The sequence below is a fragment of the Streptomyces canus genome (assembly GCF_030815415.1).
Classification (GTDB): domain Bacteria; phylum Actinomycetota; class Actinomycetes; order Streptomycetales; family Streptomycetaceae; genus Streptomyces; species Streptomyces canus_F.
Window position 1 is genome coordinate 6,368,131 of sequence record NZ_JAUSWW010000001.1, and the last position, 57,671, is coordinate 6,425,801.

A 57,671-nucleotide genomic window follows, 5' to 3' on the forward strand; every position below is an offset into this window, starting at 1 on the left:
GCATGGTGTGCATTTCCTCCATGCGGCGCGGCTGGAATGGATGAAACCTACACTTCGCGGCCGCTTTCCGGCCACCTAGTGTCAATGCTCGACACCCGCCGGCGAGAACGCGCGAAGGAGGGCCCTGTGGCCGTCGACTACACAGTGATCGTCATCTACCTGGCCGGCATGCTGGCCATGGGCTGGTGGGGCATGCGCCGCGCCAAGTCCAAGAGTGAGTTCCTCGTCGCCGGGCGGCGGCTCGGGCCCGCCATGTACTCCGGGACCATGGCCGCCATCGTCCTCGGCGGCGCGTCCACCATCGGCGGAGTGGGGCTGGGCTACCAGTACGGACTGTCCGGCGCCTGGATGGTCTTCACCATCGGCCTCGGGCTCCTCGCCCTCTCCGTCTTCTTCTCCGCGCGCATCGCCCGCCTCAAGGTCTACACGGTCTCCGAGATGCTCGACCTGCGCTACGGCGGCCGGGCCGGCGTCATCTCCGGCGTGGTCATGTGGGCGTACACCCTCATGCTCGCGGTCACCTCGACCATCGCGTACGCCACGATCTTCGACGTCCTCTTCGACGTGAACCGGACCGTCGCGATCGTCCTCGGCGGCTCGATCGTCGTGGCCTACTCGACGCTCGGCGGCATGTGGTCGATCACCCTCACCGACATGGTGCAGTTCGTGGTGAAGACCATCGGCGTGCTGCTCCTGCTGCTGCCCATCGCCGTCGTCAAGGCCGGTGGCTTCAGCGAGATGAGGGCCGAGCTGCCCACCGGGTACTTCGACCCGCTGGGCATCGGCGGCGAGACGATCTTCACCTACGTGCTGATCTACACCTTCGGCATGCTCATCGGGCAGGACATCTGGCAGCGCGTCTTCACCGCCCGCAGCGACCGGACGGCCAAGTGGGGCGGCACGGTCGCGGGCACCTACTGTCTCGTCTACGCCCTCGCCGGCGCCGTCATCGGCACCGCGGCCAAGGTGCTCTACCCGAACCTGGCGAGTGCGGACGACGCCTTCGCGACCATCGTCAAGGACGAACTCCCGGTCGGTGTACGGGGACTGGTGCTCGCCGCCGCGCTCGCGGCCGTCATGTCGACGTCCTCCGGCGCGCTGATCGCCTGCGCGACCGTGGCCAACAACGACATCTGGTCCCGGCTGCGGGGGAAGGTCGCCTCCGGCGAGCGTGATGAAGTGCGCGGCAACCGCGCCTTCATCCTGATCATGGGCCTCGCCGTCATCGGTACGGCCATCGCGATCGACAACGTCGTCGAGGCGCTGACGGTGGCGTACAACCTGCTCGTCGGCGGTCTCCTCGTCCCGATCCTCGGCGGGCTGCTGTGGAAGCGCGGCACGGTGTACGGCGCCCTCGCCTCGGTCGTCGTCGGCGGGCTCGCGGTCATCGGTCTGATGGCGGGCTACGGCATCCTCGCCAACGAGCCCGTCTACTACGGCCTGTTGCTGTCGCTGGCCGCCTACGTCGTCGTGTCCCTGGCGACGCCGGCGACCGACGCCGCCGTACTGGAAGCCTGGCGCGAGCGTCTCGCCGGTCGCGGCGCCCCCGAACTCGTGTCCGAACCGGTCCCGGCTCCCCAGTAGAGTCGTAGACAAGTGCAGGCAAATGCAGTCATACGCGATGAAGCGTAGGAAAGAAGGCAGTACCCCATGAGCAGCAACGAGACGCCCCGCGGCCCCGTCGACTCCTCCCGCATCCCGCGGTACGCCGGACCCGCGACCTTCGCCCGGCTGCCCCGCCTCGACGAGGTCGGCCGCGCCGATGTCGCCGTCGTGGGCGTGCCGTTCGACTCGGGCGTCTCCTACCGGCCGGGCGCCCGCTTCGGCGGCAACGCGATCCGCGAGGCGTCCCGGCTCCTGCGCCCCTACAACCCGGCGCAGGACGCGTCCCCCTTCGCGCTGGCGCAGGTGGCGGACGGCGGCGACATCGCGGTGAACCCCTTCAACATCCACGAGGCCGTCGAGACGATCGAGGCCGCCGCGGACGATCTCCTCGGCACCGGCGCCCGGCTCATGACCCTGGGCGGCGACCACACCATCGCGCTGCCCCTGCTGCGCTCGGTCGCCAGGAAGCACGGTCCGGTGGCGCTGCTGCACTTCGACGCGCACCTCGACACCTGGGACACCTACTTCGGCGCCGAGTACACGCACGGGACGCCGTTCCGCCGGGCCGTGGAGGAGGGGATCCTCGACACCGAGGCCCTCTCCCACGTCGGTACCCGCGGTCCGCTGTACGGCAAGCAGGACCTCACCGACGACGAGAAGCTCGGCTTCGGCATCGTGACGTCCGCGGACGTCATGCGTCGCGGGGTGGACGAGATCGCCGACCAGCTGCGTCAGCGCATCGGCGACCGTCCCCTCTACATCTCCATCGACATCGACTGCCTGGACCCGGCCCACGCGCCCGGCACCGGCACGCCCGAGGCCGGCGGCATGACCTCCCGCGAGCTCCTGGAGATCCTGCGCGGACTCGCGTCCTGCAACCTGGTCTCGGCGGACGTCGTCGAGGTGGCCCCCGCGTACGATCACGCGGAGATCACGTCGGTGGCCGCGTCCCACACGGCGTACGAACTGACCACGATCATGTCCCGGCAGATCGCGGCGGCCCGGAAGGACTCGGAAGCGAAGTGACTCACGACCACGACCTGGTGCTCCGCCCGACGGAGGCGCAGACTTCCGCTGCTCTCAACCCTCCTCCCGGCCGCAACGGCGGAGACCTGGTCGTGGAGACGCTCGCCGCGCTCGGCACGACGACCGTGTTCGGACTGCCCGGTCAGCACGCACTGGGCATGTTCGACGCCCTGCGCCGCTCCGACCTGCGGTACATCGGTCTGCGGGTGGAGAACAACGCCGGGTTCGCGGCGGACGCGTACGGCCGGATCACCGGTGAGGCGGCACCGCTGCTGCTGTCGACGGGACCGGGGGCGCTGACGTCCCTGGCCGCGCTCCAGGAGGCGGCGGCCGCTTCCGCGCCCGTGCTCGCGATCAGCAGCCAGATCCCCTCCGCGGGGCTGGGCGGCGGCCGCCACGGCTACCTCCACGAACTCCCCGACCAGTCCGCCTCGTTCCGCGGAGTGGTGAAGTCGGTCCACACCGTGCGCACCCAGTCCCAGATCCCCTCCGCGATCGAGGCGGCCTGGAAGTCGGCGCTGACCGCCCCGCACGGCCCGGTGTGGGTGGAGATCCCGCAGGACGTGCTGCTCGCCGAGACGTCGATCCCGGTGGTGACGGGCGGCGACGCCTTCCCCGAGGAACTGCCGCCGCGCCCCGAACTGACGGCTGTGGCGGCCGACCTGCTGTCCCGCGCCGAGCGCCCGGCGATCATCGCGGGCGGGGGAGTCGTGCGGGCGGACGCGTCCGGCAAGCTGAAGCGGCTGGCCGAGATGGTGCAGGCGCCCGTGGTCACCACTCCCGGCGGCAAGGGCGCGTTCCCGTGGAAGCATCCGCTGTCGCTCCAGTCCTGGATCGAGGACCGGCACACGACCGACTTCCTCGAGGACGCGGACGTCCTCCTGGTCGTCGGTTCCGGGCTCGGTGAACTCTCCTCGAACTACCACACGTTCAAGCCGCGCGGCCGGGTCGTCCAGATCGAGGCGGACCTCGGCAAGCTGGAGTCCAATCACCCGGCGCTGGGCATCCACGCGGACGCACGGCTCGCCTTGCAGGCGTTGCTGGAGACGGTGTCCGTGCGGGAGGACGCCAAGGCTCCGGAGCGGGTGCGCGAGGTGCTCGCGAAGGTCGCCGAGCGGCTCGGGTCCCAGGAACTCACTCTGGAACAGGACGTGTTGGCCGCCGTCCGCAGGGCGCTGCCCGCCGACTCCCCGTCCTTCTGGGACATGACCATCCTCGCGTACTGGGCCTGGTCGGCCTTCGACGCCAAGGGCCCCAACCACATGCACTCCGCCCAGGGCGCCGGCGGCCTCGGCTACGGCTTCCCGGCGGCGCTGGGCGGGGCGGTCGCGGACCCGACACGGCCGGTCCTGGCGGTGTCCGGCGACGGAGGGGCGCTGTACTCGATCGCCGAACTGGCGACGGCACGGCAGTACGACCTGAACGTGACGTGGCTGATCGTCGACGACGGCGGCTACGGCATCCTGCGCGAGTACATGACCGACGCGTTCGGCGAGGCGACGGCGACCGAGCTGACGCGGCCGGACTATGTGGCGCTGGCCGAGTCGTTCGGGGTGCCGGGGGTGCGGACCTCGCCGCAGACGCTGGAGGCGGACCTGGCGAAGGCGCTGGGGGAGCCTGGCCCTTCGGTGGTCGTGCTTCCGGCGGTGCTGCGGATGTTCGCGCCGACGCACCTGGAGAGCTGAGAGCCGGCGCGCCGGGGGAGTTGACGTACCACCACCACCGCCCCCGCGACCGCCTGGCAGACCAGGTGGGTCACGGGGGCGGCGCCCCGTACCGCGGGTGTGGGGCCCCGGCGGTACGGGCGTACGGTCGGCGACTGCGCTGCTACCAGATCGCCTCGACCCACTCCGGGTGGTCGATGAACGGGTTGCGGTTGTGCTGGTACGTGTCGTAGATGACCTGGTTGCGCCGTTCCTCGAAGGCGCTCGGCGGGTCCGCCTCGTTCCACGCCTTGAGGACGGCCAGCTTGCCCATGTAGGGGTTGGAGCCGTTGCCGACCTTCTCGTTGGGCTCCAGGTCGGCGAAGCCGTCGTCACCCTCGTAGCGCACGGCCATGTAGAGGATCATGCGGGCCACGTCGCCCCGGTCAGCGGCGCGCGGCGCGAAGGAGTCGGAGTCGACGGTGCTGCCGCCGCCGTTGGTGACGGTGCTGCCGCCGTTGTCGAAGTCCAGGTTGCCGCGGGTGCTGTTGATCGTCACGTCGCAGGCGCGCAGGTGGTGCAGGTCCGTGCCGGGACCGGTGACCTCGCCGAAGTCGCCGTGGGACTTGGCCCAGGTGTGCTCGCGGTTCCAGTCGCCGACGTCACCGCCGTTGAGGGACTTGCTGCGCGAGGCACCGCTGTACAGCAGGAGGACGTTGCTGGTGTTGTTCGGGTCCTGGTCGGCGACCTTGAGCGCGTCCCAGACCGCGGAGTACGAGATCTTCGACTGGCTGCTGATGATCGTGTGCAGCGAGGACTTCAGGCTCGTCCCGGTCTTGCCGATCGCGTTCTTGTAGTACGTCGCGTCGTACGCCGTCGTGGTGGCTGCCGCCGGGGACGAGGCCACCACGGGGGCGGTGAAGCCGACGAGCACGGCTGAGACGGTGAGCGCCAGGGACTTCCAGCGGCGCGTGCGTATGGGGTTCACGGGCATCGGGGGCTGTCCGTTCTACGCGCGTTGAAGGGAGCGGGCAAACGGGAGCGTGACATGGACATGAGACCCTGTAAATGGCTTGTAGATGTCGATCAGGTGACCGGAAGCGGCATATCGCCCCGCATCTACGCGAGTTGACATACCAAAACGACCCCCGGCCTTTCGGTCGGGGGTCGTTGGGTGGTCGGGGCGTCAGCCGACGTCAGACGCGTCCAGGCGGTAGACGGTCGAGCTGTTCGACGAGTTCGACGAGCCGGACGAATCCGAGGAGCCGGACGAACCGGACGTGCTCGACGTCGAATTCGAGCTGTATTCGCTCTCCTTCACGGCCGTGCCGTTCTTCTCCACCCACTCGGTGACCTCGGTACTGAGGCTGGACCCCCCGCCGGGGCCGCCCCCCATGCCGCCGCCGAGCTGGATGTAGTGCAGCCTGCCCGCCTTGACCAGCTCCTTCAGCTTGGCCAGGGTCATCGCCTGGTCGGAACCGGACCAGCCCCACATCGAGATGACCGGCTCACCGCTGCTCATGATGAGCTGCGCGGCACTCTGCGAACTGGACACCGCCAGCAGCCAGGTCGCGCCGTCCTGGTGCTTCTTCAGGTACGAGATGAGCTCGCCGCTCGCGCCGCCGCCCATGCCCCCACCCATGCCGCCACCGCCGCCGGTCATGCCACCGGGGCCGTTCTGGGTGTCGCCGGAAGTGCCGTTCTCGCCGGTGCCTTCGGGGGGCGTGCCCCCGCCCGTCTGGCCGCCGCCCGGGAGCTCGCCGTTGCCGCCGCCGGGCATCATCTGACCGCCGCTGGGCGCCTCGGCGTTCTGGCCGCCCTGTCGGGTGCCCCCAGGACCACCACCGGTGCCGCCGGGCATCCCGCCCCGGCCGCCACCGCCCCCGCCGAAGCCGCCGCCACCCGTGGACGGCCCGGCCGTCGGGTTCGTACCGCCCATGCCGCCGCCCGAACCGGACGGCACCGACCAGGCGTACGCGGCCGGACCGGCCACCGAGGCGACGACCGCCGCGGCGAGGGAAGCCGCCAGCAGACGTGCCCTGTTGCCGTTGCCGCCGGACCGGAAGACCAGCAGGCCCGTGATCGCCAGCGCCATGACGACGAGGATCGCCGGCCACAGCCAGGTGTTCCAGCCGGAGGCGCGGCGCAGCAGCACCGCCGCCCAGACCGCCGTGACCGCGAGGCCGAGCGGCAGCACCCACGCCCACCGCCTGTCGGCGCGGAAGGCGCGCAGCAGCATCACACCGCCGCCTCCGCACAGGGCCGCGATGCCCGGGGCGAGCGCGGTCGTGTAGTACGGGTGCATGGTGCCCTCGGCCATGGCGAAGGTCAGGTAGTGCAGGCCGGTCCAGCCGCCCCACATCACCAGTGCGGCACGGGTCATGTCGGTGCGCGGGGCGCGGCCGCACAGGACCAGGCCGCCGGCCAGGGCGATCGCCGCGAAGGGGATCAGCCAGGAGATCTGGCCGCCGAGTACGTCGTTGAAGAGCCGGCCGAGTCCCGCCGTACCGGAGAAGCCGCCCCCTCCACCGCCGCCTCCGCCGCCGTTGCCCTCGCCGCCGAAGATCCGGCCCAGGCCGTTGTAGCCCATGATCAGGTTCCAGGCGCTGCCGTCCGTCGAACCGCCGATGTAGGGGCGGTCGTCGGCCGGGACCAGGGAGACAGCGGCCGCCCACCAGAAGCTGGAGACGGCGAGGACCACGCCCGCGAGCAGCAGGTTGGTGATCCGCTTCACCAGCTTCGGCCTGGCGGCGTAGAGATAGACCGCGAAGACGACCGGCAGCGGGATGTAGCCCTGGAGCATTTTGGTGTTGAAGGCGAGGCCGAAGCAGGCCGCCGAGCCGAGCAGCGGCAGCAGCCTGCCGTCACGCGTGGCGCGCAGCGCGAGGGCCGCGCCCGCCGCCATCAGGAACACCAGCAGCGTGTCGGGGTTGTTGTCCCGGTTGATGGCGACCGTGATCGGGGTGAGGGCGAGCACCAGCGCGGCGGCCGTCGCCGCGACATGGCCCCACACGCGCCGCACGGACGCGTGCACGATCCAGATCGTCCCGAGGGCGGTCAGGATCATCGGCAGCATCATCTGCCAGGTGCCGAAGCCGAAGAGGCGGCACGACAGCCCCATGACCATGAGCGCGAACGGCGGCTTGTCGACGGTGAGGAAGTTGCCCGCGTCCAGCGATCCGAAGAACCACGCCTTCCAGCTCTGCGTACCGCTCAGCACGGCCGCGCTGTAGAAGCTGTTGAGGCTGGATCCGGCCAGGTTCCAGGAGTACAGGACCGCCGCCAGGGCCAGGATCGCGAGCAGCGCGGGGAGCGACCAGCGTGGTGCCTTGTCCGGGGTCGCCGCGGTTGGGGCCGGCGGTGGCCGGTCGGCGGATGCGGCGGTGTCGGTGTGGGGGTGTGGGTCGGTGGCAGATGTCACCCGGGCATGGTGCGAACCCCGGGTGGGAGCGCGCTGTGCCGTACCTGGCGCTTTCCTGTGAATTCGCAAAGGAGGAAGTAACGACTGGCACACCCGTTCCCCAAGTCGTACAACCTTTTCCTCGAACTCGTGAGTCAACAGGGCATGACTCAGGGGATATCCAGACGTGCGAGATGGGTGGCGGGGGGCGCGCTCCTCGCCTGCGTCGCCGCCGCCACACCGGCCGCGGCGGCCACGCCGACCGTCAGCTGTACGTCCGCCAAGGCCGGCCTCGCCGCCAAGCTGAAGAAGGACATCACTTCGGCGCTCGCCAACCGCAAGGGCACGATCGCGGTGGGCCTCTACGACCGCACCACGAACACCACCTGCACACTCCGCTCCTCGACGGCCTACGACTCCGCGAGCGTCGTGAAGGTGACCGTCCTCGCCACCCTGCTGTGGGACGCGCAGAAGACCGGCCGGTCCCTCACCAGCCGGGAGAAATCCCTCGCCACGGCCATGATCACCAAGTCGGACAACACGGCCACGTCGACCCTGTGGAAGCAGCTCGGCGTGACCAAGGTGAAGGGTTTCCTCGCCAAGGCGGGCATGACCCAGACCAAGCCCGGTGCCGACGGCTACTGGGGTCTGACCCAGATCACCGTCACCGACGAGCAGAAGCTGATGAAGCTGCTCACGGCCGCGAACGCGGTCCTCACCGACGACTCGCGCCGGTACGTCCGCAAGCTGATGGGCGAAGTGATCTCCTCCCAGCGCTGGGGCACCCCGTACGGCGCTCCCTCCGACGTCCTCGTGCACGTCAAGAACGGCTGGCTGCAGCGCTCCACGCACGGCTGGCGGGTACACAGCGTCGGCACCTTCAAGGGCGGCGGCCACGACTACGTGATGACGGTGCTCACGCACGGCAACAGCACCATGAACTACGGCATCACGACCATCCAGGGTGTCGCGAAGGTCATCCACAAGGACCTCGCCGCGTCCTGACGCCTGCTGGACTCCCGCCCGTCACCGGGCGGCCCTACGGTGACGCCCATGCGCATCAGAACCCTCCTCGCGACCGTCACCGCCGGACTGGCGGCGGCCACCTGTCTGTCCGCCGCCGGTCCCGCCAACGCCCAGCCGGGCAACGCCTGTTCGCCGTCCGTCTCCCTCGACCGCTTCTCCGACGCGCTCGACAAGACGACGTACGAGGGTACCTACGTCGGCAACCTCTCCGCGCTCGCGGTGGACCGGGACGGTTCGCTCGCCGCGCTCTCCGACCGGTCGGCGCTGTTCGGCCTGGACGCGAGGACCCTCGCGCCGGAGTCCGTCGTCCCGCTCGCCGACGAGAGCGGGGCGGCGCTCGACTCCGAGGGCCTGGTGATCGACCGCGACGGCACCCGCCTGATCACCTCGGAGACCGAGCCGTCCATACGCCGCTACTCCCGCGACGGCGCGATACTCGACCGCCTCCCGGTGCCGGCCGCGCTCCAGGTGGCCCCCGCCGGGCGGGCCGTCTCCAACGGCACCTTCGAGGGGCTGACCCTGCTGCCGGGTGGCCGCACGCTGCTCGCGTCGATGGAGTACGCGCTCTCCGGTGACACCTCGGGCGCGGTGCGCTTCCAGACGTGGGAGCGGCACGCGAAGAGCTGGAAGCCCGCGGAACAGTACGCCTACCGGCCCGACACCGGCCTCGGCGTCCCCGAGGTCCAGGCCCTCCCCGACGGCCGGCTCCTCGTCCTGGAGCGCGGCTTCACCTCCGGCGTCGGCAACACGGTCCGCCTCTACCTGGCCGACCCCCGGCACGCCACCGACACGAGCGCTGTCGAGAACCTCACGGGTCAGCCCGGCGTACGCCTGATCGGAAAGACTCTGCTCGCCGACATCGTGAGCTGCCCGACCCTGGGCGCCACCGCCAAGCAGCCCCAGCCCAACCCGCTCCTCGACAACATCGAGGGCATGGTGGTGACGGGCCGGAGCCAGGGGGCCTGGAAGGTCCTGCTGGTGAGCGACGACAACCAGAACGCGGTGCAGACGACGCGCTTCTATTACCTGCGGGTCCGCACGACGTCCTAGACGTCCTAGTACGGCCGCTCGTGCTCGTCGACGGTTCCGTCCCCGTTGTCGTCGAACATGTAGTCGTACTCGTCGCCGTACTCGTCCCGGTAGCGCATGCACGAGCCCTCCGTGCGCAGCACCGGCTCACCGTCGTAGTACCCCAGGTGGAGCGAGACCCGGATGCCGTCGTCGACGGTCGTCGCGATGCCGTTCTCGATCTCCTCGACCGTGCGGCCCTCCTCGCGCCAGGCGGATCTGAGGGACGCCACCGCCTTCCGGTAGTCGGCGTCGCTCGCGAAGTCCAGGTCCCAGGTGTAGATCGGCTCGTCGCGGGCGACGCCCGTCTCGTCGAAGCCGAAGTCGTCCACACAGGACGAGCTGCCCTCCTGGGAGGCCCACGGCTCGCCGGACGGGGCCGGGGACAGGGTGTGGAAGACGTCCTCGCCGGCCCGGGTCGTGGCCCGGACGTGGTCGCGGAACTCGTCGGTGCTGTGGACGGGCCCGCCCTGCATCGTCTCGCACCCCCTGGCGACCAGCCCGAACAGTGCCACGAGGGCGACGGAGAGGGCGGGGACCACGATCTTCGACTTCATGCCGTCGATCAAAGCGGCTCCGGTGGGGCGTACGGCAGCGCTCTGCTACTCAGCCGGCCTGAGCACAGGCACCCAGGCCGGTCGCCCCCGGTTTGTTGCGGAGGGATGAAATCCGGTTCCTTTCGCGTTGGTGCCTTCCGGAAGATCAGGACCGCTGACCGATGGAGGGCACCCGCGTGAGCGCGCAACAGGGAGGGCCTGGGCGGGAACAAGCCGGCTGGGCACGACGACTGGCCGGATACGCCTGGCGGTATCCGAAGGACGTCGTCCTCGCCCTCGGCTCCTCGCTCGTCGGCATGGCCGTCATGGCGCTGGTCCCGCTGATCACCAAGGTGATCATCGACGACGTCATCGGCGACCACAGCCGTGACATGGCCCCCTGGGCGGGCCTCCTCATCGGCTCCGCCGTCGTCGTCTACGTCCTCACCTTCGTCCGCCGCTACTACGGCGGCCGCCTCGCCCTCGACGTCCAGCACGACCTGCGGACCGAGATGTACGGCACGATCACCCGCCTCGACGGCCGCCGCCAGGACGAGCTGTCCACCGGGCAGGTCGTCGGCCGGGCCACCAGCGACCTCCAGCTGATCCAGGGCCTGCTCTTCATGCTCCCGATGACCATCGGGAACTTCGCCCTCTTCCTGGTCTCCCTGGTCGTCATGGCCTGGCTGTCGCTGCCGCTCACCCTGGTCGCCCTCGCGGTGGCCCCCGCGCTCGCCTGGATCGCGAGGCGTTCCCGCAGCAAGCTGCACCCCGCCACCTGGTACGCCCAGGCCCAGGCCGCCGCCGTCGCGGGCGTGGTCGACGGGGCCGTGGGCGGTGTGCGCGTGGTCAAGGGCTTCGGGCAGGAGGAGCAGGAGACCGGGAAGCTCCGGGAGGTCAGTCGCCGGCTCTTCGCGGGACGGCTGCGTACCATCCGCTTCAACTCCCGCTACACCCCGGCCCTCCAGGCCGTGCCCGCCCTCGGCCAGGTCGCGATGCTCGCGCTCGGCGGCTGGCTGGCCGTGCGCGGACACATCACGCTGGGCACCTTCGTCGCCTTCTCCACCTACCTCCGCCCAGCTGGTCGGCCCGGTCCGCATGCTCGCCATGGTCCTCACGGTCGCCCAGCAGGCCCGCGCGGGCACCGAGCGGGTCCTGGAGCTGATCGACACCGAGCCGTCGATGCGGGACGGGAAGAAGGAGCTGCCCGCCGACGCGCCCGCGACCGTCGAGTTCGACGACGTGTCCTTCGGATACGAGGACGGCCACAAGGTCCTCGACGGCCTCAGCTTCGAGATCCGCCCCGGCGAGACCCTCGCCGTCGTCGGCTCCTCCGGCTCCGGAAAGTCGACGGTCTCCCTCCTCCTGCCGCGCTTCTACGACGTCACCCACGGCGCCGTCCTCGTCGGCGGTCACGACGTCCGCGAGCTGAGCCTGGAATCCCTGCGGGCCGCGATCGGACTGGTCCCCGAGGACTCGTTCCTCTTCTCGGACACGGTCCGCAACAACATCGCGTACGGCCGTCCCGAGGCGACCCAGGAACAGATCGAGCAGGCCGCGCGCGCCGCCCAGGCGGACCGTTTCATCGCCGAGCTGCCCGAGGGCTACGACACCACGGTCGGCGAACACGGCCTCACCCTCTCCGGCGGCCAGCGCCAGCGCGTCGCGCTCGCCCGGGCGATCCTCACCGACCCGAGGCTCCTCGTCCTGGACGACGCCACCTCGGCCGTGGACGCCCGCGTCGAGCACGAGATCCACGAGGCGCTGAAGCAGGTCATGGAGGGCCGCACAACCCTCCTCATCGCGCACCGCCGCTCCACCCTGAACCTCGCCGACCGCATCGCCGTCCTCGACGACGGCCGCCTCGCCGACATCGGCACCCACGAGGAACTCCAGAAGCGGTCCGCGCTCTACCGGCGCCTCCTCACCGACCCCGACGAGCTCGGCGGGGTCTCACCCGGTCACGCCCAGCCCGCCGAGCCCTGCGAGGACACCTCCCTGCGGGAGGAGCTGGACGCCGAGTTCGACGCCGAACGCGGCATCACGCCCCGGCTGTGGGCGGGCGAGCGCGGCCCCCGGGACACCGCCCTCGAGGGCATGCCCGCCACTCCGGAACTCCTCGCCCAGGTCGAGGCGCTGCCCCCGGCCCAGGACACCCCCGGCATCGACGAGGCCCGCGCGGTCACGCCGGAGGAGTCCTACGGTCTGCGCAGACTGCTGGGCGGCTTCGGGCTGCCGCTCCTCATCAGCCTCGGACTGGTCGCCGTGGATGCCGGGATGGGGCTCACGCTCCCGATCCTGATCCGGCACGGCATCGACTCGGGCGTCGGTGAGCTCGCCCTCGGCGCGGTGTGGGTGGCGGCGCTGCTCGGTCTGCTCACCGTGGGCGTGCAGTGGATCGCGCAGGTCGGTGAGACGCGGATGACGGGACGTACCGGTGAGCGGGTCCTGTACTCGCTGCGTCTGAAGATCTTCGCGCAGCTCCAGCGGCTCGGACTCGACTACTACGAGCGGGAGCTGACCGGCCGGATCATGACCCGCATGACCACCGACGTCGACGCGCTCTCGACCTTCCTGCAGACCGGCCTGGTCACGGCGTTCGTCTCGGTCGTCACGTTCTTCGGCATCATGGGCACCCTGCTGGTCCTCGACGTGGAGCTCGCGCTGGTCGTGTTCGCGACGCTGCCGCCGCTCATTCTCGGGACGTACTTCTTCCGGCGGGCGAGCGTGAAGGCGTACGAACTGGCCCGGGAGCGGGTGTCGGTGGTCAACGCCGACCTCCAGGAGTCGGTGTCCGGGCTGCGGATCGTGCAGGCCTTCCGGCGCGAGCGGGACGGCGGGGCGCGGTTCGCGGAGCGCAGCGACAGCTACCGGCAGGCGCGCATCCGGGGCCAGTGGCTGATCTCGGTCTACTTCCCCTTCGTGCAGCTGCTGGCGTCGGTGGCCGCGGCGGCCGTGCTCGTCGCGGGCGCGGGACGGATCGACGACGCGACGCTGACGACCGGTGCGCTGGTGGCGTATCTGCTCTACATCGACCTCTTCTTCGCGCCGGTGCAGCAGCTCTCGCAGGTCTTCGACGGCTACCAGCAGGCGACCGTCTCGCTGGGCCGTATCCAGGAGCTGCTCCAGGAGCCGACGTCCACGAAGGCGGCCGACGAACCCCTCGAAGTCCTGTCCCTGCGGGGCGAGATCGCCTTCGAGGACGTGCGGTTCGCCTACGGGTCCTCCGACGCGCCCGAAGAGGCCCTCACCGGCATCGATCTGACCATCCCCGCCGGACAGACCGTCGCCTTCGTCGGCGAGACCGGCGCGGGCAAGTCGACGCTCGTCAAGCTGGTGGCGCGGTTCTACGACCCGACGGGCGGCCGGGTGACGGTCGACGGCTCGGATCTGCGGACGCTGGATCTCACGTCGTACCGCCACCGCCTCGGCGTCGTCCCGCAGGAGGCGTACCTCTTCCAGGGGACCGTGCGGGACGCCATCGCCTACGGCCGCCCGGACGCCACCGACGCCGAGGTGGAGGCGGCGGCCCGTGCGGTCGGCGCCCACGAGATGATCGCCACCCTCGACGGCGGCTACCTCCACGAGGTCGCCGAACGCGGCCGCAACCTCTCCGCCGGCCAGCGCCAGCTGATCGCCCTGGCCCGCGCCGAACTGGTCGACCCCGACATCCTCCTCCTCGACGAGGCCACGGCCGCCCTGGACCTGGCCACGGAGGCCCAGGTCAACCAGGCCACGGACCGTATCGCCGGACGTCGTACGACCCTCGTGGTGGCCCACCGCCTGACCACCGCGGCCCGTGCGGACCGGGTCGTGCTGATGGACCACGGCCGGGTCGCCGAGGACGGCACGCACGAGGAACTGCTCGCCAGGGGCGGGCGGTACGCGGAGCTGTGGCGGACGTTCGTGGGGGAGGACGCGCCCGTGGTGGCGTGAGGGGCTGGTGGCGCGTCGTCTGGTCTGTGGGGCGGCGGCCGCACCGGGTGCCGGACGGAGTCCGGCCAGTCGTCTCGAAGCCCGGGAGGCCCGCTAGGGCCGAGCGGTGCGAGGGCGACATCGGGAGGTTCAGCCCACGGCCGGGTCGCCGAGGACGGCACGCACGAGGAACTGCTCGCCAGGGGCGGGCGGTACGCGGAGCTGTGGCGGACGTTCGTGGGGGAGGACGCGCCCGTGGTGGCGTGAGGGGCTGGTGGCGCGTCGTCTGGTCTGTGGGGCGGCGGCCGCACCGGGTGCCGGACGGAGTCCGGCCAGTCGTCTCGAAGCCCGGGAGGCCCGCTAGGGCCGAGCGGTGCGAGGGCGACATCGGGAGGTTCAGCCCACGGCCGGGTCGCCGAGGACGGCACGCACGAGGAACTGCTCGCCAGGGGCGGGCGGTACGCGGAGCTGTGGCGGACGTTCGTGGGGGAGGACGCGCCCGTGGTGGCCTGAGCCCACGGCGGTGGGGTGAAGCCTGAACTCGTGACGGTCGTGCAACCATCCGACATACGTCCTGCGTCCGTACACCAGTACGCTCATCGCCGGGTACGGGAGGGACGAGAGTGGCCATGGGTGCGATACGGCGGCGGATCGCCGTCGGTCTGGCCGTACTGACCGCTTCGGGGCTGCTCGCTGTCGCGGTCCCGGCGGAGGCCGTCGCGGCCACACACTGCGAGGGCCGCAAGATCCGGACGTACACCTTCTCCACGGGCCATGTGAAGGTCTACAGGAAAGGCACCTCGCTCTGCGCCATCACCGTCCCCAAGCGGGTCGGCTCGCCGCGCACGATGATGGTCAGCCTTCAGACGCGCGGCTTCGAGGCCGTCGTCGACGAGGGGGTCTACACCAAGCGCGCCGGGCCGGTGAAGTCGTACGTCGGGGGCCGCAAGGTCTGGATCAAGGGGCGGGTCGGCAGCGGGTCGTACTCGACCGGTGGCTGGATCCGGCTGTAGACGTCCGACAAATCCCCTTCCGGACCCGCCGACATCCGAGGGTTTTCCCTATCTCCCCTGGTGCGCAAGCGAGTTGCTCCGATAGCTTCCGCTCGCACATCTGTCTCACAGGGGAGGGTGCATGCGCAAGGCGCTCAGATGGCTGCTGGCGCTCACAGTGCTCATAGGCACAGTGAGCACGGCAGGGGCGGCCACCGCCGCCGAGCCGGCCACCGGCACCACCGACATCAAGGAGAGACTGCTCTCCATACCGGGCGTGAGCCTGATCGAGGAGAAGCCGTACACCGGGTACCGCTTCTTCGTCCTCAACTTCACGCAGCCGGTCGACCACCGGCACCCGTCCAAGGGCACGTTCCAGCAGCGCATCACCGTGCTGCACAAGGACGTCTCCCGCCCGACGGTCTTCTACACCGGCGGCTACAACGTCTCCACGACACCCAGCCGCCGCGAGCCGACCCAGATCGTGGACGGCAACCAGGTCTCCCTCGAGTACCGCTTCTTCACCCCGTCTCGGCCGAACCCGGCCGACTGGACCAAGCTGGACATCTGGCAGGCAGCCAGCGACCAGCACCGCGTCTTCAAGGCGCTCAAGAAGATCTACGACAAGAAGTGGATCTCCACGGGCGGCTCGAAGGGCGGCATGACCGCCACGTACTACGAGCGCTTCTACCCCAAGGACATGGACGGCGTCGTCGCCTACGTCGCCCCCAACGACGTGGTGAACAACGAGGACTCGGCCTACGACCGCTTCTTCGCGAGCGTCGACACCAAGCAGTGCCGCGACCGTCTGAACGCGGTGCAGCGCGAGGCGCTCGTGCGCCGCGAACCGCTGGAGAAGAAGTACGCGGAGTACGCCGCCGCCGAGGGCTTCACCTTCAACACCATCGGCAGCCTCGACAAGGCGTACGAGGCGGTCGTCCTCGACTACGTTTGGGGCTTCTGGCAGTACTCCCAGGCGGCCGACTGCGACCAGGACGAGCTGATCCCGCCGGACGCGAAGACCGCGACCGACGACCAGATCTGGAACTCGATCGACACGATCTCCGGGTTCTCGTTCTACACGGACCAGGGACTGGAGCCGTACACGCCGTACTTCTACCAGGCGGCCACGCAGCTCGGTGCGCCGAACATCCACTTCCCGCACATCGAGAGGAAGTACATCCGCTACGGCTACCAGCCGCCGCGCAACTTCGTCCCGCGCGACATCCCGACGAAGTTCCAGCCGTACGCGATGCGTGACGTGGACAACTGGGTGCGCCACAACGCCCGTCACATGCTCTACGTCTACGGCCAGAACGACCCGTGGGGCTCGGAGCGCTTCCGGGTCGACAAGGGCGCGAAGGACGCATACGTCCTCACCGCCCCCGGCATGAACCACGGTGCCAACGTGGCGGGCCTGGTCGCCGACCAGAAGGCCTTCGCCACCGCCCGCATCCTCGACTGGGCCGGCGTCTCCGCCTCGGCCGTCGCGCAGGCGAAGCCACTGGCGAAGTTCGACAAGAAGCTGGACGTCCGCGACGTGGAGCGCGAGCCCGCGCTGCGGCCGTAAGGCAGGTGCTGCGCCCGGCCCCCGGTCACACCGGCCGGGCGCAGCCCACCGGCTTCTCGCCCCGGAGCTGTACGTACAACGCCGTCGACACCGGGCACTTCGCGCGGCTCGTGACCGCCTTCGTCACCTCGTACTCCGGCTTCTTCCCGCCCTCGCCGTCGCACGTCGTCTCACGGACCTGGCCGTCGCCGGAGCTGTAGACGCAGTCGCCGACGATGGTGCGCGGACCGCCTCCGCCGCCCGGGTCGCCGGGATGCGGCGGGGTGAGGTTGCGCATACAGGCGTAGCCCCGCGGGACCGCGCCGTCGCCGTCCTCGTCGGAGGACGGGCTCTGTTCGCTGATGTGCAGCACGAAGTCCGTGGTCCCCGGGCACAGCGGGCCGTCGCCCACCGTGCCGTCGAAGCGCGCCACGACCCGTGCCGCCGCCCGCTCGCTGGTGCACGGGACCTCGGTGAAGCTGGTCTTCCCGAAGGAACTGCACTCGTCGACCGAGAGGAAGACCGCCCCGTACCCCGAGGGCCGGGTGGGCGCGACCTCGTTGCTGAGCCGGCTCTCACCGTCGCTGGTGCCGTCCGACGAGTTCTGGCATCCCGCCAGCAGGGCGGCGAGCAGTGCCAGCAGTGCGCACACCACCCCCACGGAACATCTCTCACGCATCGCAGCCCCCCGGATACCCCGTCCAGCGTGACCCGCCGCAGCGGGCCCACGCCAGACGTGCGGGGTGCTTTGCGCCCTTTGGGGGGCGTACGCCGGGTGCGTGGCGTACGCGTACTACGTCTGATACGACAAGCCGTACCCGATCGGATACAGCACCGCGGCCGGATCATCGGCCTTCTGCACCGGCACCGGCAGCCTCCCGCGCGGCGCCGCCCTCCCCGCGATCACCCGCGCTGCGGCCCGCAGTTCGACGTCGGTCCAGGAGTACGAGGCCACGACGGCCGGTACGGAGGGCAGGTGAGCCACGTCGTAGGGGTTGCGGACCGCGATCGCGATCACCGGCCTGCCCGCCGCGACGAGCTGTTCGACGAGCGTCTTCTGGCTGCTGGTCGCCGAGACGTTGTACGTCCCCACCACCACCGCGTCCACGTCCCGCGCCGCCGCGACCGCCTTGGCGATGGTGGCGGCGGAGGGTGCCGTGCCGGTCGACAGGGCCGTGGCCGTGAACCCGAGTTCGGTGAACGCGGCCGCGAGCACCCCGGTCGGCGGGCCCGTCGTACCGGACGGGGAGGCCGGGTCGGCGCCGACGACGAGGAGCTTGCGGGGCGACAGAGGCAGCGCGTGGTTCTCGTTGACCAGCAGAGTCGTCGTCCGCTCGGCGATACGGTCGGCCTCCGCGAGGTGGGAGGGGATCCCGACTGTGCGGGTCACCCCGGCCTGGCTGACGTACGGCGCCTCGAACAACCGCAGTTTCGCCTTCAGCCGCAGCACCCGCAGGATCGACTCGTCGAGCCGCGCCTCGGTCAGCTCCCCGTCCCGTACGGCCTTCAGGACGGCGTTCCAGGCGACGTCCAGGTTCGGCGGGTTGAGGAGCTGGTCCACCCCCGCCTTCAGCGCGAGCACGGGCACGCGGTCGTCGCCGTACTTCGTGCGGACGCCCTCCATGCCGAGGGAGTCGGTGACGATCACGCCGTCGTAGCCGAGCTCCCCGCGCAGGATGCCGTTCAGGATGGGGCGGGAGAGGGTGGCCGGATCGCCGGAGTCGTCGAGGGCCGGGACCATGATGTGCGCGGTCATGATCGAGTCGATGCCGGCGGCGATCGCGGCGCGGAACGGGGGAGCGTCGAGCTTGTCCCACTGGGCGCGGGTGTGGGTGATGACCGGGAAGCCGTAGTGGCTGTCGACCGCGGTGTCCCCGTGCCCGGGGAAGTGCTTGGCGGTGGCGGCGACCTGCCGCGCGTGCTGGTACCCGCCGACCTCGGCGGCCACCATCCCGGCCACCGCGCCCGGGTCCGCGCCGAAGGAGCGCACGCCGATGACGGGGTTGGCCGGATTGACGTTGACGTCGGCGACGGGGGAGTAGTTCTGTCGGATGCCGAGGGATCTGAGCTCCTGCCCCGCGATACGGCCGAGGGTACGGGCGTCCTTGCGTGAGCGGCCGGCACCGATGGCCATCGCGCCCGGGAAGAGGGTGGCGGGCTCGCCCACCCGGCAGACGATGCCGTGCTCCTGGTCGGTGGAGACGAGGACGGGCAGGCCCCGGGGGAGGCTGAGGGACGCCTTCTGGATGCCGTTGGACAGGTCGGCGATCTGGTGCGGATCGCGGGTGTTGTGCGCCCAGGTGAAGTAGATGATGCCGCCGACGCGGTACTTGGCGATCAGTTCGGCGGCCGTGCGGACGCCGATCTCCTTGAGGTTGGCGTCGATGTCGGCCTGGTCGGGGGCGGTGGCGGAGTGGCCGTAGACCCGCATCACGAAGAGCTGGCCGACCTTCTCTTCCAGGGTCATACGGGAGACGAGGGAGCGGAGCTTCTTGTCGTCCGCGTATGCGGTCCCGCCGACAGTGAGGGTGGCGGCGACTCCCGCGGTGGCGGCGAGGACGGTGCGTCTGGAGGGCACGTGCGCTCCTTCCGGAGGTGATCCGCTGAAGGAAACTTCCGAGGAGTCACCAATATCCGGGAAGTTTCTGCCAGTCAAGGGAGTGCACACTAACCCGGGGTGGGCCCGGGGCCCGGCAACGAGGGGCCGCCATCGGCGCTGTTGGAGGGGGGCGCGCCGATGACGGCGTGCTGCCGGCCGCAGTACGGCGGAGAGGGTAAGTCAGCTTTCGCAGCCAGCAGCGAGGCCGACACCGCACCGCGGTGACTCTCCGACAGCTTGCGCGTTGGACGAGCGGGAGCGGGGCGGGGTTCCCGGATCGGCCCCGAATCCCGGAAGTTGGTGGGCCCGGGGTCAACGGGACGGATGAGCCGCCACTTTGGGCCAGTGGTCCTGCAGAGTGCGTACGGTCTCGGTGATCGACGGCCGCCCCGCGGCACCGGTCCGCCACAGCGCGTACAGCCGCCGCACCGGCGTCGGATCGAGCTCCACCTCCACCACGCCGCCCGGCAGCGGCCCCCGCCCGAGCCGGGGGATCAGGCAGATGCCGAGACCGGCGGCGACGAGGGCGACCAGGGTCGGGTTCTCGTCGGCCTGGTGGATGATCTCCGGCTCGTACCCGGCGGCACGCAGGGTCCGTACGAGCCACTCGTGACAGACCCGCCCCGGCGGCTGGCACACCCACCGCTCCCCGCCGAGATCCTCCCGCCGGACGGCCTTCCGGCCGGCGAAGGGGTGCCCCTCGGGGACCAGCAGGGTGCACCGGTCCTCCCCGATGGCCGCCTGCTCGACCCCCGGCGGCACGGGCAGCGGGGAGATGTCCCAGTCGTGCACGACGGCCATGTCCAGCGCCCCCCTGGCGACCAGTCCGACGGACAGATGCGGGTCGATCTCGGAGAGCCGCAGGTCGAGGGCGGGGTGCCGGGCGGCGAGGTCGGCGAGCACGCCGGGCATCAGACCACGGGCCGCGGAGGCGAAGGCCGCCACGGTCAGCCGGCCCGCCGGGATGCTCCGGCGCTGTTCGATACCCGTCTCGGCCCGCTCCACGATCGCGAGCAACTCCTGTGCCGTGTCGACCAGTTGCAGCGCCTCGGCGGTGAGCCGCACCCCCCGCCCCTCCCGTTCCAGCAGTACGGTCCTTGTCTCCCGCTCCAGTTTGGCGATCTGCTGGGACACGGCGGAGGGCGTGTACCCGAGCGCGGCTGCGGCCCCTGCGGGGTGTGTGCCGCCCGGGGCGGTGCGGCGGTGTGCGTGTGTTCTGCCTGAGGGCTCGCGGTGGTCCATTCCGTGGACGGACCGGCGTTGGAGGGGGGGTGGCGGTCGATCATGTGGGGATGTCCGTAGTCGACGTTCCCGGGTCCAAGTCCATTACCGCCCGCGCGCTCTTTCTGGCGGCGGCGGCCGACGGAGTCACCACGCTCGTGCGGCCTCTGAGGTCGGATGACACGGAGGGCTTCGTGGAGGGGCTGGCGCGGCTCGGGTACCGGGTGGGGCGGACTCCGGACGCGTGGCAGGTCGACGGGCGCCCGCAGGGTCCCGCGGCGGCGGAGGCGGACGTGTACTGCCGGGACGGTGCGACGACCGCCCGCTTCCTGCCGACATTGGCGGCGGCGGGGCACGGGACGTACCGCTTCGACGCCTCGGAGCAGATGCGGCGCAGGCCGTTGCTGCCCCTGACCCGTGCCCTGCGCGACCTGGGCGTGGACCTGCGGCACGAGCGGGCCGAGGGCCACCACCCGCTGACGGTGCGGGCGGCCGGGGTCGAGGGCGGTGAGGTGGTGCTGGACGCGGGGCAGTCCTCGCAGTATCTGACGGCACTGCTGCTCCTCGGTCCGCTGACCCGCAAAGGGCTGCGGATCCGGGTGACGGACCTGGTCTCGGTGCCGTACGTGGAGATCACGATCGCGATGATGCGGGCCTTCGGGGTGCGGGTGGACCGGGAGGGGGACGTCTTCGTGGTCCCGCCGGGCGGCTACCGCGCGACGACGTACGCGATCGAACCGGACGCCTCCACGGCCAGTTACTTCTTCGCCGCGGCGGCGGTGACCCCGGGTGCCGAGGTGACGGTCCCGGGTCTGGGGACCGGCGCGCTCCAGGGCGACCTGGGCTTCGTCGACGTACTGCGGCGGATGGGCGCGCAGGTGTCGGTCGGCGCGTCGGGCACGACGGTCCGGGGGACGGGCCTACTGCGCGGCCTGACCGTCAATATGCGGGACATCTCGGACACCATGCCGACGCTGGCGGCGATCGCGCCCTTCGCGGAGGGACCGGTCCGTATCGAGGACGTGGCGAACACCCGGGTCAAGGAGTGCGATCGCCTGGAGGCGTGTGCGGAGAACCTGCGACGGCTCGGGGTGGCGGTGGCGACGGGTCCGGACTGGATCGAGATCCAGCCGGGTGTGCGCGGTGCGGGCGCGGAGATCGCTTCGTACGGCGACCACCGCATCGTCATGTCCTTCGCGGTCACCGGGTTGCGCGTGCCGGGTATTTCGTTCGACGACCCTGGGTGCGTACGCAAGACTTTCCCCGGTTTCCATGAGGCGTTCGCGGAGTTGAGGGGTCGGCCGGGGAATGGCGTTCAAGCTTGAAGGTCCGGTGCTGGAGGGCGAGTTGGTGCGCCTGGAGCCGCTCTCGCACACGCATGTGACCGAGTTGGCGGTGGCGGCGGAGGAGGACCGGGGAACGTACGAGTTCACCTGGGTGCCCAGGGCCGACGAGGTGGCGGACTACGTCGATGCGCAACTCGCCCGGGCCGCGACCGGCCGTCTGGCGCCGTACGCCCAGATCTCCCGGGCGACGGGGCGAGTGGTGGGCGCGACGTCCTACTGGGAGCCCCGCAGCTGGCTCTCGGACGACACCCTGGACGCGATCGAGATCGGCTTCACCTGGCTGGCCCGCTCCGCGCAGGGCACCGGCGTCAACGCCGAGGCCAAGCTCCTGCTCCTCCGCCACGCCTTCGAGGTGTGGAACGTCTCGAGGGTGGACCTGAAGACGGACGCCCGAAACGCCCGCTCCCGAGCGGCCATCGAAAGCGTCGGCGCCCACTTCGAGGGCGTCCTGCGCAACTGGTCCCGCTCCTGGGCCCCGGGTGAGGACAACCGGCTGCGGGACTCGGCGATCTTCTCGATCACGGCGGACGAATGGCCGGAGCGGCGGAAGCGTCTGGAGCGGCGGGTGGCGAGGTTCGGTCCCGGGGTGGGGGTGGAGTGATGGGCAGATCTGTTCTACGGCGGGCCCCGGCCACCCGCGGTTTTTCGTCTAGGCCCGGGACACGTCCGCCAATCGCCGCGCCTCCAGGACCAGGTGCCGCCTGACCGTCTCCAGGACCGGGTCCGCGTCCGCGCCCGTGCGGACCGCCGCGAAGATGTTCCGCGAGGGAGGGGCGCCCTGCGGGGTCAGTACCGCCAGTGCGCGGTGGGCGTACAGGGGGTGGACCAGGCGGGGGATCAGGGCCACGCCCGCTCCCGCCTCCACCAGGGCCGCCAGTGCGCCCCAGTCGTTGACGGCGTGCCGGATGTCCGGGGTGAAGCCGGACGTCGCGCAGACGGCGCGGGCGATCGCGCCCACACAGCTGCGGGCGTCCCCCGCGATCCAGGTCTCGCCGGCCAGCTCCCGCAGTGGGATCCGTCCGCGTCCCGCCAGCCGGTGATCCGCCGGGACCACGATGTCCATCACGTCCGTCAGCAGGTCGGACCGGGTGTAGCGGCGGTCCGTGTGGGGCGGGGTCGCCGCGAAGTCCACCGCCACGGCCACGTCCACCTGGCCGGCGTCCAGGGCCGTGAACAGGTCCGGCGGTTCCGCCTCCACGACGTCGACGCGGACGTGGGGGAGGTGTTCGGCCAGTCCTCGCAGCACGCCCGGCAGCAGGCCCAGGATGCCGCTGGAGAAGCAGCCGATGGTCACCGAGCCGCGGCCGCCGCTCCCGTACGCCGCCAGGTCGGCGCGGGCCCGCTCCAGTTGGGCGGCGATCTCGTCGGCGTGGGCCAGCAGCACGCGGGCCTGTCCAGTGAGCCGTACGCCTCGGCCGTCCCGTTCCGTCAGGGGTGCGCCGATCTCGCGGGCCAGCGCCGAGAGCTGCTGCGAGACCGCCGACGGGGTCAGGTGCAGGGCCTCCGCCGTTCTCGCCAGACTGCCCCGGCGCTGGAGTTCACGCAGGACGGTCAGACGGCGCAGGTCGACTGTGAAGGCCTCGCTTACCTGTTCCATCGAGAAAGGTTAACTGGACCCTGGGGGCAGGTTCGGAAACGATCGATGCCATGACCGCCTACCTCATCCTCCACGGCTGGCAGAACCACCGGCCCAAGGACCACTGGCAGCACTGGCTCGCCGACCGTCTCGGCGAGCTCGGTCACCAGGTGACGTATCCCCAGCTGCCCGACCCGGACGACCCGGACCTGGAGGTGTGGCTCGGTGAACTCGCGCGCCATCTTGCGGAGGACGCACCGGATGTCGTCGTCGCCCACAGTGCCTCCGTCCTGCTGTGGCTGCACGCCGTCGCCCGCGGGATCGTCGGGCCCGGTGACGTGGACCGCGTTCTGCTCGTCGGCCCGCCCTCCCCGTCCGTTCTCGCGCGGTATCCGGAGGTCACCGGATTCGCCCCGCCGACGCTGGACCTCACCCTCCCCGGCCCGACCGTCCTCGTCGCCGGCGACGACGACCCGTACTGCGAGGGGGGCGCGCAGGCCGTCTACGGCGACCCTCTCGGCATCCGCACCACACTCCTCCCCGGCGCGGGCCACCTCGACCTGGACGCCGGCTACGGCTCCTGGCCCTCCGTACTGGAGTGGTGCCTGGACCCGGGAGCCGAGTTCACGGTCCGGCCGGAGCGGTAGCCGTACCGGGCGCGCCCGTCCGCCGCAGTTCCGGCGTCGTGACGCCCACCGCCGTCACCGCCGCCAGACACATCAGCCCGCCGGAGATCAGCGCCGTCGCGCCCGAGGACCAGCCCGCGACCAGGCCACCGCGCAGATTGCCCAGGTGGGGGCCCGCCTGACCGACGATCGTCTCGGCGGCGGTGACACGGCCGAGGAGAGCGTCGGGGGTGAGGGTCTGGACGATGGTCGTACGGGAGAGCACGGCGAGGGCGTCCGCCGCGCCGGCCAGGGCCAGCAGCCCCAGGCCCGCCCAGGCGCTCGTCGTCAGACCGAAGAGAAGGAGGGCCGCGCCCCACCCCGCGGACGCGCACAGCATCACCGGGCCGGGGCGGGCCAGCCGGGTCACCGGGCCGGAGAAGGCCGTCGCGGTGACCCCGCCCACCGCCAGCGCCGACAGGAACAGGCCCAGGGTGCGGGGGTCGCCGCCGAAGCGTTCCTCGTTGACCAGGGGGAACAACGACGTGGGCATCGCCAGGAGACAGGCCGCGAGGTCCGTCAGCAGCGCGCCGCGCACCGCGCGGTGGCCGGTCAGAAAGCGCAGACCGTCCAGGACGCCGTGGACGCCGGGTCGTGACCTGTCGCCCTCGGGTGGCAGCGCGGGCAGGCCGTAGGCGCCGTAGAAGGACAGGGCGAAGCTCAGCGTGTCCAGCAGGTAGCAGACGCCGATGCCCCACCAGCCGAGGACGACACCGGCGACGGCGGGGCCGACCAGCATCATCGCCTGGCCGGTGACCTGCTGGAGGGCGAGACCGGCGGCCACCTGCTCCTTGGGCAGCAGCCGAGGGACGAACACGCCCGCCGCGGGGGCGCCGAGCGCGGCGAAGGACGTCTGGGCCGCCACCAGCACGAGGACCACGGGCACCGGCGCGTGTCCGGCGAAGCCCTGCACGGTCAGCAGCAGGGAGCAGGCCGCCGAGCCGACGGTGCCGGTGAGATACATACGGCGGCGGTCGACGCGGTCGGCCCAGGCGCCCGCGAACAGGCTGACGGTGACCATCGGCACGGCCTGCGCGATGCCGACGGCCCCGCTCCAGAACGCGCTGTGCGTCATGTCCCAGACCTGGTACATGACGGTGACCATGGTCATGAAGGTGCCGAGCGTGGACACCGTGCGCCCGAACAGCAGCCGCCGGAAGACGGGGGAGGTGCGCAGGGGCCGGACGTCGAGGAGCACGTCGGACAGGCTCATGAGAGGGGGACCGGGAGCGGGGCGGGCTGATGCACCCCGGGACGCTAACCGGCCCCCGGCCCCTGAGCCACCGAATTACCTACGCGCTCTCGTTCAGGAGCCGGGCCAGGTGCTCGCGGCCCGCGCCCAGCAGCTCGGGAAGCGGTGCGGCCCCCTCGTACCAGCGCTTCTCGTACTCCCAGCACAGCCAGCCGTCCCAGCCGTGGCGGGACAGGACCTCGACGCACTCGGCGAGGGGCAGTACGCCCGAGCCGAGCGGGAGCGGGGTGGTGTCGTCGGGCGAGGCGATGTCCTTGACCTGGACGTATCCGAGGAACGGGGAGAGTGCCGCGTACGTCTGCGAGGGCTGCTCGCCGCCCAGCCAGGTGTGCATGACGTCCCACAGCGAGCCGACGTTGCGGTGGCCGACCGGGCCCAGGATGCGGATCGCGTCGGCTCCGGTGCGGTGCGAGTCGTGGGTCTCCAGGAGGATGCGTACTCCGGCGTCCGCCGCGTACTCCGCCGCCGTGCCCAGGCGCCGGGCCGCCGTCGCGTCGGCCTCGGCGGCCGACTGCTCGGGGCTCGCGCCGGGGAAGACGCGGATGTACGGGGCGCCCAGGTCGCGGGCGAGGTCCAGGAGGGCGCGGATCTCCGCCAGCACCGGCTCGTCGTCGCCCGGCGCGGCCACGCGCGCGTACCCGGCGAGACCGAGGACCTCCACCCCGGCCGCCTTGAACTCGGCCACCGTGTCAGCCCGTTGGGCGGCGTCGATGCCGGGATGTACCGCCTCCTCCGGGTGCGCGCGCAGCTCTACGCCGTGATAGCCGTGCGTGTGCGCGAGGCGGAGTACCTCGGGGACGGGGAGACCGGGGACGCCGAGAGTGGAGAACGCCAGCTTCATGCTCCGGACTCTACGCGTCACTCCTGGGCGCGTGCAGATCCAGGCGCCAGTCCTGGCCGACCAGGTCCTTGCCGAAGGAGCGGTGCGGTTTCTCGGCGACGAGGACGAAGCCGTGGCGCTGGTAGATGTGGCGGGCGGAGGCGAGGATGTCGTTGGTCCACAGGACCAGGTCGCGGTAGCCGACGCCGCGTGCGAAGTCGACGACGGCCGAGACGAGCCGGTCGCCGATGCCGAGTCCGCGCGCGTCCGGCTCGACCAGCAGCAGCCGCAGCCGGGCCGTGCCGGGTGCCTCGTCCCGTACGCACATCACACAGCCCACCGGCCGGCCGTCGAGCTCCGCGATCCACACCCGCTCCAGGTGCGGGTCGTGGTCCTCCGCGAAGTCGGCGACGATCCGGGCCACCAGCCCTTCGTAGTCGGCGTTGAAGCCGTGCTCCACGGTGTAGAGGGCGGCGTTGCGCTGCACGATCCAGCCCAGGTCGCCCGGGCCCGGGTCGCGCAGCAGGACGTCCTCGCGGCGATGGGGGTCCCCCCGCTCGAGCGAAGCCGAGAGTGGGGGAGGGCGGCCGTCGGAGAGGAGCTCGCGGACGGTCCGCATGGCCTCGGCGAGACGGGGGCGGTCGGCGGACGGGACCGTGGCGAGCAGCGCGCCCACGGATTCGTCCGCGCGCTCGGCGAGCAGGGCGGCGGTCTCCCGCCCCCGCGCCGTGAGCGTCACGCGCCTGCGCCGCGGGTCGCGGCGCGACGGGGTGCGTTCGATCAGCCCGTCCTGCTCGAGCTTGTTGAGGATGCGGCTCAAGTAGCCCGCGTCCAGCGAGAGTTCGCCCCGCAGGTCCGCCGCGTCCGTACGCGGGGAATGCGCGAGCTCGTACAGGACGCGGGACTCGGTGAGGGTGTACGGGGCGTACAGCTGACGGCTGTAGTCGAGGGCGCCGATGAGGTTGGTGTAGAAGCGGTTGAAGGCGCGGATGTCCTGCACGGTCATGGTCGTCGGCCCCTCCTCGACCCCTTCGCCAACCCCCGAATGGTTGACTCAGTCAGAGATTTACCGTACGACGGCCCCGCACCCCCGTCCACTCCCCGGCGGGACTCGGGGCCGACGCCGTGAGCGAACGGGTGTTTGTGACAGGGGAGTTGTTCGCAGCCTCTAGGACATGACGACGACCACACCGGCGTACGACGCCCACGCGGACTGGTACAACGCCTACATGTCACCGACCTCGGGCGGCGAGTACGTTGCCCGGGTGCATGCGACGCTGAGGGAACTGCTGGGCCCCGGCGAGGGGATCTGTCTGGACGTCTGCTGCGGGACCGGCGCCCATGCGTCCGTGGCGGCGGAACTCGGCCGGACCTCGTTCGGGTTCGACCTCTCCGGCGGTCAGCTCCGCCACGCGGCCGGCCGGCTGCCGGTCGCGGTCGCCGACGCGACGGCGCTGCCGCTGGCCGACGCCTCGGTGCCGGCCGCGATGTGTGTGCTGGCGAGCACGGACGTCCCCGACTACGCGGCCGTCCTGCGGGAGATCGCCCGGGTGCTGGCGCCCGGCGGACGGTTCGTGCACCTGGGCGTCCACCCCTGCTTCGTCGGCGCGTTCGCCGACTGGCGGGAGCGGGGACGGGTGGTGCTGGACGAGCGGTACGCCGACCGCGCCCGCACCCTCGACTCCTGGAACCCCGCCGGTGTACGGGCCCGGGTGGGGGCCTGGCACATCCCGCTGGCCGATCTTCTGAACGCCGTGGTGTCGGCGGGGCTGCGGCTGGAGCGGACCGTCGAGATCGGGCCGGGCGGGGTGCCGGAGCTGTTCGGATTCGTCGCGATGCGATGAGGTTCGTGTCGGAAACCCGGCCCAGCTAGAGAAACGCTTGCGTTTCGTTAAGCCCTCTCATAGTCTGTCGGTACGAAACCGTTTCGTATCGACATCGACAGATGGGGAGGTGGACCGCGATGACAGGTTCTCCGGTGTTCCTGGCCGTGGCCCTCTCCCTGGTCTCGGCGATCTGCTACGCGGCGGCCGCGGTCGTCCAGGAGCGGACCGCCGCCGACACCACGAGCGTGCGCGGGGCGCTGGCCCGCGGCGCGTGGTGGGGGTCCGTGCTCCTCAACGCCTGCGGTGCGCTGCTGCATGTGGTCGCCCTGCGCTACGGACCGCTGACCCTGGTGCAGCCCCTCGGCGCGCTGAGCCTCGTGCTCGCGGTACCGCTGGGCTCGCTGGTCTCGGGCCGCCGGACCTCGGGCACCCAGTGGAACGGCATGGGCTTCACCCTCCTGGGGCTGACGACCCTGCTGGCCGTCACGGCCTCGGGACGCGGCGACACCCTGAACACCACCGGGGTCCTGCTGGTGGCACTCGTCGCCGCCGCGGCCGTCACGCTGCTCTCGGCCCGCGGCGGCCTCGCGGTCGCCGCCGCGTCCGGCATCGCCTCCGGGGTCGGCTCGACGCTGGCACAGAAGCTCGCGGTCGGCCCGACGCTCTCCTGGAGCACGGCGCTGGTGGCGCTCCTGACGGTCACCTTCGCGGTGGGCGGCCTGCTGCTCTCCCAGAAGGCCTACCGCCACGGCCTCGGCGGCCCCCTCGCTCTGCTCACCCTCGTCAACCCCGTCACCGCGTCCGCGATCGGCATCACCCTGCTGGGCGAGGGCTTCCGCTACGGCCCCACAGGCACCCTCCTCGCCCTCACCGCCGCCGCGGCCGCCATCCACGGCGTGACCTTGCTCAGCCGCCCGGACCCCACCCCGGCCACCGGCCGGGCAACCCCGACGCGCCCGGCCCCGTCCGACAGGCCCGATGCAGAACAGGGCACCGCCCGGGTACGACCGGCTCGCTTCGCCTCGCTCGGTCGGTCTGTGGCCGGGCAGGACGTCGGTCGAGTGCAGCCGGCACGCCCCGTCCTGGTCGGTGGGCCGCTGGGCAGGACGTTGCGCCGGGGTTTGGCTGGCGACCCGCCGTCCGGTGCCCCGACTGGCCGCGTGACCCTCGCCGTCCCTACGAGCCCACGGAGGCAACCGCATCGACCCGGGCCTCTCGCAGCCGACGCGCGAGAAGCTCCATCTCGGGCGGTGTCCCCGTGTACGTCCCGCCCCCAGACCCGCTCCAACACGTCCTTGGCATCACCGAGTTCGAGCCGTAGCGCGGCACGCAGAACGCGCAGCACGGTGACCCGGTGCTCGGGCGCCCGCAGCCGCAGTACGGCGGCCCCGTGCGCGGCGAGAAGCAGTTCCCGTTCGTCGTCCGACAGCTCGCCCGCAGTCGGCGACGCCGAACCGGCAAGCGCGGCAGGTCACTTCGACGCCCAACCGCAAGGAGTCATCGACGTGAGCCGGGGTGTGGTGCGGCGGAGGCGCGCGTACCCGGACACAGACACGGGATACCTCACCCTCACAGATACGAGAAGAACCGCGTCTCCCAGGTGACCGGATCGTTCGGGCTCCCGTCCCAGTCGACCTCGGGATACCAGCCGGCCAGGTCGCTCACGCCGTCGTACGGCCGCAGCAACAGCCGCTGCGGAACCCGCACATACCCCAGGTCGGACAGCGCCGACTCGATGATCCGCCGCTCGGCCTCGGTGAGCGCGCACTCCGTCGTGCCGTCGGCGGCGGTGACGAGGGCCAGGTCTCCGAAGTTGCTGAGATCGATGCTGAGGGCCACACCGGCCTCGGTCGCAGCGGCGGGAATGTGGACGCCGAAGTACGCACTGGCATCCTGCCGCGACACCCCGCTGCACGGCTGCCCGAACTCCCGGCTCAGCCGCTCAAGCAGCACGCTCCGCATGAACTCGGCCCGCTCATGGTCGTACCCCTCGGGAAACTCAAGGTGCTCCGGCCCCGGCAAACGGTCCAGAGCATCCAACAAGTCGAGAATCCGCTGATCGTCGTCCACGCCCAAGTCATACCGCAGGGCGCCGAAACGGGTTAAGGGCAGGCCGGGAGCCAGCGGACGAGGACGCACCGTCCCGGTCCCCCACCCACCCGCAGGCGGCCGCGCCTCTCGACGCCGGTCCAGGTATTTCAGCCCGCCCAGCGTCCGAGGACGAGGATCTGCCGTCCCAACCCCCACCCACCCGCAAGGCGGCTGCGCCTCTCGACGCCAGTCCCGCTGTTCCAGCCCGTCCGGCGTCTGAGGACGAGGCCCTTCGGGCCGATGGGGGCTCCAGGGGGCGGAGCCCCCTGGAGCGGGGTCGAAGGGGCAGCGCCCCTGGAGGATGGGACGGGTAGGGGCGGCGGGGGCGAAAACAGCCGAGGGCAACCCAACGCCGTGCCCTCCAACGCCGTACCCCCCGACGTCGTACCCCCGAAAACCCTCAGCCCCGCGGCCCCCCCGTAGACCCCCGCACCATCAACTCCCCCCGAATCACAGCGATCCCCCCGGGCGGCCCCTCCTCCCGCCCCATGGCGATCCGCCCCGCCCGAGCCCCCGCCTCCGCCAACGGCAACCGCACCGTCGTCAACGCGGGCACCGCATCAATACTGAACGGCAGATCATCGAACCCGGCGACGGACACATCATCCGGAATCCGCAGCCCGGAGTCCCGCAGCGCAGCACACGCCCCCAGCGCGACGGAGTCGTTCGCCGCCACCACCGCCGTAAGAGACGGATCCCGCCGCAGCAACTCCAGCGTCGCCTCGTACCCCGACCGCCGGTCGTACCGCCCGTGCACGGTCCACCGCGGATCCTCGGAGATCCCCGCGTCCGCGAGCGCGGCCCGATGCCCCTCCAGCCGGTCCCGCGTGGTCGTCCGCTCCTCCGGCCCCGCGATGTACCCGAGCCGCCGATGCCCGAGCCCGAGCAGATGCTCCGTCAGCTCCCGCCCGCCCCCACGGTTGTCGAAGGTCAGCGCGACCGCCCCGGTCTCCGGCGCCGGTGGCCGCCCGCACAGCACCACCCGCGTCCCGGCATCCTCCAGCCTCCGCAACTTCGCGGCGACCGCCGCCGCGTGCGGCGCGTTCTCCACCGCACCGCCCGTCAGCACCACGGCCGCCGCCCGCTGTCTCTGCAGCAGGGTCAGATACGTCAGCTCACGCTCGGGAGAGCCCCCGGTGTTGCAGGTCACCGCCAGCCGTTCACCGCCCGCGCGCCCGCCCGGACCGCCGATCTCGGACTGGATCGCGCTCGCCATGATCCCGAAGAAGGGGTCCGCGATGTCGTTGACGAGAATCCCGACCAGGTCGGACGTCGCCGCGGCCAGCGCACTCGCCGGCCCGTTCAGTACGTAGTCCAGTTCGTCCACGGCCCGCAGCACCCGCTCACGGGTGGTTGCGGCCACGGGATAGTTCCCGTTCAGCACGCGCGACACCGTCGCGGGCGAGACCTGCGCGCGCGCCGCCACGTCCGCCAGGGTCACCGTCATCTCGTCGTCCTCCGGTCGCGCATCGTCGTACCTCGTCGTACTCGGGCTCCGCGCCCGTCCCCGCACAGTCAGCCACGCAGGACTGTGCGGCTGCACAGACGCCGCACAGTCAGTCATGGTTCCGAGCAGACCCTAAGGCCCCGACACCCCGCTGTTCGTCCCCTCGAACAACTCGAAGCGGTCACGGTCTTGTCCGAACCGCTGCTCAGAGGCTAGCTTCTCATCAGATAGAAAGCGCTTGCTGTGACGCTCATCAGTGGTGGCGTACGCGGCGCGCACAACCGCGTACGGAATGCGCAGGGAATGCTGCGCACGACGCCTACGAAGGGATCGACGTGACACGCAAGACGGTGCGTATCGCCATGAACGGTGTGACCGGGCGCATGGGCTACCGCCAACACCTGGTCCGCTCCATCCTCGCGCTCCGCGAGCAGGGCGGCCTCGACCTCGGCGACGGCACCGTGCTGTGGCCGGAGCCGATCCTGGTCGGCCGCCGCGAGCACGCGCTGAAGGCGATGGCCGAGCAGCACGGCCTGGAGCACTGGGCCACGGACGTGGACGAGGTCCTCGCCGACGAGAGCGTGGACATCTACTTCGACGCCCAGGTGACCTCGGCCCGCGAGGAGGCGCTGAAGAAGGCGATCGCGGCGGGCAAGCACATCTACACCGAGAAGCCGACCGCCACCGGCCTGGACGGTGCCCTGGAGCTGGCCAGGCTCGCCAACGCCGCCGGCATCAAGCACGGCGTCGTCCAGGACAAGCTCTTCCTCCCGGGCCTGCTCAAGCTGAAGCGCCTCATCGACGGCGGCTTCTTCGGCCGGATCCTCTCGATCCGCGGCGAGTTCGGCTACTGGGTCTTCGAGGGCGACTGGCAGACCGCCCAGCGCCCCTCGTGGAACTACCGGGCCGAGGACGGCGGTGGCATCGTTGTCGACATGTTCCCGCACTGGGAGTACGTCCTGCACGAGCTGTTCGGCCGGGTGAAGTCCGTCCAGGCCCTCACCGCCACCCACATCCCGCAGCGCTGGGACGAGAACGACAAGCCGTACGACGCGACGGCCGACGACGCCGCCTACGGCATCTTCGAGCTCGACGGCGGCGCGATCGCCCAGATCAACTCCTCCTGGACCGTCCGCGTCAACCGCGACGAGCTCGTGGAGTTCCAGGTGGACGGCACCGAGGGCTCGGCCGTCGCCGGTCTGCGCAACTGTCGCGCCCAGCACCGCTCGGCCACCCCGAAGCCGGTCTGGAACCCGGACATCCCCGCCACCGAGGTCTTCCGTGACCAGTGGCAGGAGGTCCCGGACAACGCCGAGTTCGACAACGGCTTCAAGGCCCAGTGGGAGCTGTTCCTGAGGCACGTCTACGCCGACGCCCCCTACCACTGGGACCTCCTCGCCGGCGCCCGTGGCGTCCAGCTCGCCGAGCTGGGTCTGAAGTCCTCGGCCGAGGGCCGTCGCCTCGATGTCCCGGAGATCGCGCTGTGACCATCCAACTCCCTGACACCAGTGGGAACGTGAGGGCTTACGAGCCCCGCCAGGAGCCCCTCGCCCTCACCACGGGTTCCCCCCTCACCTCTCGTACGGTGTTCTCGGCGGCCCATGTCGTCGCCGACCCCTTCGCCGACACCACCCCCGACTCGCCCGCAGCGATCGACTGGGACGCCACCCTCGCCTTCCGCCGCCATCTGTGGTCCCACGGGCTCGGTGTCGCCGAGGCGATGGACACCGCCCAGCGCGGGATGGGCCTGGACTGGGCGGGCGCGGCGGAGCTGATCCGGCGCAGCGCCGCCGAGGCCAAGGCGGTCGGCGGCCGGATCGCGTGCGGCGTCGGCACCGACCAGATCGCGGCCGGTTCGCCGGCCGAGGTCCGCGCGGCCTACGAGGAGCAGCTCGCCCTCGTCGAGGAGTCCGGCGCGCAGTCGATCCTCATGGCCTCCCGCGCCCTCGCCGCCGCGGCCCAGGGTCCCGAGGACTACCTCGAGGTCTACGGCCATCTGCTCCGCCAGGCCTCCGAGCCGGTCGTCCTGCACTGGCTGGGCCCGATGTTCGACCCGGCGCTGGAGGGCTACTGGGGCTCGTCCGACCTGGACGCGGCGACCGACACCTTCCTGGAGGTCATCGCGGCCCACCCGGACAAGGTCGACGGCATCAAGGTCTCGCTCCTTGACGCCCAGCGCGAGATCGACATCCGCCGACGCCTGCCGCAGGGCGTCCGCTGCTACACCGGCGACGACTTCAACTACCCCGAGCTGATCGCGGGCGACGAGAAGGGCTTCAGCCACGCCCTGCTCGGCATCTTCGACCCGCTGGGCCCGCTGGCGGCCGAGGCGGTGCGCGTCCTGGACACCGGCGACACGGCGGGCTTCCGTGAACTGCTCGACCCCACCGTCGAGTTGTCCCGTCACCTCTTCCAGGCGCCGACCCGCTTCTACAAGACGGGCGTGGTGTTCCTGGCCTGGCTCGCGGGCCACCAGAGCCACTTCACCATGGTCGGCGGCCTCCAGTCGGCCCGCTCGCTGCCGCACTTCGCCCGCGCCTACGAACTCGCCGACGGGCTGGGCCTGTTCCCGGACCCGAAGCTGGCGGAGGAGCGGATGAAGAATCTGCTGTCCCTGTACGGAGTGAACCAGTGACCGGCGACCTCTCCCGCTTCTCCATCAACCAGATGACGGTCAAGCAGCTGTCGATGCCGGAACTGGCCGACGCCTGCGGCCGGTTGGGCATCGTCAACGTCGGTCTGTGGCGGGAGCCCGTCCAGACGTACGGCCTGGAGGCGACGGCCAAGCTGGTCCGCGACGCGGGCCTGACCGTCACCACGCTGTGCCGTGGCGGCTTCTTCACGGCCATCGACGCGGGGGAGCGCGCCGCGGCCCTGGACGACAACCGCCGTGCCGTCGACGAGGCGGCGACGCTGGGCACGGACACGCTGGTGCTGGTCTCGGGCGGCCTGCCCGCCGGTTCGAAGGACCTGCACGGCGCCCGTGAACGCATCGCGGACGCGCTGTCGGTTCTCGGCCCGTACGCGGAGGAGCGCGGCGTGAAGCTGGCCATCGAGCCGCTCCACCCGATGTACGCCTCCGACCGCTGTGTGGTCTCCACGCTCACCCAGGCGCTGGACCTCGCGGAACGCTTCCCCGCCCACCAGGTCGGCGTCACGGTCGACACGTACCACATCTGGTGGGACGACAACGCTCCCGCGCAGATCGCCCGCGCGGGCGCCTCCGGCCGCATCCACACCTTCCAGCTCGCCGACTGGACCACCCCGCTGCCCGAGGGTGTCCTCAACGGCCGCGGCCAGATCGGCGACGGCGCGATCGACATGCGCGAGTGGCAGGGCTACGTCGAGGCGGCCGGCTACACCGGCGCCATCGAGGTGGAGCTCTTCAACGACGAGCTGTGGGCCCGGGACGGGCGCGAGGTGCTGGCGGAGACGGCGGCGCGGTTCGTGGAGCACACGGCCTGACCTGCGAAGGGGGGCGCCGGTAAAAATTTCTTGAGAAACCGTGCAACCCTCCCCGCACCTGGCGGGTCGTACTTGGCATCAGGACTTCTGGGGAGGGGATCTGGGGGGATCGCGGGGGTTCTGATACGGAGGGGAAAACCCGAGGGGGCCTGGTCGACGGACCAGGCCCCCTCGAAGTTTGTACGGCTGGAACGAAGCTCGTACGGCTAGAAGAACACCCCGCAGCGCAGCAGCACGTTCGCGTACGGCCGTGCTTCGCCGGTTCTCACGACCAGCCGCGCCCGCGCCGACAGCTCCTTGAGCCGCTCGTGCGAGACGAACTCCAGGGCGCCGCCCTCGCCGAAGTACCCGTCCAGCAGCGTCGCCGCCGTCGGATTGGCGTCCCGTACCTCCGTCGCCGCCGTGGCCCCCTCCACGACCAGCTCGGCCAGCAGCCCGTCCACCACCTCGGCGAACGACGGCACCCCGGCCCGGAAGGCGAGGTCGACGACCCGGGGGCCGTCCGGTATCGGCATGCCGGCGTCACAGACCAGCACCCCGTCACCGTGCCCCAGCTCGGCGAGCGCGCCGGAGAGATGACGGTTCAGGATTCCCGCCTTCTTCACAGCGCGTCGACCTCCGCAGCGGTCGGGAAGGACGCCTGGGCGCCCTCCTTCGTGACGGCGGCCGCGCCCACCCGCGCCGCGTACGCCGCGGCCTCGGCCAGCGAGGCACCGGCACCGAGCCGGTACGCCAGCGCCGCCGTGAACGCGTCGCCCGCGCCGGTCGTGTCCACCGCGTCCACCTTGACCGGCGCCACCCGGGCCACGCCCTCCTTGGAGGCCACCAGAGCCCCCTGCGACCCCAGCGTCACCACCACCGACCGCGGCCCCTTCGCCAGCAGGATCCGTGCCCAGTCCTCCGGCTCGTCCCCGACCCGGGAGTCACCGAGGATGACCTTCGCCTCGTGCTCGTTGACGATCAGCGGATCGCAGGCGGCCAGCACCTCCGTCGGCAGCGGCCGCGGCGGCGACGGGTTCAGCACGAAACGGCTGTCCGGCGCCAGATTCCGTACGACCTCCACGACCGTCTCCAGCGGGATCTCCAGCTGCACGGAGACCACCCGCGAGGCGTGGAAGAGGCTGACCGCGGCCCGTACGTCCTGAGGCGTCAGCCGCCCGTTGGCACCCGGCGAGACCACGATGCTGTTGTCGCCCGACGGGTCCACCGTGATCAGCGCGACCCCCGTCGGCGCACCGCCGACGAGAACGCCCACCGTGTCGACCCCGGACGAGCGCTGCGAGTCCAGCAGCAGCCGGCCGTACGCGTCGTCGCCGACCCGGGCCAGCAGGGCCGTACGGGCGCCGAGGCGGGCGGCCGCGACTGCCTGGTTCGCGCCCTTGCCGCCCGGGTGGACGGCCAGGTCGGAGCCGAGCACGGTCTCACCGGCGCCCGGCCGGCGCTCGACCCCGATCACCAGGTCGGCGTTGGCCGACCCTACGACCAGGAGGTCGTAGTCGTACATGAAGTTGCTCCCCTGGTAAGTGATTTCGGGCGGGCGGTCCCCCATGGGAGAACCGCCCGCCCTGTGGTCTCAGCCCGTGAACCCGGCCACGTTCTCCTCCGTGACCACCTTCACCGGCACCATCACCGACTTCGCGACCTTCTCACCCTCGGCGGCCTTCACCGCGTTCCGCACGGCGATCCTGCCGAGTTCGGACGGCTGCTGCGCCACGGATGCGTACAGCGTGCCTGCCTTGACGGCCTTGAGACCGTCGTCGGTTCCGTCGAAGCCGATGACCTGCACGGACTTTCCTGCCTTGGAACCGAGCGCCTTGATCGCGCCGAGCGCCATCTCGTCGTTCTCCGCGAAGACACCGGAGACGTCCGGGTTGGCCTGCAGCAGGTTGGTCATGACGTCCAGGCCCTTGGTGCGGTCCCAGTCGGCCGGCTGCTTGGCGACGACCTCGATACCCGGGTAGGCCTTCAGCCCCTCGGCGAAACCGGCGCCGCGCTCCCGGCTGGCGGAGGTGCCGGCCTGGCCCTGGAGGATCACGATCTTTCCCTTGCCGCCCAGCTTCTCGGCGAGCGACTTGGCGGCGAGCTTGCCGCCGGTGGTGTTGTCGGAGGCGACGAGCGCGGCGGTGGTCGCGTTGTTGACCGCGCGGTCGACGGCCACCAGCGGGATGTCCGCCTTGTTGACGGCCTTCGCCGCCGGGGTCACCGCGTCGGAGTCCACCGGGTTGACGATGATCGTGCCGAGTCCCGAACTGGTGAAGTTCTCCAGCTGGTTGGCCTGTTGTGAGGCGTCGTTCTGCGCGTCCGTGACGGTCAGGTCCACGCCCAGCTTCTTCGCCTCGGCCTGCGCGCCGGCGCGGATCGACACGAAGAACGGGTTGTTGAGCGTCGAGAGGGACAGCCCGATCCGCTGCGACTTCCCCGCGTCCGAGGAACCGCTGTGCAGGAAGGAGGTGGCGCCGACGATCGCCGCCGCGACCACGGCGGCGAGCAGGTAGGTCGCCGCCTGCCTGCCCTTGTTGCCGGTCCCGCTCGCCGTCACCGGGGTCGCCCCGGCCTTGCGGCGCACGGTGTCGAGGAGCACGGCGAGCGCGATCACCACACCGATGACGACCTGTTGCCAGAACGCCGAGACGGACAGCAGGTTGAGCCCGTTGCGCAGCACCGCGAGGATCAGCGCACCGATCAGCGTGCCGGACGCCTTGCCCGTGCCACCGGCCAGCGAGGCACCGCCGATGACGACCGCGGCGATCGCGTCGAGCTCGTAGCCCTGCGCGGCCTGCGGCTGCGCGGAGGAGAGCCGGGAGGCGAGCACGATGCCCGCGGCGGCGGCGAACAGTCCGGAGAAGGCGTAGATCGCGAGCTTCTGCCTCTGCACCCGCAGACCGGAGAGCCGGGCCGCCTCCTCGTTGCCGCCGATCGCGTACATCGAGCGGCCGATGTACGTCCGGCCCAGCACGAACGCGGTGATGAGGCCCATGGCGACCATCACGAGCACCGGCACCGGCAGCCAGCCGCCGAGCGTGTCACCGAGGTGCGAGACCGAGTCGGGGAAGGCGATGGGGGAGCCCTGCGAGATCACCAGGGACAGACCGCGGGCCACCGACAGCATGGCGAGCGTCGCGATGAACGGCGGCAGCTTCCCGTACGAGATGAGGAAGCCGTTGACCAGGCCGCACGCTATGCCGGTCGCGACGGCGAGCAGCACCGCCAGGAAGACCGGCACGCCCTCCGACGTCGCGCTCCAGGCGAGGACGGTGGCGGAGAGGGCGGCGACCGAGCCGACCGACAGGTCGATGCCCGCCGAGACGATCACGAAGGTCACACCGAAGGCGAGGATGGCGGTCACGGCCGCCTGGACGCCGACGTTGAGCAGGTTGTCCGTCGTCAGGAAGTCGCCGGACAGTGCCGACATCGCGATGACGAGGACGATCAGCGCGGTGAGCGCGCCGTTGTCGAGGAGCAGGCGGCGAAGCCCCGAGGCGCCACTCGCGCCCGTCGTGCTCTTGAGCGTGTCAGTGGCCACGGGTGGCCTCCGTTTCGGTCTTCTCGTTCGGGGGGTTGCTGACGGCGAGGGCCATCACGGCGTCCTGCGAGGCCTCGGCGGCGGAGAGTTCACCGGCGATCCGGCCCTGGGCCATGACCAGGACCCGGTCGCTCATGCCGAGCACCTCGGGCAGATCGCTGGAGATCATGAGGACGGCGGCGCCCGCGGCCGTCAGTTCGTTGATGAGCTGGTAGATCTCGACCTTGGCGCCGACGTCGATCCCGCGCGTCGGCTCGTCGAGGATCAGCACCTTGGTGTCGGCGAGCAGCCACTTGCCGATGACGACCTTCTGCTGGTTGCCGCCGGAGAGCGTGCGCACATGCTGCTGGAGCCCGGCCATCCGGACGCCCAGCTGCTCGGCGATCCGGGCGGCGGCCTCCCGCTGGCCCTTGAGATCGACGAGCCCCGCGCGCGTGGCCGAACGCAGCGTCACCAGCCCGAGGTTCTCCTCCACGGACGCGTCCAGGACGAGCCCCTGGCCCTTGCGGTCCTCGGGGATCAGCCCGATGCCGGCGGCCATGGCGGAGTTGACGTCGTGCCGCTTCAGGGGCGCTCCGGAAACCTTCACGGCGCCCTTGTCGTACGGGTCCGCGCCGAACACGGCCCGCACGACCTCGGTACGGCCGGCCCCGACGAGCCCGGCGATGCCGACGACCTCACCGGCGTGCACCTCGAAGGTGACGTCGCGGAAGGCCCCGTCGCGGGTGAGCCCCTCGACGGTGAGCAGCGCGGCGCCCTTCTCAGGCTGTTCGCGCGGGTACTGCTGCTCGATCGAGCGGCCCACCATGAGGCGTACGAGCTCGTCCTCGGGGGTGTCGGCGGGGACCTGCCCGACGGACCTGCCGTCGCGGATGACGGTGACGCGGTCGCCGAGGGCGGCGATCTCCTCGAGATGGTGGGTGATGAACACGATGCCCACGCCGTCCTCGCGGAGCTTGCGCACGATGGCGAAGAGCTTCTCGACCTCCTCGGAGGTGAGCACGGCGGTCGGCTCGTCCATGATCAGCACGCGCGTGTCCAGACTCAGCGCCTTGGCGATCTCGACCATCTGGAGGCGGGCGATGCCGAGTTCGCGCACGCGTGCGCGGGGCGAGACATTGACGCCCACGCGCGCGAGGAGGACCTCGGCGTCGGCCTCCATCCTCTTCCGGTCGATCATGCCGAAGCGGCGCGGCTGGCGGCCCAGGAAGATGTTCTCGGCGACCGTGAGGTCGGGCACGAGGTTGAACTCCTGGTAGATGGTGGCGATCCCGAGGCGCTCGGAGTCCTGCGCGCCATGGATGCGCACCTCCTTGCCACCGGCCAGGATCCGCCCGCCGTCCGGGGTGTAGGCGCCGGAGAGCATCTTGATGAGGGTGCTCTTGCCCGCGCCGTTCTCACCGAGGAGGACGTGCACCTCACCGCGGCGCAGATCGAAGTCGACGCCGTCCAGCGCGACCACACCGGGGAAGGTCTTCCTGATGCCCTCGATGCGCAGCAACTCGTCCTGGTTGCTCACGACTGGCTCCTGTTCTGTGCGGGTGCCGACTCGGGGGAAGCCGGCTGCTCGCCGCACGAGCGGCGTACGACGAGACGGGCGGGGAGGGTGACGGACTGCGGGGGCCGTCCCTCGATGCGGTCGACGAGCGCGCGCACGGCGGCACGGCCCAGCTCGCCCGTGGGCTGGGCGACCGCGGTGATCGGCGGATCGGTGTGCACGAACCACGGGATGTCGTCGAACGCGGCGAGCGCGATGTCCTGCGGAATCCGCAGCCCACGCGCGCGTACGGCGTCCAGGGCGCCGAGCGCCATCAGGTTGTCGGCCGCGAACACGACCTCGGGCGGCTCGGGCAGATCGAGGAAGCCCTCGGTGACCCGGCGCCCGCTCTCGGCCTGGAAGTCGCCCTGTCCTGTGTAGGCGTCGGGGAGTTCGAGACCGTGGGCCTGGAGTGCTTCCCTGAAGGCCTCCACACGCTCGCGACCGGTGGTGGTGGCGGCGGGCCCCGCGATGATGGCGAGCCGCCGGTGTCCGAGCGCGTGCAGATGCGCGACGAGATCACGCACGGCGCCCCGCCCGTCGGACCGTACGACGGGCACGTCGACGCCGGGGATCCACCGGTCCACGAAGACCATCGGGGTCCCCCCGCGCGCGGCGTCCAGCATCAGCGGGGAGCCGCCGTCGGTGGGGGAGACGAGGAGGCCGTCGATACGGCGGTCCAGCAGGGTCCGTACGTGGTGGTCCTGGAGGTCGGGCCGCTCGTCGGCGTTGCCGATGATGACGCTGTACCCCAGCGTGCGGGCCTCCTCCTCGACGGAGCGGGCCAGCTCGGTGAAGTACGGGTTCATCACGTCGCTGATGACCAGGCCGAGGGTGCGGGTCTGGTCGGTGCGCAGCGAACGGGCGACGGCGTTCGGGCGGTAGCCCAGCGCATCGACGGCGGCCAGTACACGGGTGCGTGCGTCGTCGCTGACCGACGGGTGGTCGTTCAGGACGCGCGAGACCGTGGCGACGGAGACCCCCGCCTCGGCAGCGACATCCTTGATGCTCGCCATCGCCGCTCCACCTCCTCGTGGAATCGATTACATCGACGTATGCAGAGGATTGGAATCGATTACACGCGGGTTATCAAGCCCCTCCCGGCATCCCGAGATCCGATCGTGATGATCGGCGCTCAGATGTGCCGCGGCCGCGGGAGTGCCACCCTGGAGGTACGGACTGATCTCACCGGGGCCCTCGCGAGGGCCGGAGACGGAGGAGTCATGACGTCGGCGACACGGAACGACGTCCCCGTGGCCATCGAAGGCAACGGGGTCGAACTGCGCACGATGCCCATCGGCGGCGGCATGTCCGTCGGCTACATCCACCTCCCGCAGGGCGCGGACATGGGCCCCGCCTTCAAGGGCCTGACCGGCGACGCCTGCCAGTGCCCCCACTGGGGCTACCTCCTCAAGGGAAAGCTCCGGATGCGCACGGCCACGGGCTCGGAGACCTACGAGGCGGGCCAGGCGTACTACTGGGCCCCCGGCCATGTCCCGGAGGCGCTGGAGGACTGCGACTTCGTGGAGTTCTCCCCGACGGAGGACTTCGAACCGGTGATCACCCACGTGCAGTCCCAGTCCGCCTGACCGCTGACGCCCCCACTGTCACAGGCCCCCGGTACCGTCGGATCATGGCTCAGGGGCTCGCCGTACTCGAAGGCGTACTGGAGCGGATCACATGCCTTTGACAAGTCGGTGATCGGGCTGAACGGCGGGAGCTGCTCCCGCTGTCAGACCTGGCCGGTACCGTCGGATCATGTCCAGGCAAGAGGCAGAAGCGGACCGCCGATTGGCCACGTTGGAAGGCGTGCTCGAACGGATCACGTACGCCAACGAGGAGAACGGCTACACGGTCGCCCGTGTCGACACGGGCAGGGGCGGCGGCGACCTCCTCACCGTCGTCGGCGCGCTGCTCGGCGCCCAGGTCGGTGAGTCCCTCCGGATGGAGGGGCGTTGGGGCTCGCATCCGCAGTACGGCAAGCAGTTCACCGTGGAGAACTACACGACCGTCCTGCCGGCCACCGTCCAGGGCATCCGCCGCTACCTCGGCTCGGGTCTCGTCAAGGGCATCGGGCCCGTCTTCGCCGACCGCATCACCCAGCACTTCGGCCTGGACACCCTCCAGATCATCGAGGAGGAGCCCAAGCGGCTCATCGAGGTCCCCGGGCTCGGCCCGAAGCGGACCAAGAAGATCGCCGACGCCTGGGAGGAACAGAAGGCGATCAAGGAGGTGATGCTCTTCCTCCAGACCGTGGAAGTCTCCACGTCCATCGCCGTGCGGATCTACAAGAAGTACGGCGACGCCTCCATCTCCGTCGTCAAGAACCAGCCCTACCGCCTCGCCTCCGACGTCTGGGGCATCGGCTTCCTCACCGCCGACAAGATCGCCCAGTCCGTCGGCATCCCGCACGACAGCCCGGAGCGCGTCAAGGCGGGTCTGCAGTACGCCCTTTCGCAGGCCACCGACCAGGGCAACTGCTACCTCCCCGAGGAGAGGCTGATCGCCGACGCGGTCAAGCTCCTCCAGGTCGACACCGGTCTCGTCATCGAGTGCCTCGCCGAACTGGCCCAGCCGGACGAGGACTCCGGCGAACCCGGCGTCGTACGCGAAAAGGTGCCCGGCGAGCACGGGGAACCCGTCACCGCGATCTACCTCGTCCCCTTCCACCGAGCCGAACTCTCCCTCTCCGCCCAGCTGCTGCGCCTCCTGCGTACCGACGAGGACCGTATGCCGGGCTTCCACGACGTGGCCTGGGACAAGGCGCTCGGCTGGCTGAAGGGCCGTACGGGCGCCGACCTCGCCGCCGAGCAGGAGGCCGCCGTCAAGCTCGCGCTCACCAAGAAGGTCGCCGTCCTCACCGGCGGTCCCGGCTGCGGCAAGTCCTTCACGGTCCGCTCGATCGTGGAGCTGGCCCGCGCCAGGAAGGCCAGGGTCGTCCTCGCCGCCCCCACGGGGCGTGCCGCCAAGCGCCTCGCCGAACTCACCGGCGCCGAGGCCTCCACCGTCCACCGCCTCCTGGAGCTGAAGCCGGGCGGGGACGCGGCGTACGACAAGGACCGTCCCCTCCCGGCGGACCTGGTGGTGGTGGACGAGGCCTCGATGCTGGACCTGCTGCTCGCCAACAAGCTCGTGAAGGCGGTGCCCCCGGGCGCGCACCTCCTCTTCGTCGGGGACGTCGACCAACTCCCCAGCGTCGGGGCGGGGGAGGTCCTGCGCGACCTGCTCGCCGACGGCAGCCCCATCCCCGCCGTCCGTCTCACGCGCGTGTTCCGTCAGGCCCAGCAGTCCGGGGTGGTCACCAACGCCCACCGGATCAACTCCGGGCAGCACCCCGTCACCGACGGCATGAAGGACTTCTTCCTCTTCGTCGAGGACGACACGGAGGAGGCGGGCCGGCTCACGGTCGACGTGGCGGCCCGGCGAATTCCGGCCAAGTTCGGACTCGACCCGCGCCGCGACGTCCAGGTCCTCGCCCCCATGCACCGGGGCCCCGCCGGCGCCGGAAACCTCAACGGCCTGTTGCAGCAGGCCATCACGCCGGGCCGCCCCGACGTCCCGGAGAAGCGGTTCGGCGGAAGAGTCTTCCGCGTCGGCGACAAGGTCACCCAGATTCGCAACAATTACGAGAAGGGCAAGAACGGTGTCTTCAACGGCACCGTGGGCGTCGTCACCTCACTCGACCCGGTCGACCAGCGCCTCACGGTGCTGACGGACGAGGACGAGGAGGTTCCGTACGAATTCGATGAACTGGACGAACTGGCCCATGCGTACGCGGTGACCATTCACCGTTCCCAGGGCAGTGAATATCCCGCTGTGGTGATCCCCGTCACCACGGGAGCATGGATGATGCTTCAACGGAACCTGCTCTACACGGCGGTCACCCGGGCCAAGAAGCTGGTCGTCCTCGTCGGTTCGCGCAAGGCGATCGGTCAGGCGGTGCGCACGGTGTCGGCGGGGCGGCGCTGTACGGCCCTCGACTTCCGCCTCTCACCGGGCCCCCTCCGGGAGTGAGGTGGGGCGCCGGGTCATGCATCGCGAAAAATGATCGATCAAATGAGTCATGAAGGTCACAGAGCCCTTCCGGAACCGGGCGAGGAGGGGCAGGATGGGCAAGCTGGCGGCACTGAGTGCCGCCAATTAGCCCAATGGCCGACCCCGAGTGCACTCTCCTGCGCCAAATGGGGGATGGTAGAGACAGTCAGGGCAACCTCGAAGATGAGGCACAACGTCGGGTGAGGGAAGACGTGAGCGACAACTCTGTAGTACTGCGGTACGGCGACGGCGAGTACACCTACCCGGTGATCGACAGCACCGTCGGCGACAAGGGCTTCGACATCGGCAAGCTCCGCGCCCAGACCGGTCTGGTGACACTGGACAGTGGCTACGGGAACACCGCGGCCTATAAATCCGCCGTCACCTACCTCGACGGCGAGGCGGGCATCCTCCGCTACCGCGGCTACCCGATCGAGCAGCTGGCCGAGCGCTCCACCTTCCTGGAGGTCGCCTACCTGCTGATCAACGGTGAGCTGCCGACCGTCGATGAACTCTCCGTTTTCAAGAACGAAATCACGCAGCACACCCTGCTGCACGAGGACGTCAAGAACTTCTACCGTGGCTTCCCGCGCGACGCCCACCCGATGGCGATGCTGTCCTCGGTCGTCTCCGCGCTGTCCACCTTCTACCAGGACAGCCACAACCCCTTCGACGAGAACCAGCGCAACCTCTCGACGATCCGCCTTCTCGCCAAGCTTCCGACGATCGCGGCGTACGCGTACAAGAAGTCGATCGGTCACCCGTTCGTCTACCCGCGCAACGACCTCGGTTACGTCGAGAACTTCCTGCGGATGACCTTCTCGGTCCCGGCGCAGGAGTACGAGCTCGACCCGGTCGTCGTCTCGGCCCTGGACAAGCTCCTCATCCTGCACGCCGACCACGAGCAGAACTGTTCGACGTCGACGGTCCGCCTGGTCGGTTCCTCGCAGGCGAACATGTTCGCGTCGATCTCCGCCGGCATCTCCGCCCTGTGGGGCCCGCTGCACGGTGGCGCCAACCAGTCCGTCCTGGAGATGCTCGAGGGCATCCAGGCGTCCGGCGGCGATGTCGACTCCTTCATCCGCAAGGTGAAGAACAAGGAGGACGGCGTCCGCCTGATGGGCTTCGGCCACCGGGTGTACAAGAACTTCGACCCGCGCGCCAAGATCATCAAGGCCGCGGCCCACGACGTTCTCTCGGCGCTGGGCAAGTCCGACGAGCTGCTGGACATCGCCCTGAAGCTGGAGGAGCACGCGCTCTCCGACGACTACTTCGTCTCGCGCAGCCTCTACCCGAACGTCGACTTCTACACCGGCCTCATCTACCGCGCCATGGGCTTCCCGACCGAGATGTTCACGGTCCTCTTCGCCCTCGGCCGCCTCCCCGGCTGGATCGCCCAGTGGCACGAAATGATCAAGGAGCCCGGCTCCCGCATCGGCCGCCCCCGCCAGATCTACACGGGCGTCGTCGAGCGCGACTTCGTCCCGGTCGAGGAGCGCTGACACCTACCGACGGGGGCGCCGCTTGATGGGTGCCCCCGCCGGTGGAAGCGCATGACTCGGCTTCGCAGTCGCCCACGTCCCCGCTGGTGAGGCGTGACGTCGCAGGGCCCCGTAACACCTGATGAAGGTGTGCGGGGCCTTCGTGTGTCCGGTGTTCGTGCGTGAGCTCACATAGGAGAAGGCGCCCCAGCGCCAGTCCCCCCACGGGCCGACGACCAGGGCGCCTTCCCATGTCCCGGTGCGGATTCCCCCCACGGGATCCGGCCGGGCGTCTGAGAGACCAGCGCCTGAATTCGCTGTCTTTCGGTATTGCCTGGTACTGCGGTTGAGCAGAACGAGCAAAACTCGCCGTACTACTCCAGTGTGCGATCTGCCGGGACAGCGCACGGTCGGGAGGGCCGCTCAAAGCTTCCCGAAGTGCGTGCCCCGGCAACGCATCTCTGAGGAAGTCCCCCAAGACATCCTCAGATGCCAGAACGCGCCCCCCAAGACGCGGCCTGACATCGTCAACTTAGACCTTCGAACCCCTTCGATGGTTACCTTCACATCACTGTGATCTGCGTCTCTTGCATTTGTCCGTTAGGTACGCAAGAGGGCCGATACGGCGATCGAGGCCCAAGCGTAAGGATGATGCGCGAGCCTTGTGAAGAGCTTATGTGAGTGTCGCGCCGGACTCCAGAGGGGCCCCTCAACGGAATGCGCGCAGACGCAGGCTGTTCGTCACCACGAAGACCGAGGAGAAGGCCATGGCGGCCCCCGCGATCATCGGGTTCAGAAGCCCCGCGGCGGCCAGCGGCAGCGCCGCCACGTTGTAGCCGAACGCCCACACGAGATTGCCCTTGATCGTCGCCAGCGTCCGCCGCGACAGCCTGATCGCGTCGACGGCCACCCGAAGATCCCCGCGCACCAGCGTCAGATCACTCGCCTCGATCGCCGCGTCCGTCCCCGTCCCCATGGCGAGCCCCAGGTCCGCCGTGGCGAGCGCGGCCGCGTCGTTGACCCCGTCCCCGACCATGGCCACGACCCGTCCCTCGGCCCGCAACCGCCGTACGACGTCGACCTTGTCCTCGGGCAGCACCTCGGCGACGACCCGCTCGATCCCGACCTGCGCGGCCACCGCCTCCGCCACCGCCCGGTTGTCCCCGGTCAGCAGCACCGGCGTCAGCCCCAGTGCCCGCAGCTCCCGCACCGCCTCGGCACTCGTCTCCTTCACCGCGTCCGCGACGGCCACGACACCCCGTGCCACCCCGTCCCAGCCGACCACCACGGCCGTACGCCCGCCGCTCTCGGCCTCTTCCTTGATCCGGGCCAACTCCTGCGGCAGGACGTCGTGGAGGCGCCCCACGGCAACGTCACGGCCCTCCACGCGCCCACGCACGCCCCGGCCGGGCACGTTCTCGAACCCCTCGACCTCCGGCAGCGGCCCGACCCGCTCCTCGGCACCGGCCGCGACCGCCCGGGCGACGGGGTGCTCGGAGGCGTGCTCCAGGGCGCCCGCGAGCCGCAGCACCTGCTTCTCGTCGGTGCCCTCGACGGCGTAGACCTCCTGGAGGGTCATGCGTCCGGTGGTCACCGTGCCGGTCTTGTCGAGTACGACGGTGTCGACCCGGCGCGTGGACTCCAGCACCTCGGGCCCCTTGATGAGGATGCCCAGCTGCGCCCCGCGGCCCGTCCCGACCATCAGCGCGGTCGGCGTGGCCAGTCCCAGCGCGCACGGACAGGCGATGATCAGCACGGCGACGGCCGCGGTGAACGCGGCGACGGTGTCCCCGGTGAGGCCCAGCCAGGCCCCGAAGGTGGCGACGGCGATCAGGATGACGGCCGGCACGAACACGGCGGAGATCCGGTCGGCGAGCCGCTGCACCTCGGCCTTGCCGTTCTGTGCCTCCTCGACGAGCTTCGCCATCCGCGCGAGCTGCGTGTCGGCGCCCACGCGCGTGGCCGCCACGACGAGCCGCCCGCCGACGTTCACGGTCGCGCCCGCGACGGCGGACCCCACCGTCACGTCCACCGGCACCGACTCCCCGGTCAGCATCGACGCGTCCACCGCGGAGGCACCCTCGACGACGGTGCCGTCGGTGGCGACCTTCTCCCCGGGCCGTACGGCGAACCGGTCCCCGACCGTCAGCCGGCCCACCGGGATCCGCACCTCGCGCCCGTCCCGCAGCACGGCCACGTCCTTGGCGCCCAGCTCCATCAGCGCCCGCAGCGCCGCCCCCGCGCGCCGCTTGGAACGGGCCTCCAGATAGCGCCCGAGCAGGATGAACACGGTGACCCCTGCGGCCACTTCGAGATAGATGGTCGAGGCGCCCTGCGCGCGGGAGACGGTGAACGCGAACTCGTCCTTCATGCCCGCCATGCCGGCGTCCCCGAAGAACAGCGCCCACAGCGACCAGCCGAACGCGGCCAGGGTGCCCAGCGAGACCAGCGTGTCCATGGTGGCCGCGGCGTGCCGCGCGTTCGTCCAGGCGGCCTTGTGGAAGGGCAGCCCGCCCCAGACGACGACGGGGGAGGCGAGGGTGAGCGCGAGCCACTGCCAATTGTCGAACTGGAGGGCCGGGACCATCGAGAGCAGCACCACGGGGACGGCGAGCACGGCGGCGACGACGAGACGCTGCCGTAGCGACGTCAACTCCGGGTCCTCGTCCGCGGCTTCCTCCCGGGGCGGCGCCGGCTCCTGTGCCGTGTACCCGGTCTTCACCACCGTGGCGATCAGATCGGCGACCCCGACGCCCTCGGCGAAGGTGACCTTCGCCTTCTCGGTGGCGTAGTTCACCGTGGCGGTGACCCCGTCCATCCGGTTGAGCTTCTTCTCCACACGAGCCGCGCAGGAGGCACAGGTCATCCCGCCGATGAGGAGCTCGACTTCGGAGGCGGTCGGCGTTATCGGGGTCTCGGTGGTGGTCATGCCGTACTCCAGGAAACGGGCCGGGCCGTGCGGGACCAGTCTCAACCGGTCGGCACGGCCCTTGGTGAGGGGGTGGGGTCAGGCCTTGCCGACGAGCTCGAACCCAGCCTCGTCCACGGCCGCGCGCACCGCCTCCTCGTCGAGCGGGGCCTGCGACACGACCGTGACCTCACCGGTCGACGCGACGGCCTTCACCGACGTCACCCCCGCGATCTCGGAGAGCTCGCCGGACACGGAACCCTCGCAGTGTCCACAGCTCATCCCGCTCACCTTGTAGACGGTGGTGACGGAACCCTGGGTGTCGGTCTGGGCGCTCATGTCGTTCTCCTCGTCGAGGGATGTGGGCCGTTACCCACATTATACCCCTAGGGGGTATTTCTCCAAGAAGGGTCCCGCCGCGTCGGCGCCCGGACCCACGCGACGCCGAAAAGGGCACGAGCACCAGGCGAACAGCTCCCTGTCCGGACGGGTGCTCGCCGGCCGCGCCATCAACCACAGCACGATGCCGTGTGTCGAGTCCCACAGGGCGTGCGGCGGCGAGACGCCGACGAGCGTGCCGATCACGGGCCCGGCGAAGGGGAAGCGCCCGTTCGTGGAGACCGCGGCGTTGCAGGCGTATCCCGCGCTCTCCAGGGCCGCTGAGCCGAATCCGACGGTCACGCCGAGGACGAGTCCGGCCCGCATGCCGCGCGTGCCGCCCGTCAGGAAGCAGCCGAGGATCACACTGACGCCGAGGTCCCGGCCGTGCCGCTCGTACGCCCACGGCATGAAGGTCACCGGCGCCGGAAAGCTGCCGAGCGGGATCAGGGGTGGGGTCGGGGGAGGCGGTCAGGGGCTCGGAGCCGTGGTGAGTCCGTCCGGCAGGCCGAGTCCGGCTCCCACGAGCGGGTCGAGATAGCGGACCAGGGCGTTTTTCAACTCCTGGACGTACGCGTCCCGTTCTGTGCCCTCGTGGGCGAGGATGAGCTCCAGGCCGGCCATGTACATCCCCAGTGCCATGTGCGCGACACGGGTGATCGCGCTCTGGGGCGCCGCGGGCATGAGCGAGCGGAGCAGGTTCTCGACGCGGGCGACGAGGGTCGTGTGCAGGGCGTCGTGCTGCTCGGCGATCCGGCCGGGGATGTCGGGGCCGTGCATCAGCGCGAAGAACACCGGGTGCCGGCAGTTGAAGTCGATGAACCGGTCGACGATGGTGCCGACCGCCTGCTCCAGCGGGGTCGTCGGGTCGACGGGCGCGAGCGCCTCGCCGTAGGTCTCCTGCATCTCGTGCACGAGCCGGCCGCCGAGCTCGACGGCGATCGCTTCCTTGTTCGGGAAGAACTGGTAGAGCGTGCCCGGTGAGACGCCCGCCTCCCGGGCGATGGCGTTGGTGCTCGCGGCCGTGTAGCCGGTCGTGCAGAAGACCGAGGCCGCGGCTTCGAGCAACTGTGCGATACGGCGTTCACCGCGGGCCTGGCGGCGGCGCGGCGGGTCCTTCTCCTCGTTCGCGGGCACGCGTTATCCCCAACTCTCCGAACAGGATTGACAACACGAGCGGTCGCTCGCATTCTGGAGAAACGCGAGCGATCTCTCGTGTTTGTCAGTCTATGGCAAGGCAATGGCAGATCCATGCTGCCCGGTGAAGGGGACACCGCACGATGACCGAAGTCGACAAGCCGCCGCGCACCGGGGGCTGGACCAAGCTCGTGACCGCCCGACCTCGGTTGTCGCTGTTCGCGGCCCTCGTGCTCACCGTGCTCGCCGTGCTGGCCGGCAGCGGTGTCGCCGACCGCATGGGCGCCGGCGGCTGGGAGGACCCGGACGCCGAGTCCACGTACGCGACCAAGGCGCTGGAGCGCGAGTTCCCGGACTCCCAGCCCAACCTCCTGCTCCTGGTCGACGCGGGAAGCGCCTCGGTGGACGACCCGGCGGTCGCGGCCGAGGCCGAGCGGCTGACGGAGCGGCTGGCGGGCGAGGAGGGCGTGACGGGCGTCGGCTCCTACTGGGCCACCGGCGCCCCGGCCCTGCGCGCGGAGGACGGCCATGAGGCGCTGATCGCCGCCCGCATCACGGGCGACGAGAAGGTGATGGGCAAGACCCTGGATCGCCTCGCCCCCTCGTTCCGCGGTGCGCACGGCCCGGTGGAGGTGACGATCGGCGGCCCGGTCGCCGTGCGGCACGAGATGCAGACGATCATCCAGGAGGACCTCACCCGGGCCGAGCTGATCGCCCTGCCGGTGACGCTCGTCCTGCTGGTGATGGTCTTCGGCAGCGCGGTCGCCGCCCTGCTGCCCCTCGGCATCGGCATCGTGGCGATCCTGGGCACCAACGCGGTGCTGCGCGGCCTGACCGAGTTCACCGACGTCTCGGTCTTCGCGATGAACCTCACCACGGCCCTCGGCCTCGGCCTCGCCATCGACTACGCCCTGTTCATCGTCCGCCGCTTCCGCGAGGAACTGTCCGCCGGCGCCGACCCGTCGACCGCGGTCGGCACCACCCTGCGCACGGCCGGCCGCACGGTCCTCTTCTCGGCCCTCACGGTCGCGGTCTCCCTGGCGGCGATGCTGCTCTTCCCGCAGTACTTCCTGCGCTCTTTCGCCTACGCCGGCATCGCGGTCGTCCTGCTGGCCGCGGCGGCCGCACTGATCCTGCTCCCGGCGGCGCTGGTCCTGCTGGGAGAGCGGGTCGACTCCTGGGACCTGCGGCGCCTGTTCCGCCGCGCGCGGCCCGCCCGGGAAGGTACGGCCTGGGCCCGCGCGGCGACACTCGTGATGCGCCGGGCTCCCTTCTTCGCCCTCGGCACCACCGCGGTCCTCGTCCTGCTCGGACTCCCCTTCCTGGGCGTGAGGTTCGGCACCGCCGACGACCGCCAACTGCCCTCGACCGCCGAGTCCCATGTCGTGCAGCAGCACATCAGGGACGGTTTCCCGGGCAGCCCCGGCGGTGGCCTGGAAGTCCTGGCGGAGGGCCGCGCGAGCGAAGCCCAGTACGCCGCGTACAAGGAGCGGATCGCCGAGCTCCCCGGGGTACTGAGGGTCGACGGCCCCCTGGTGAACGGCGAGTCGGCGTACTTTACGGTGCAGCCGAAGGGCGAGGCGGTCGACGACGCGGCTCAGCGTCTCGTGGGCGAACTGCGCTCCACGGACGCCCCCTTCGACACCAGCGTGACCGGTACCGCGGCCGTCCTGGTCGACTCCAAGGACGCGATAGCCGAGCAACTTCCCTGGGCGGCCGCCTTCATAGTGATCGTCACCCTGCTCCTGGTCTTCCTCCTGACCGGCAGCGTGCTGATACCGATCCAGGCGGTGGTGCTCAACGCGCTCAGTCTGACGGCCATGTTCGGCGCGGTGGTCTGGGTCTTCCAGGACGGCCACCTCTCCGGCCCGCTGGGCTTCACCAGCCCCGGCTCGATCGAGACGACCCTCCCGGTCCTGATGTTCTGTGTGGCCTTCGGCCTCTCCATGGACTACGGCGTCTTCCTCCTCTCCCGCATCAAGGAGGAGTACGACACGACAGGCGACCACAACGAGGCGGTCCGCCACGGCCTCCAGCGCACGGGCGGCTTGATCACGGCGGCGGCGGTGATCCTGGCTGTGGTCATGGTCGCGATCGGCACGTCACGGGTGACGAACACCAAGATGCTGGGCCTCGGCATCGCGTTGGCGGTGGTGATGGACGCGATGATCGTGCGAAGCCTGCTGGTCCCGGCGGTGATGAAGCTGACGGGAAGGGCGACGTGGTGGGCACCAGGACCGTTGCGGAGGTTCCACGGGCGGTTCGGATTGAGCGAGGGCGGGGAAGCGCGCGCCGACAGGGGCGCGGGGCTGTATCGATCTGCGGCTCCGCCGCGGGGCGCGACCAGCCACGATGTACCCGTAGACGAAAACGGCGATGGGATGGCAGATGCGAGCGGTGGTCTTCGAGCAATACGGTGAGCCCGCCGAGGTACGGGATCTGCCCGACCCCCGCCCAGCACCCCACGGAGTCGTCGTACGTGTAGAAGCCACCGGCCTCTGCCGAAGCGACTGGCACGGCTGGCAGGGCCACGACCCGGACATCACCCTCCCCCACGTACCCGGCCACGAACTCGCCGGTGTCGTGGAAGCAGTCGGCACCGCGGTCACCGCCTGGCGCCCCGGCGAGAGAGTGACCGTCCCCTTCGTCTGCGCCTGCGGCACCTGCGCGACCTGCGCCGCCGGCGACCACCAGATCTGCCCGCACCAGACCCAGCCGGGCTTCACCCACTGGGGTTCGTTCGCCCAGTACGTGGCCCTGGACCACGCCGACGTGAACCTCGTGGCGATCCCCGACGACCTCTCCTACGCCACGGCCGCAGCGCTCGGCTGCCGTTTCGCCACGGCGTTCCGCGCGGTCGTGCAACAGGGAAGGGTCGCTGCGGGGGAGTGGGTCGCGGTGCACGGCTGCGGCGGGGTGGGCCTGTCGGCGGTGATGATCGCGGCGGCGTCGGGGGCGAGGGTGGTGGCGGTGGACGTGTCCCCGCAGGCGCTCGACCTGGCACGCAAGTTCGGCGCGGCGCAGTGCGTGGACGCGTCGAAGGCCGGTGACGCGGGGGCGGCGGTCCGCGAGCTGACCGGCGGCGGCGCCCATCTGTCGCTGGACGCGCTCGGCTCGCCCGCCACCTGCGCGGCCTCGGTCGACTCGCTGCGCCGCCGGGGCCGGCACGTCCAGGTCGGCCTGCTGCCCTCACCCACCGGCACGACCCCGGTTCCGATGGCCCGCGTGATCGCCCTGGAGCTCGAACTGCTCGGCAGCCACGGCATGGCCGCGCACACCTACCCGCCGATGCTGGAGCTGGTCCGGGCGGGCGTGCTGCGGCCCGATCTGCTGGTGACGTCCTCGATCGACCTGGACGCGACACCCGCCGCGCTGGCCGCGATGGGCACGGCACCGGGGGCGGGGGTGACGGTCATCGAGCCGTGGCGGTGAGGGCGGCCCAGTCGCGGTCGAGGATGCCCATGACGACTTCGTCGACCCATGCGCCGTGCTTGAACTCGGTCTCCCGCCGGAGCCCCTCCCGTACGAACCCGGCCTTCTCGTACACGCGCAGGGCCCGGTGGTTGAAGGCGTATGCCTCCAGCTGGATCCGGTGCAGACCGAGTCGCTCGAAGCCGTACCCGACGACGAGCCGGGTCGCCTCCGTGCCGATGCCCCGGCCGCGTCCCCGCGGGCCGATGAGCGTGCGGAAGGTGCAGCTGCGGGCGCCGGGGTCCCACTCGTACAGCACGACCTCGCCGACGAGTTCACCGGTGGCGGCGTCGGTGACGGCGAGGTCGAGGCGGTCTGGCTGAGCGCTGCGGGAGCCGTACCAGTCCCGCAGCCGCTCCGGGGTGATTTCGTCGGGCGGGTCGCCCGTGAAGTGGGTGACCTCCGCGTCGCCGATGATCTCCCACATGCCCTCTGCGTCCGCCTCCGTGAACGGGCGCAGCACGGTCTTCTCGCCGGTGAGGACAGGTTTGACAGAGAAGTCGCTCATGGGGCGACTGTGTCAGAGGCGACCTCCTTCCGGCCTGCGATTTTCGAGACCGCCGGCACCACGAAAAGGGGTGCCGGCGAGCCGTACGCAGGCACCCTTCGACACGACGGGAGGTGTCTCAGTCCTCTCTGCGCCCACGGTTGCCGGGGCGCGCGGCGACCCACCTGCGGACGGTGTCCGCGTACCAGAACGGCTTGCCGCCCTCGACATGGTCGGGCGGCGGAAGCAGCCCGTGCTTGCGGTACGACCGCACGGTGTCCGGCTGCACCCGGATGTGCGCCGCGATCTCCTTGTACGACCAGAGCCTTCGGTCGGTCATGAGTGGCACCTCCTCGCGCGCGCCGCGGCGGCGGCCGGGAACGGCCGTCGGGGGTACCGGGCGCTGCGCTGGCGATCACAAAGCCTGCGCCCGGTGAACGACGCTGAGTGACTGCAAGTCAGGGCCTGTGTACCGCGTGTGACGCAAGGCCCGCGTACACGCGACATGTGTGACACGAAGGGGGCATTTGTGACGTGAGTGCAGCAAAGGAGTACGCGGGCCTATGGGCGGGGCGCGTTGACATCGGCACGCGGATCGTTCCTCATGGCGTGCGGCCGGACGCGAGCGCAAGGGCGGGCCGGAGCGGCTCAGCACCGGAGGTCACAGGCTGCATTCAGCCAACACCGCCGGTCCTGGAAAATCCGCACCGCCACCCGGTGTGAGCACCAGACTCGTCGCCTCACCCGTCATCCGGTCACCGTCGGGCACCCCGCCCGGCCCGCGCCGCGCCGGCGTGAACTCCCGCGGTGTGCACCCGGTCATCGCCTTGAACTCACCGCTGAGATGGGCCTGGTCGTCGTACCCGCACACCGCCGCGGTCTCCGTCTGCCCCGGCCCCGCCGCCAGCAGCCGCCGAGCCCCCTGCAACCGCAGCACCCGGCCCGCCGCCTTGGGCCCGATCCCGATCTGCTCCCGGAACCGGCTCTCCAGCTGCCGCACACTCCACCCGACCTCCTCGGCAAGCCGCGGCACCGGCATCACACCCCCGCTCCGCACCAACTCCGCCCACGCTCGCACGACTCGGTCCGAACAGGGCGTACCGGCCGCGAACCACCGCGCGAACACCTCGTCCAGCAGCTCGAACCGTGACTCCCACGACGGCAACGCGGCCAGGGCGGAAGCGAGTTCACCGACCCGGTGGGACAAGGCATGCGGCAACTCGTCCGGATCGACGGTCCGATCGGCGAGCTCGTGCTGCGGCGTCCCGAAGAGCGCGAAGGCCGCCCAGGGTGCCAACAACACCTCGATGCCGGAGAGTCGTCCCTTGTGCTCTCCGACGGCGGAGGTCGTCGTGGGCCCGCAGAACACGGACGCAAGGGTGTCAGGGGCGCGTCCCGCGCGGGAGATCCGTACGGGTTCCTCGAACCCGAGCAGCAGCGTGGCCGCCCCGATGGGCGCCTCCAACCGCCGCCGGGGCCCCTTCATGGCGACCCGAACCCCGCGATAGCTGATGATCGCGGGCCGCACCCGAGGATGAGGCGCGGCAAACGGCGAACTCCTAGGTCCCAGTGGGCGAATATCCGTTCAGGACACGCACGGCACGAGTCATCCGGCCATGCTGCAACATGCCCAGGGGCGCGGGGAACTGCGCGACCAGCCCCCACGCCCCCGCGGACGGAAAACTGCTTACGCCCCGCAGGACCTCAAGAACGCCCGAGTCCGCTGAGCAATGGGCAACGGCTTGTCCGGCTCACACGGATACATGTCCTGCTCGACGATCGCGAACAGATCCACATCCAGCTTGCCCGCCGCCTCCAGCACCGGCCCCAGCGCAGGCACCCCCGTCGGCGGCTCACACATCACACCCTGCGCCACCGCGGGCCCGAACGGCGTCCCCTTGGCCCGCACGTCCGCGAGGATCTCCGGATCCACCTGCTTGAGATGCAGATACCCGATCCGCGACCCGTACGTCTCGATCAGCTTGACGCTGTCCCCACCGCAGTACGCGTAGTGCCCGGTGTCCAGACACAGCGACACGAGCGAGGAGTCGGTCCCGTCCAGGAACCGGACGACATTCGACTCACTGTCGATGTGCGTGTCGGCGTGCGGATGGACGACGATCCGGAGCCCGTACTCCTCCCGCACCCGCTGCCCAAGACGCTCGGTCAACGAGGTGAGATTGCGCCACTGCTCCGGCGTCAGGGTGTCGGACTCCAGCACCTCACCGGTCTTGTCGTCCCGCCAGAAGGACGGGATGACCACGAGGTGCTTCGCCCCCATCGCCTGCGCCAGCACCGCGTTGTCCGCGACATGCGCCCAGGTCTTCTCCCACACGGCCTCGCCATGATGCAGGCCGGTGAAGACGGTGCCGGCGGACACTTTCAGGCCCCGGCGGTTCACCTCCTCGGTGAGGACCGCGGGATCGGTCGGCAGATACCCGTACGGGCCCAGCTCGATCCACTCGTAACCGGAGCCGGCCACCTCGTCGAGGAAGCGCTGCCAGGGGACCTGCTGGGGGTCGTCGGGGAACCACACACCCCAGGAGTCGGGAGCCGACCCGATCCGGATGCGCGACAGTGAGGGCTGAGGTGACAACGACGTCATGCCGGTCAGCTTCCGTTCGAGCAGTAAGCGCTGTCAAGGTCTCGTCCGAATGTCTGGACAAAACATTGACAGGGCTCGGGATCCGAGGCTAGAAATCCGGGGAGAGCCGATACGAAGGGAACTCGATGGCGTACGACCTGATCACCATGGGGCGGATCGGAGTAGACATCTATCCGCTGCAGACGGGCGTCCCGCTGCCGGAGGTGGAGTCCTTCGGCAAGTTCCTCGGCGGCTCGGCCACCAACGTCGCGGTCGCCGCCGCCCGCCTGGGACGCCGCACCGCGGTGATCACACGCACCGGCGACGACCCCTTCGGGACCTATCTCCACCAGGCGCTGAAGGACTTCGGCGTCGACGACCGCTGGGTCACCCCGGTTCCGGGCCTGCCCACCCCGGTCGTCTTCTGCGAGATCTTCCCGCCCGACGACTTCCCGCTGTACTTCTACCGGGAGCCCAAGGCCCCGGACCTGGAGATCGACGCCCACGAGCTCGACCTCGACGCCATCCGGGACGCCGGTATCTTCTGGGTCACCGGCACCGGCCTGAGCGAGGAGCCCAGCCGTACGGCGACGCTGGCGGCCCTCGCCCACCGCGCCAAGGCGGGCCTCACGGTCTTCGACCTCGACTGGCGCCCCATGTTCTGGAATGACACAGCCTGGAAGGACCCCGCTGACAGGGCCCGCCCCTTCTACGAGGAGGCCCTGCGGCACACCACCGTCGCGGTCGGCAACCTCGACGAGGTGGAGGTCGCGACAGGCGTCCGCGAACCCCGCGCGGCGGCTCAGGCGCTGCTGGACGCCGGTGTCGAACTCGCCGTGGTCAAGCAGGGCCCCAAGGGTGTCCTCGCCGTCAACAGCAAGGGCGAGGAAGCCGAGGTCCCGCCCCTGCCCGTCACCGTCCTCAACGGCCTCGGCGCCGGCGACGCCTTCGGCGGCTCGCTCTGCCACGGCCTCCTCGAAGGCTGGGACCTGGAGAAGATCATGCGGCACGCCAACGCGGCCGGTGCCATCGTCGCCTCCCGACTGGAGTGCAGCTCGGCGA

Annotated in this window: 46 protein-coding genes and 2 pseudogenes (2 of these 48 only partly in view); 22 read left to right on the forward strand and 26 right to left on the reverse strand. The window is 70.7% G+C overall.

Annotated elements, in window-relative coordinates; genetic code table 11:
• Positions 1 to 4 carry the beginning of a PucR family transcriptional regulator ligand-binding domain-containing protein gene (locus QF037_RS29545; protein ID WP_307030333.1) on the reverse strand. Its footprint begins 1,892 nt before the window's first position, so 4 of the gene's 1,896 nt are visible here — the first part of the coding sequence; its start codon is at positions 2 to 4; its stop codon lies beyond the left edge, outside the window.
• A 122-nt stretch (positions 5 to 126) separates the two neighbouring features.
• Between QF037_RS29545 and QF037_RS29550 the strand changes: the two genes are divergently transcribed.
• From QF037_RS29550 to QF037_RS29560, 3 genes are all read left to right on the forward strand, one after another.
• Positions 127 to 1,584 (forward strand): sodium:solute symporter, encoded by a 1,458-nt coding sequence (locus QF037_RS29550; RefSeq protein WP_307030335.1) that lies wholly within the window; start codon positions 127 to 129, stop codon positions 1,582 to 1,584.
• A gap of 66 nt (positions 1,585 to 1,650) precedes the next feature.
• Complete coding sequence (speB, locus tag QF037_RS29555; protein ID WP_307030337.1) at positions 1,651 to 2,631, forward strand: agmatinase; 981 nt, start codon at positions 1,651 to 1,653, stop codon at positions 2,629 to 2,631.
• The gene (locus tag QF037_RS29560) at positions 2,628 to 4,316 is read left to right on the forward strand and encodes a thiamine pyrophosphate-binding protein (protein ID WP_307030340.1); all 1,689 of its coding nucleotides are present in this window, start codon (positions 2,628 to 2,630) and stop codon (positions 4,314 to 4,316) included. The genes speB and QF037_RS29560 overlap by 4 nt, the downstream gene beginning before the upstream one ends.
• 142 nt (positions 4,317 to 4,458) lie before the next feature.
• Here QF037_RS29560 and QF037_RS29565 read toward each other — a convergent pair whose 3' ends face one another.
• Both QF037_RS29565 and QF037_RS29570 read right to left on the reverse strand, forming a co-directional pair.
• Entirely contained in the window at positions 4,459 to 5,268 is an 810-nt protein-coding gene (locus tag QF037_RS29565; protein ID WP_307030342.1) for an endonuclease I family protein, read from the reverse strand.
• Positions 5,269 to 5,460: 192 nt separating this feature from the next.
• Positions 5,461 to 7,695: an ArnT family glycosyltransferase gene (locus QF037_RS29570; protein WP_307030344.1), complete on the reverse strand. Its 2,235-nt coding sequence runs from the start codon at positions 7,693 to 7,695 to the stop codon at positions 5,461 to 5,463.
• Positions 7,696 to 7,839: 144 nt separating this feature from the next.
• Between QF037_RS29570 and QF037_RS29575 the strand changes: the two genes are divergently transcribed.
• Together QF037_RS29575 and QF037_RS29580 are read left to right on the forward strand one after the other, a co-directional pair.
• Positions 7,840 to 8,679, forward strand: a complete 840-nt coding sequence (locus tag QF037_RS29575; protein WP_307030346.1) for a serine hydrolase — start codon at positions 7,840 to 7,842, stop codon at positions 8,677 to 8,679.
• A 48-nt stretch (positions 8,680 to 8,727) separates the two neighbouring features.
• On the forward strand, positions 8,728 to 9,750 hold the full coding sequence (locus QF037_RS29580; protein ID WP_307030348.1) for an esterase-like activity of phytase family protein: 1,023 nt from the start codon (positions 8,728 to 8,730) through the stop codon (positions 9,748 to 9,750).
• A 5-nt stretch (positions 9,751 to 9,755) separates the two neighbouring features.
• On the opposite strand, the gene QF037_RS29585 is transcribed toward QF037_RS29580, so the two are convergent.
• Positions 9,756 to 10,325 (reverse strand): hypothetical protein, encoded by a 570-nt coding sequence (locus tag QF037_RS29585; protein WP_307030350.1) that lies wholly within the window; start codon positions 10,323 to 10,325, stop codon positions 9,756 to 9,758.
• Between the two features lie 161 nt (positions 10,326 to 10,486).
• On the opposite strand from QF037_RS29585, the pseudogene QF037_RS29590 reads away from it, so the two are divergent.
• The 3 genes and pseudogenes from QF037_RS29590 to QF037_RS29600 all read left to right on the forward strand — a co-directional run bounded on the left by QF037_RS29590 (position 10,487) and on the right by QF037_RS29600 (position 16,781).
• Positions 10,487 to 14,240 (forward strand): annotated as a pseudogene (locus tag QF037_RS29590) (ABC transporter ATP-binding protein).
• Between the two features lie 608 nt (positions 14,241 to 14,848).
• The gene (locus QF037_RS29595) at positions 14,849 to 15,232 is read left to right on the forward strand and encodes a hypothetical protein (protein WP_373463831.1); all 384 of its coding nucleotides are present in this window, start codon (positions 14,849 to 14,851) and stop codon (positions 15,230 to 15,232) included.
• 121 nt (positions 15,233 to 15,353) lie between these two features.
• Positions 15,354 to 16,781, forward strand: coding sequence for a S28 family serine protease (locus tag QF037_RS29600; RefSeq protein WP_307030353.1), 1,428 nt, complete (start codon positions 15,354 to 15,356; stop codon positions 16,779 to 16,781).
• A 25-nt stretch (positions 16,782 to 16,806) separates the two neighbouring features.
• Here QF037_RS29600 and QF037_RS29605 read toward each other — a convergent pair whose 3' ends face one another.
• From QF037_RS29605 to QF037_RS29615, 3 genes and pseudogenes are all read right to left on the reverse strand, one after another.
• Entirely contained in the window at positions 16,807 to 17,439 is a 633-nt protein-coding gene (locus tag QF037_RS29605) for a hypothetical protein (RefSeq protein ID WP_307030355.1), read from the reverse strand.
• A gap of 114 nt (positions 17,440 to 17,553) precedes the next feature.
• A complete protein-coding gene (locus QF037_RS29610) occupies positions 17,554 to 19,338 on the reverse strand; it encodes a glycoside hydrolase family 3 protein (protein ID WP_307030356.1) in 1,785 nt (594 codons plus the stop codon).
• A 333-nt stretch (positions 19,339 to 19,671) separates the two neighbouring features.
• A pseudogene (locus QF037_RS29615) lies at positions 19,672 to 20,526 on the reverse strand (LysR substrate-binding domain-containing protein); the annotation flags it as partial.
• A 125-nt stretch (positions 20,527 to 20,651) separates the two neighbouring features.
• Here QF037_RS29615 and aroA point away from each other — a divergent pair.
• Together aroA and QF037_RS29625 are read left to right on the forward strand one after the other, a co-directional pair.
• Positions 20,652 to 21,905, forward strand: coding sequence for a 3-phosphoshikimate 1-carboxyvinyltransferase (gene aroA / locus QF037_RS29620; RefSeq protein ID WP_307030358.1), 1,254 nt, complete (start codon positions 20,652 to 20,654; stop codon positions 21,903 to 21,905).
• The gene (locus QF037_RS29625; protein ID WP_307030360.1) at positions 21,889 to 22,527 is read left to right on the forward strand and encodes a GNAT family N-acetyltransferase; all 639 of its coding nucleotides are present in this window, start codon (positions 21,889 to 21,891) and stop codon (positions 22,525 to 22,527) included. The genes aroA and QF037_RS29625 overlap by 17 nt, the downstream gene beginning before the upstream one ends.
• 48 nt (positions 22,528 to 22,575) lie before the next feature.
• Here the strand turns inward: QF037_RS29625 and QF037_RS29630 are convergent, their stop codons facing one another.
• Positions 22,576 to 23,523, reverse strand: coding sequence for a LysR family transcriptional regulator (locus tag QF037_RS29630; RefSeq protein WP_307030362.1), 948 nt, complete (start codon positions 23,521 to 23,523; stop codon positions 22,576 to 22,578).
• A 50-nt stretch (positions 23,524 to 23,573) separates the two neighbouring features.
• Here QF037_RS29630 and QF037_RS29635 point away from each other — a divergent pair, with 50 nt between their 5' ends.
• Entirely contained in the window at positions 23,574 to 24,149 is a 576-nt protein-coding gene (locus tag QF037_RS29635) for an RBBP9/YdeN family alpha/beta hydrolase (protein ID WP_307030364.1), read from the forward strand.
• Here the strand turns inward: QF037_RS29635 and QF037_RS29640 are convergent.
• The 3 genes from QF037_RS29640 to QF037_RS29650 form a co-directional block, all read right to left on the reverse strand.
• Positions 24,127 to 25,380 (reverse strand): MFS transporter, encoded by a 1,254-nt coding sequence (locus QF037_RS29640; RefSeq protein WP_307030366.1) that lies wholly within the window; start codon positions 25,378 to 25,380, stop codon positions 24,127 to 24,129. The two genes, QF037_RS29635 and QF037_RS29640, sit on opposite strands and share 23 nt — an antisense overlap.
• Before the next feature lie 79 nt (positions 25,381 to 25,459).
• Positions 25,460 to 26,260 carry a sugar phosphate isomerase/epimerase family protein gene (locus tag QF037_RS29645; protein ID WP_307030368.1) on the reverse strand — a complete coding sequence of 267 codons (801 nt, stop codon included), beginning with the start codon at positions 26,258 to 26,260 and terminating at the stop codon, positions 25,460 to 25,462.
• A 10-nt stretch (positions 26,261 to 26,270) separates the two neighbouring features.
• Positions 26,271 to 27,245 (reverse strand): bifunctional helix-turn-helix transcriptional regulator/GNAT family N-acetyltransferase, encoded by a 975-nt coding sequence (locus QF037_RS29650; protein ID WP_307030370.1) that lies wholly within the window; start codon positions 27,243 to 27,245, stop codon positions 26,271 to 26,273.
• A 169-nt stretch (positions 27,246 to 27,414) separates the two neighbouring features.
• Between QF037_RS29650 and QF037_RS29655 the strand changes: the two genes are divergently transcribed.
• Both QF037_RS29655 and QF037_RS29660 read left to right on the forward strand, forming a co-directional pair.
• A complete protein-coding gene (locus QF037_RS29655; protein WP_307030372.1) occupies positions 27,415 to 28,083 on the forward strand; it encodes a class I SAM-dependent methyltransferase in 669 nt (222 codons plus the stop codon).
• A gap of 119 nt (positions 28,084 to 28,202) precedes the next feature.
• The gene (locus QF037_RS29660) at positions 28,203 to 29,669 is read left to right on the forward strand and encodes a hypothetical protein (RefSeq protein ID WP_307030374.1); all 1,467 of its coding nucleotides are present in this window, start codon (positions 28,203 to 28,205) and stop codon (positions 29,667 to 29,669) included.
• Here QF037_RS29660 and QF037_RS29665 read toward each other — a convergent pair.
• Positions 29,635 to 30,135, reverse strand: coding sequence for a hypothetical protein (locus QF037_RS29665; protein ID WP_307030376.1), 501 nt, complete (start codon positions 30,133 to 30,135; stop codon positions 29,635 to 29,637). The genes QF037_RS29660 and QF037_RS29665 overlap by 35 nt on opposite strands.
• Positions 30,136 to 30,556: 421 nt before the next feature.
• Positions 30,557 to 31,603: a LacI family DNA-binding transcriptional regulator gene (locus QF037_RS29670; RefSeq protein ID WP_307030378.1), complete on the reverse strand. Its 1,047-nt coding sequence runs from the start codon at positions 31,601 to 31,603 to the stop codon at positions 30,557 to 30,559.
• 335 nt (positions 31,604 to 31,938) lie between these two features.
• On the opposite strand from QF037_RS29670, the gene QF037_RS29675 reads away from it, so the two are divergent.
• From QF037_RS29675 to QF037_RS29685, 3 genes are read left to right on the forward strand one after another with little or no spacing between them, the layout of a single operon-like run.
• Entirely contained in the window at positions 31,939 to 33,090 is a 1,152-nt protein-coding gene (locus QF037_RS29675; protein WP_307030380.1) for a Gfo/Idh/MocA family protein, read from the forward strand.
• Positions 33,087 to 34,238, forward strand: a complete 1,152-nt coding sequence (locus QF037_RS29680) for a dihydrodipicolinate synthase family protein (RefSeq protein ID WP_307030382.1) — start codon at positions 33,087 to 33,089, stop codon at positions 34,236 to 34,238. Before QF037_RS29675 ends, QF037_RS29680 begins: the two co-directional genes overlap by 4 nt.
• A 32-nt stretch (positions 34,239 to 34,270) precedes the next feature.
• Positions 34,271 to 35,068: a sugar phosphate isomerase/epimerase family protein gene (locus QF037_RS29685; protein ID WP_307037430.1), complete on the forward strand. Its 798-nt coding sequence runs from the start codon at positions 34,271 to 34,273 to the stop codon at positions 35,066 to 35,068.
• 206 nt (positions 35,069 to 35,274) lie between these two features.
• On the opposite strand, the gene rbsD is transcribed toward QF037_RS29685, so the two are convergent.
• The 5 genes from rbsD to QF037_RS29710 form a co-directional block, all read right to left on the reverse strand.
• Entirely contained in the window at positions 35,275 to 35,673 is a 399-nt protein-coding gene (gene rbsD / locus QF037_RS29690) for a D-ribose pyranase (RefSeq protein WP_307030384.1), read from the reverse strand.
• Positions 35,670 to 36,572: a ribokinase gene (locus tag QF037_RS29695; RefSeq protein ID WP_307030386.1), complete on the reverse strand. Its 903-nt coding sequence runs from the start codon at positions 36,570 to 36,572 to the stop codon at positions 35,670 to 35,672. The genes rbsD and QF037_RS29695 overlap by 4 nt, the downstream gene beginning before the upstream one ends.
• A gap of 69 nt (positions 36,573 to 36,641) precedes the next feature.
• Positions 36,642 to 38,591: an ABC transporter permease/substrate-binding protein gene (locus QF037_RS29700; protein WP_307030388.1), complete on the reverse strand. Its 1,950-nt coding sequence runs from the start codon at positions 38,589 to 38,591 to the stop codon at positions 36,642 to 36,644.
• On the reverse strand, positions 38,581 to 40,110 hold the full coding sequence (locus QF037_RS29705; RefSeq protein WP_307030390.1) for a sugar ABC transporter ATP-binding protein: 1,530 nt from the start codon (positions 40,108 to 40,110) through the stop codon (positions 38,581 to 38,583). The genes QF037_RS29700 and QF037_RS29705 overlap by 11 nt, the downstream gene beginning before the upstream one ends.
• Positions 40,107 to 41,144, reverse strand: coding sequence for a LacI family DNA-binding transcriptional regulator (locus QF037_RS29710; RefSeq protein ID WP_307030392.1), 1,038 nt, complete (start codon positions 41,142 to 41,144; stop codon positions 40,107 to 40,109). The genes QF037_RS29705 and QF037_RS29710 overlap by 4 nt, the downstream gene beginning before the upstream one ends.
• Before the next feature lie 207 nt (positions 41,145 to 41,351).
• Between QF037_RS29710 and QF037_RS29715 the strand changes: the two genes are divergently transcribed.
• The 3 genes from QF037_RS29715 (at position 41,352) to QF037_RS29725 (ending at position 45,665) form a co-directional block, all read left to right on the forward strand.
• Positions 41,352 to 41,717, forward strand: a complete 366-nt coding sequence (locus QF037_RS29715) for a hypothetical protein (protein WP_307030394.1) — start codon at positions 41,352 to 41,354, stop codon at positions 41,715 to 41,717.
• Between the two features lie 169 nt (positions 41,718 to 41,886).
• Complete coding sequence (recD2, locus tag QF037_RS29720; RefSeq protein WP_307030396.1) at positions 41,887 to 44,142, forward strand: SF1B family DNA helicase RecD2; 2,256 nt, start codon at positions 41,887 to 41,889, stop codon at positions 44,140 to 44,142.
• Between the two features lie 233 nt (positions 44,143 to 44,375).
• Complete coding sequence (locus QF037_RS29725; protein WP_046262476.1) at positions 44,376 to 45,665, forward strand: citrate synthase; 1,290 nt, start codon at positions 44,376 to 44,378, stop codon at positions 45,663 to 45,665.
• 688 nt (positions 45,666 to 46,353) lie between these two features.
• On the opposite strand, the gene QF037_RS29730 is transcribed toward QF037_RS29725, so the two are convergent.
• From QF037_RS29730 to QF037_RS29745, 4 genes are all read right to left on the reverse strand, one after another.
• The gene (locus tag QF037_RS29730; protein WP_307030398.1) at positions 46,354 to 48,573 is read right to left on the reverse strand and encodes a heavy metal translocating P-type ATPase; all 2,220 of its coding nucleotides are present in this window, start codon (positions 48,571 to 48,573) and stop codon (positions 46,354 to 46,356) included.
• 78 nt (positions 48,574 to 48,651) lie between these two features.
• A complete protein-coding gene (locus QF037_RS29735; protein ID WP_307030400.1) occupies positions 48,652 to 48,891 on the reverse strand; it encodes a heavy-metal-associated domain-containing protein in 240 nt (79 codons plus the stop codon).
• Positions 48,892 to 48,930: 39 nt separating this feature from the next.
• Positions 48,931 to 49,341 (reverse strand): PrsW family glutamic-type intramembrane protease, encoded by a 411-nt coding sequence (locus QF037_RS29740; RefSeq protein ID WP_307037433.1) that lies wholly within the window; start codon positions 49,339 to 49,341, stop codon positions 48,931 to 48,933.
• 60 nt (positions 49,342 to 49,401) lie between these two features.
• Entirely contained in the window at positions 49,402 to 50,067 is a 666-nt protein-coding gene (locus QF037_RS29745; protein ID WP_307030402.1) for a TetR/AcrR family transcriptional regulator, read from the reverse strand.
• A 143-nt stretch (positions 50,068 to 50,210) separates the two neighbouring features.
• Here QF037_RS29745 and QF037_RS29750 point away from each other — a divergent pair, with 143 nt between their 5' ends.
• Together QF037_RS29750 and QF037_RS29755 are read left to right on the forward strand one after the other, a co-directional pair.
• Positions 50,211 to 52,487, forward strand: a complete 2,277-nt coding sequence (locus QF037_RS29750) for an MMPL family transporter (RefSeq protein WP_307030405.1) — start codon at positions 50,211 to 50,213, stop codon at positions 52,485 to 52,487.
• Positions 52,456 to 53,499: a zinc-dependent alcohol dehydrogenase family protein gene (locus QF037_RS29755; protein ID WP_307037435.1), complete on the forward strand. Its 1,044-nt coding sequence runs from the start codon at positions 52,456 to 52,458 to the stop codon at positions 53,497 to 53,499. The genes QF037_RS29750 and QF037_RS29755 overlap by 32 nt, the downstream gene beginning before the upstream one ends.
• Here the strand turns inward: QF037_RS29755 and QF037_RS29760 are convergent.
• From QF037_RS29760 to QF037_RS29775, 4 genes are all read right to left on the reverse strand, one after another.
• Positions 53,480 to 54,046 carry a GNAT family N-acetyltransferase gene (locus tag QF037_RS29760; protein ID WP_307030407.1) on the reverse strand — a complete coding sequence of 189 codons (567 nt, stop codon included), beginning with the start codon at positions 54,044 to 54,046 and terminating at the stop codon, positions 53,480 to 53,482. The two genes, QF037_RS29755 and QF037_RS29760, sit on opposite strands and share 20 nt — an antisense overlap.
• 118 nt (positions 54,047 to 54,164) lie before the next feature.
• Positions 54,165 to 54,365, reverse strand: a complete 201-nt coding sequence (locus QF037_RS29765; protein ID WP_307030409.1) for a helix-turn-helix transcriptional regulator — start codon at positions 54,363 to 54,365, stop codon at positions 54,165 to 54,167.
• Between the two features lie 321 nt (positions 54,366 to 54,686).
• Positions 54,687 to 55,511: a helix-turn-helix transcriptional regulator gene (locus QF037_RS29770; protein WP_307030411.1), complete on the reverse strand. Its 825-nt coding sequence runs from the start codon at positions 55,509 to 55,511 to the stop codon at positions 54,687 to 54,689.
• 201 nt (positions 55,512 to 55,712) lie between these two features.
• Positions 55,713 to 56,630, reverse strand: a complete 918-nt coding sequence (locus QF037_RS29775) for a sugar phosphate isomerase/epimerase family protein (RefSeq protein WP_307030414.1) — start codon at positions 56,628 to 56,630, stop codon at positions 55,713 to 55,715.
• A 125-nt stretch (positions 56,631 to 56,755) separates the two neighbouring features.
• On the opposite strand from QF037_RS29775, the gene iolC reads away from it, so the two are divergent.
• Positions 56,756 to 57,671 carry the 5' portion of a 5-dehydro-2-deoxygluconokinase gene (gene iolC / locus QF037_RS29780; RefSeq protein ID WP_307030416.1) on the forward strand. Its footprint extends 53 nt past the window's final position, so the window shows 916 of its 969 coding nt (coding positions 1–916); it begins with the start codon at positions 56,756 to 56,758; its stop codon lies off the right edge, out of view.

Excerpts from the sequence above, each read along its gene's own strand:
- QF037_RS29740 (WP_307037433.1), bottom strand. The coding sequence starts at position 49,341 with ATGCCGTGGGCGTACGAGCGGCACGGCCGGGACCTCGGCGTCAGTGTG.
- speB (WP_307030337.1), top strand. The coding sequence starts at position 1,651 with ATGAGCAGCAACGAGACGCCCCGCGGCCCCGTCGACTCCTCCCGCATC.
- QF037_RS29775 (WP_307030414.1), bottom strand. The coding sequence starts at position 56,630 with ATGACGTCGTTGTCACCTCAGCCCTCACTGTCGCGCATCCGGATCGGG.
- QF037_RS29750 (WP_307030405.1), top strand. The coding sequence starts at position 50,211 with ATGACCGAAGTCGACAAGCCGCCGCGCACCGGGGGCTGGACCAAGCTC.
- QF037_RS29715 (WP_307030394.1), top strand. The coding sequence starts at position 41,352 with ATGACGTCGGCGACACGGAACGACGTCCCCGTGGCCATCGAAGGCAAC.
- recD2 (WP_307030396.1), top strand. The coding sequence starts at position 41,887 with ATGTCCAGGCAAGAGGCAGAAGCGGACCGCCGATTGGCCACGTTGGAA.
- QF037_RS29655 (WP_307030372.1), top strand. The coding sequence starts at position 27,415 with ATGACGACGACCACACCGGCGTACGACGCCCACGCGGACTGGTACAAC.
- aroA (WP_307030358.1), top strand. The coding sequence starts at position 20,652 with ATGTCCGTAGTCGACGTTCCCGGGTCCAAGTCCATTACCGCCCGCGCG.
- QF037_RS29670 (WP_307030378.1), bottom strand. The coding sequence starts at position 31,603 with ATGACGGTGACCCTGGCGGACGTGGCGGCGCGCGCGCAGGTCTCGCCC.
- QF037_RS29760 (WP_307030407.1), bottom strand. The coding sequence starts at position 54,046 with ATGAGCGACTTCTCTGTCAAACCTGTCCTCACCGGCGAGAAGACCGTG.
- QF037_RS29695 (WP_307030386.1), bottom strand. The coding sequence starts at position 36,572 with ATGTACGACTACGACCTCCTGGTCGTAGGGTCGGCCAACGCCGACCTG.
- QF037_RS29600 (WP_307030353.1), top strand. The coding sequence starts at position 15,354 with ATGCGCAAGGCGCTCAGATGGCTGCTGGCGCTCACAGTGCTCATAGGC.
- QF037_RS29605 (WP_307030355.1), bottom strand. The coding sequence starts at position 17,439 with ATGCGTGAGAGATGTTCCGTGGGGGTGGTGTGCGCACTGCTGGCACTG.
- QF037_RS29595 (WP_373463831.1), top strand. The coding sequence starts at position 14,849 with ATGGGTGCGATACGGCGGCGGATCGCCGTCGGTCTGGCCGTACTGACC.
- QF037_RS29710 (WP_307030392.1), bottom strand. The coding sequence starts at position 41,144 with ATGGCGAGCATCAAGGATGTCGCTGCCGAGGCGGGGGTCTCCGTCGCC.
- QF037_RS29645 (WP_307030368.1), bottom strand. The coding sequence starts at position 26,260 with ATGAAGCTGGCGTTCTCCACTCTCGGCGTCCCCGGTCTCCCCGTCCCC.
- QF037_RS29770 (WP_307030411.1), bottom strand. The coding sequence starts at position 55,511 with ATGAAGGGGCCCCGGCGGCGGTTGGAGGCGCCCATCGGGGCGGCCACG.
- QF037_RS29580 (WP_307030348.1), top strand. The coding sequence starts at position 8,728 with ATGCGCATCAGAACCCTCCTCGCGACCGTCACCGCCGGACTGGCGGCG.
- QF037_RS29625 (WP_307030360.1), top strand. The coding sequence starts at position 21,889 with ATGGCGTTCAAGCTTGAAGGTCCGGTGCTGGAGGGCGAGTTGGTGCGC.
- QF037_RS29565 (WP_307030342.1), bottom strand. The coding sequence starts at position 5,268 with ATGCCCGTGAACCCCATACGCACGCGCCGCTGGAAGTCCCTGGCGCTC.
- QF037_RS29640 (WP_307030366.1), bottom strand. The coding sequence starts at position 25,380 with ATGAGCCTGTCCGACGTGCTCCTCGACGTCCGGCCCCTGCGCACCTCC.
- QF037_RS29735 (WP_307030400.1), bottom strand. The coding sequence starts at position 48,891 with ATGAGCGCCCAGACCGACACCCAGGGTTCCGTCACCACCGTCTACAAG.
- QF037_RS29765 (WP_307030409.1), bottom strand. The coding sequence starts at position 54,365 with ATGACCGACCGAAGGCTCTGGTCGTACAAGGAGATCGCGGCGCACATC.
- QF037_RS29660 (WP_307030374.1), top strand. The coding sequence starts at position 28,203 with ATGACAGGTTCTCCGGTGTTCCTGGCCGTGGCCCTCTCCCTGGTCTCG.
- QF037_RS29755 (WP_307037435.1), top strand. The coding sequence starts at position 52,456 with ATGCGAGCGGTGGTCTTCGAGCAATACGGTGAGCCCGCCGAGGTACGG.
- QF037_RS29650 (WP_307030370.1), bottom strand. The coding sequence starts at position 27,245 with ATGACCGTGCAGGACATCCGCGCCTTCAACCGCTTCTACACCAACCTC.
- QF037_RS29685 (WP_307037430.1), top strand. The coding sequence starts at position 34,271 with ATGACGGTCAAGCAGCTGTCGATGCCGGAACTGGCCGACGCCTGCGGC.
- QF037_RS29730 (WP_307030398.1), bottom strand. The coding sequence starts at position 48,573 with ATGACCACCACCGAGACCCCGATAACGCCGACCGCCTCCGAAGTCGAG.
- QF037_RS29585 (WP_307030350.1), bottom strand. The coding sequence starts at position 10,325 with ATGAAGTCGAAGATCGTGGTCCCCGCCCTCTCCGTCGCCCTCGTGGCA.
- QF037_RS29630 (WP_307030362.1), bottom strand. The coding sequence starts at position 23,523 with ATGGAACAGGTAAGCGAGGCCTTCACAGTCGACCTGCGCCGTCTGACC.
- QF037_RS29635 (WP_307030364.1), top strand. The coding sequence starts at position 23,574 with ATGACCGCCTACCTCATCCTCCACGGCTGGCAGAACCACCGGCCCAAG.
- QF037_RS29575 (WP_307030346.1), top strand. The coding sequence starts at position 7,840 with ATGACTCAGGGGATATCCAGACGTGCGAGATGGGTGGCGGGGGGCGCG.